Source organism: Acinetobacter sp. P1(2023) (assembly GCF_028367635.1).
GTDB classification, from domain to species: domain Bacteria; phylum Pseudomonadota; class Gammaproteobacteria; order Pseudomonadales; family Moraxellaceae; genus Acinetobacter; species Acinetobacter pittii_E.
Map to the genome: position 1 here is coordinate 57,672 of NZ_JAQNDD010000001.1, position 57,671 is coordinate 115,342.

General features: G+C 40.4%; 55 protein-coding genes (2 of these 55 cut by a window edge). 12 read left to right on the forward strand and 43 right to left on the reverse strand.

The window, feature by feature from the left end; all coding sequences use genetic code 11:
* The 6 genes from POD11_RS00250 to pobA form a co-directional block, all read right to left on the reverse strand.
* Positions 1 to 678, reverse strand: partial view of a TIGR03364 family FAD-dependent oxidoreductase gene (locus tag POD11_RS00250; protein WP_262455899.1) — the 5' portion only. 477 nt of this gene lie to the left of the window's left edge; 678 of the gene's 1,155 nt are visible here — the first part of the coding sequence; its start codon is at positions 676 to 678; its stop codon lies beyond the left edge, outside the window.
* 105 nt (positions 679 to 783) lie between these two features.
* Positions 784 to 2,493: a putative 2-aminoethylphosphonate ABC transporter permease subunit gene (locus POD11_RS00255; protein WP_262455900.1), complete on the reverse strand. Its 1,710-nt coding sequence runs from the start codon at positions 2,491 to 2,493 to the stop codon at positions 784 to 786.
* Positions 2,487 to 3,689, reverse strand: coding sequence for an ABC transporter ATP-binding protein (locus POD11_RS00260; RefSeq protein WP_262455902.1), 1,203 nt, complete (start codon positions 3,687 to 3,689; stop codon positions 2,487 to 2,489). The genes POD11_RS00255 and POD11_RS00260 overlap by 7 nt, the downstream gene beginning before the upstream one ends.
* A 22-nt stretch (positions 3,690 to 3,711) precedes the next feature.
* Positions 3,712 to 4,749, reverse strand: a complete 1,038-nt coding sequence (locus POD11_RS00265) for a putative 2-aminoethylphosphonate ABC transporter substrate-binding protein (protein WP_262455904.1) — start codon at positions 4,747 to 4,749, stop codon at positions 3,712 to 3,714.
* Between the two features lie 91 nt (positions 4,750 to 4,840).
* Complete coding sequence (locus POD11_RS00270) at positions 4,841 to 5,563, reverse strand: UTRA domain-containing protein (protein ID WP_262455907.1); 723 nt, start codon at positions 5,561 to 5,563, stop codon at positions 4,841 to 4,843.
* Positions 5,564 to 5,737: 174 nt separating this feature from the next.
* Positions 5,738 to 6,952 carry a 4-hydroxybenzoate 3-monooxygenase gene (gene pobA, locus POD11_RS00275; RefSeq protein WP_262455908.1) on the reverse strand — a complete coding sequence of 405 codons (1,215 nt, stop codon included), beginning with the start codon at positions 6,950 to 6,952 and terminating at the stop codon, positions 5,738 to 5,740.
* A 141-nt stretch (positions 6,953 to 7,093) separates the two neighbouring features.
* Here pobA and pobR point away from each other — a divergent pair, with 141 nt between their 5' ends.
* Positions 7,094 to 7,909: an IclR family transcriptional regulator PobR gene (pobR, locus tag POD11_RS00280; RefSeq protein ID WP_262455909.1), complete on the forward strand. Its 816-nt coding sequence runs from the start codon at positions 7,094 to 7,096 to the stop codon at positions 7,907 to 7,909.
* Positions 7,910 to 7,971: 62 nt separating this feature from the next.
* Here the strand turns inward: pobR and POD11_RS00285 are convergent, their stop codons facing one another.
* From POD11_RS00285 to POD11_RS00330, 10 genes are all read right to left on the reverse strand, one after another.
* The gene (locus tag POD11_RS00285) at positions 7,972 to 8,355 is read right to left on the reverse strand and encodes a carboxymuconolactone decarboxylase family protein (RefSeq protein ID WP_000064100.1); all 384 of its coding nucleotides are present in this window, start codon (positions 8,353 to 8,355) and stop codon (positions 7,972 to 7,974) included.
* The gene (locus POD11_RS00290) at positions 8,352 to 9,809 is read right to left on the reverse strand and encodes an NAD-dependent succinate-semialdehyde dehydrogenase (protein WP_262455910.1); all 1,458 of its coding nucleotides are present in this window, start codon (positions 9,807 to 9,809) and stop codon (positions 8,352 to 8,354) included. The genes POD11_RS00285 and POD11_RS00290 overlap by 4 nt, the downstream gene beginning before the upstream one ends.
* Positions 9,810 to 9,947: 138 nt before the next feature.
* Positions 9,948 to 11,117, reverse strand: coding sequence for a hypothetical protein (locus POD11_RS00295; protein WP_262455911.1), 1,170 nt, complete (start codon positions 11,115 to 11,117; stop codon positions 9,948 to 9,950).
* Positions 11,118 to 11,142: 25 nt separating this feature from the next.
* Positions 11,143 to 12,549 (reverse strand): purine-cytosine permease family protein, encoded by a 1,407-nt coding sequence (locus tag POD11_RS00300; RefSeq protein ID WP_262455912.1) that lies wholly within the window; start codon positions 12,547 to 12,549, stop codon positions 11,143 to 11,145.
* 38 nt (positions 12,550 to 12,587) lie between these two features.
* A complete protein-coding gene (locus tag POD11_RS00305; protein ID WP_075382724.1) occupies positions 12,588 to 12,731 on the reverse strand; it encodes a hypothetical protein in 144 nt (47 codons plus the stop codon).
* A gap of 121 nt (positions 12,732 to 12,852) precedes the next feature.
* A complete protein-coding gene (gene tgnC, locus POD11_RS00310; protein WP_262455913.1) occupies positions 12,853 to 14,322 on the reverse strand; it encodes a (Z)-2-((N-methylformamido)methylene)-5-hydroxybutyrolactone dehydrogenase in 1,470 nt (489 codons plus the stop codon).
* Between the two features lie 11 nt (positions 14,323 to 14,333).
* Positions 14,334 to 15,371 carry a flavin-dependent trigonelline monooxygenase oxygenase component gene (gene tgnB / locus POD11_RS00315; protein ID WP_004793333.1) on the reverse strand — a complete coding sequence of 346 codons (1,038 nt, stop codon included), beginning with the start codon at positions 15,369 to 15,371 and terminating at the stop codon, positions 14,334 to 14,336.
* A 2-nt stretch (positions 15,372 to 15,373) separates the two neighbouring features.
* Positions 15,374 to 16,306 (reverse strand): flavin-dependent trigonelline monooxygenase reductase component, encoded by a 933-nt coding sequence (gene tgnA, locus POD11_RS00320; RefSeq protein ID WP_262455914.1) that lies wholly within the window; start codon positions 16,304 to 16,306, stop codon positions 15,374 to 15,376.
* A 30-nt stretch (positions 16,307 to 16,336) separates the two neighbouring features.
* Positions 16,337 to 17,128 carry an alpha/beta fold hydrolase gene (locus POD11_RS00325; RefSeq protein ID WP_017389006.1) on the reverse strand — a complete coding sequence of 264 codons (792 nt, stop codon included), beginning with the start codon at positions 17,126 to 17,128 and terminating at the stop codon, positions 16,337 to 16,339.
* Positions 17,097 to 17,699, reverse strand: coding sequence for an amino acid synthesis family protein (locus tag POD11_RS00330; RefSeq protein WP_000420415.1), 603 nt, complete (start codon positions 17,697 to 17,699; stop codon positions 17,097 to 17,099). Before POD11_RS00330 ends, POD11_RS00325 begins: the two co-directional genes overlap by 32 nt.
* A gap of 152 nt (positions 17,700 to 17,851) precedes the next feature.
* Here POD11_RS00330 and POD11_RS00335 point away from each other — a divergent pair, with 152 nt between their 5' ends.
* Complete coding sequence (locus POD11_RS00335; protein WP_224991619.1) at positions 17,852 to 18,514, forward strand: GntR family transcriptional regulator; 663 nt, start codon at positions 17,852 to 17,854, stop codon at positions 18,512 to 18,514.
* A 62-nt stretch (positions 18,515 to 18,576) separates the two neighbouring features.
* Complete coding sequence (locus POD11_RS00340; protein ID WP_001277471.1) at positions 18,577 to 18,861, forward strand: DUF1330 domain-containing protein; 285 nt, start codon at positions 18,577 to 18,579, stop codon at positions 18,859 to 18,861.
* 65 nt (positions 18,862 to 18,926) lie between these two features.
* Here POD11_RS00340 and POD11_RS00345 read toward each other — a convergent pair whose 3' ends face one another.
* Both POD11_RS00345 and POD11_RS00350 read right to left on the reverse strand, forming a co-directional pair.
* Positions 18,927 to 19,571, reverse strand: a complete 645-nt coding sequence (locus POD11_RS00345) for a glutathione S-transferase family protein (protein WP_262455915.1) — start codon at positions 19,569 to 19,571, stop codon at positions 18,927 to 18,929.
* A 342-nt stretch (positions 19,572 to 19,913) separates the two neighbouring features.
* Complete coding sequence (locus POD11_RS00350) at positions 19,914 to 20,807, reverse strand: NAD(P)/FAD-dependent oxidoreductase (RefSeq protein WP_262455916.1); 894 nt, start codon at positions 20,805 to 20,807, stop codon at positions 19,914 to 19,916.
* A gap of 279 nt (positions 20,808 to 21,086) precedes the next feature.
* On the opposite strand from POD11_RS00350, the gene POD11_RS00355 reads away from it, so the two are divergent.
* Positions 21,087 to 21,734 carry a TetR/AcrR family transcriptional regulator gene (locus POD11_RS00355; RefSeq protein ID WP_262455917.1) on the forward strand — a complete coding sequence of 216 codons (648 nt, stop codon included), beginning with the start codon at positions 21,087 to 21,089 and terminating at the stop codon, positions 21,732 to 21,734.
* 136 nt (positions 21,735 to 21,870) lie between these two features.
* On the opposite strand, the gene POD11_RS00360 is transcribed toward POD11_RS00355, so the two are convergent.
* A complete protein-coding gene (locus POD11_RS00360) occupies positions 21,871 to 22,506 on the reverse strand; it encodes a TetR/AcrR family transcriptional regulator (RefSeq protein WP_262455918.1) in 636 nt (211 codons plus the stop codon).
* A gap of 194 nt (positions 22,507 to 22,700) precedes the next feature.
* On the opposite strand from POD11_RS00360, the gene POD11_RS00365 reads away from it, so the two are divergent.
* The gene (locus POD11_RS00365; RefSeq protein ID WP_262455919.1) at positions 22,701 to 23,963 is read left to right on the forward strand and encodes a hypothetical protein; all 1,263 of its coding nucleotides are present in this window, start codon (positions 22,701 to 22,703) and stop codon (positions 23,961 to 23,963) included.
* A 118-nt stretch (positions 23,964 to 24,081) separates the two neighbouring features.
* A complete protein-coding gene (locus tag POD11_RS00370) occupies positions 24,082 to 24,555 on the forward strand; it encodes a hypothetical protein (RefSeq protein ID WP_316249931.1) in 474 nt (157 codons plus the stop codon).
* Between the two features lie 112 nt (positions 24,556 to 24,667).
* On the opposite strand, the gene POD11_RS00375 is transcribed toward POD11_RS00370, so the two are convergent.
* Positions 24,668 to 25,525 carry an SDR family oxidoreductase gene (locus tag POD11_RS00375; RefSeq protein WP_262455921.1) on the reverse strand — a complete coding sequence of 286 codons (858 nt, stop codon included), beginning with the start codon at positions 25,523 to 25,525 and terminating at the stop codon, positions 24,668 to 24,670.
* 127 nt (positions 25,526 to 25,652) lie between these two features.
* Between POD11_RS00375 and POD11_RS00380 the strand changes: the two genes are divergently transcribed.
* Positions 25,653 to 26,012 carry a winged helix-turn-helix transcriptional regulator gene (locus tag POD11_RS00380; protein ID WP_016144891.1) on the forward strand — a complete coding sequence of 120 codons (360 nt, stop codon included), beginning with the start codon at positions 25,653 to 25,655 and terminating at the stop codon, positions 26,010 to 26,012.
* 149 nt (positions 26,013 to 26,161) lie between these two features.
* On the opposite strand, the gene POD11_RS00385 is transcribed toward POD11_RS00380, so the two are convergent.
* The 4 genes from POD11_RS00385 to POD11_RS00400 all read right to left on the reverse strand — a co-directional run bounded on the left by POD11_RS00385 (position 26,162) and on the right by POD11_RS00400 (position 31,893).
* Complete coding sequence (locus POD11_RS00385) at positions 26,162 to 26,968, reverse strand: oxidoreductase (RefSeq protein WP_262455922.1); 807 nt, start codon at positions 26,966 to 26,968, stop codon at positions 26,162 to 26,164.
* A gap of 38 nt (positions 26,969 to 27,006) precedes the next feature.
* On the reverse strand, positions 27,007 to 30,072 hold the full coding sequence (locus POD11_RS00390; RefSeq protein WP_262455923.1) for an efflux RND transporter permease subunit: 3,066 nt from the start codon (positions 30,070 to 30,072) through the stop codon (positions 27,007 to 27,009).
* Entirely contained in the window at positions 30,069 to 31,193 is a 1,125-nt protein-coding gene (locus tag POD11_RS00395) for an efflux RND transporter periplasmic adaptor subunit (protein WP_262455924.1), read from the reverse strand. The genes POD11_RS00390 and POD11_RS00395 overlap by 4 nt, the downstream gene beginning before the upstream one ends.
* A gap of 79 nt (positions 31,194 to 31,272) precedes the next feature.
* A complete protein-coding gene (locus tag POD11_RS00400; RefSeq protein ID WP_016144887.1) occupies positions 31,273 to 31,893 on the reverse strand; it encodes a TetR/AcrR family transcriptional regulator in 621 nt (206 codons plus the stop codon).
* A gap of 127 nt (positions 31,894 to 32,020) precedes the next feature.
* Between POD11_RS00400 and POD11_RS00405 the strand changes: the two genes are divergently transcribed.
* Positions 32,021 to 33,457 carry an efflux transporter outer membrane subunit gene (locus tag POD11_RS00405; RefSeq protein ID WP_262455925.1) on the forward strand — a complete coding sequence of 479 codons (1,437 nt, stop codon included), beginning with the start codon at positions 32,021 to 32,023 and terminating at the stop codon, positions 33,455 to 33,457.
* 63 nt (positions 33,458 to 33,520) lie between these two features.
* Entirely contained in the window at positions 33,521 to 34,882 is a 1,362-nt protein-coding gene (locus POD11_RS00410) for an MATE family efflux transporter (RefSeq protein WP_262455926.1), read from the forward strand.
* Positions 34,883 to 35,075: 193 nt separating this feature from the next.
* Here the strand turns inward: POD11_RS00410 and POD11_RS00415 are convergent, their stop codons facing one another.
* The 5 genes from POD11_RS00415 to POD11_RS00435 form a co-directional block, all read right to left on the reverse strand.
* Positions 35,076 to 35,630, reverse strand: coding sequence for a TetR/AcrR family transcriptional regulator (locus tag POD11_RS00415; RefSeq protein WP_262455927.1), 555 nt, complete (start codon positions 35,628 to 35,630; stop codon positions 35,076 to 35,078).
* 762 nt (positions 35,631 to 36,392) lie between these two features.
* Positions 36,393 to 37,172, reverse strand: a complete 780-nt coding sequence (locus POD11_RS00420) for an outer membrane protein OmpK (protein WP_262455928.1) — start codon at positions 37,170 to 37,172, stop codon at positions 36,393 to 36,395.
* Positions 37,173 to 37,248: 76 nt separating this feature from the next.
* Positions 37,249 to 38,607, reverse strand: a complete 1,359-nt coding sequence (locus POD11_RS00425) for a metal-dependent hydrolase family protein (protein WP_262455929.1) — start codon at positions 38,605 to 38,607, stop codon at positions 37,249 to 37,251.
* A gap of 31 nt (positions 38,608 to 38,638) precedes the next feature.
* A complete protein-coding gene (locus POD11_RS00430; RefSeq protein WP_262455930.1) occupies positions 38,639 to 39,427 on the reverse strand; it encodes an alpha/beta fold hydrolase in 789 nt (262 codons plus the stop codon).
* On the reverse strand, positions 39,424 to 40,302 hold the full coding sequence (locus POD11_RS00435) for a fumarylacetoacetate hydrolase family protein (RefSeq protein ID WP_262455931.1): 879 nt from the start codon (positions 40,300 to 40,302) through the stop codon (positions 39,424 to 39,426). Before POD11_RS00435 ends, POD11_RS00430 begins: the two co-directional genes overlap by 4 nt.
* A 146-nt stretch (positions 40,303 to 40,448) precedes the next feature.
* Here POD11_RS00435 and POD11_RS00440 point away from each other — a divergent pair, with 146 nt between their 5' ends.
* Positions 40,449 to 41,177 (forward strand): FadR/GntR family transcriptional regulator, encoded by a 729-nt coding sequence (locus POD11_RS00440; protein ID WP_262455932.1) that lies wholly within the window; start codon positions 40,449 to 40,451, stop codon positions 41,175 to 41,177.
* A gap of 165 nt (positions 41,178 to 41,342) precedes the next feature.
* Here the strand turns inward: POD11_RS00440 and POD11_RS00445 are convergent, their stop codons facing one another.
* The 13 genes from POD11_RS00445 to paaA all read right to left on the reverse strand — a co-directional run bounded on the left by POD11_RS00445 (position 41,343) and on the right by paaA (position 52,711).
* Positions 41,343 to 41,726 (reverse strand): PaaI family thioesterase, encoded by a 384-nt coding sequence (locus POD11_RS00445; RefSeq protein WP_262455933.1) that lies wholly within the window; start codon positions 41,724 to 41,726, stop codon positions 41,343 to 41,345.
* A 77-nt stretch (positions 41,727 to 41,803) separates the two neighbouring features.
* Positions 41,804 to 42,409, reverse strand: a complete 606-nt coding sequence (locus POD11_RS00450) for a DapH/DapD/GlmU-related protein (RefSeq protein ID WP_262455934.1) — start codon at positions 42,407 to 42,409, stop codon at positions 41,804 to 41,806.
* Entirely contained in the window at positions 42,396 to 43,361 is a 966-nt protein-coding gene (gene paaX, locus POD11_RS00455) for a phenylacetic acid degradation operon negative regulatory protein PaaX (protein ID WP_000062822.1), read from the reverse strand. The genes POD11_RS00450 and paaX overlap by 14 nt, the downstream gene beginning before the upstream one ends.
* Before the next feature lie 53 nt (positions 43,362 to 43,414).
* Complete coding sequence (gene paaK, locus POD11_RS00460; protein WP_262455935.1) at positions 43,415 to 44,704, reverse strand: phenylacetate--CoA ligase PaaK; 1,290 nt, start codon at positions 44,702 to 44,704, stop codon at positions 43,415 to 43,417.
* A 40-nt stretch (positions 44,705 to 44,744) separates the two neighbouring features.
* A complete protein-coding gene (gene pcaF / locus POD11_RS00465; protein WP_262455937.1) occupies positions 44,745 to 45,953 on the reverse strand; it encodes a 3-oxoadipyl-CoA thiolase in 1,209 nt (402 codons plus the stop codon).
* Between the two features lie 12 nt (positions 45,954 to 45,965).
* Entirely contained in the window at positions 45,966 to 47,504 is a 1,539-nt protein-coding gene (locus POD11_RS00470; RefSeq protein ID WP_262455938.1) for a 3-hydroxyacyl-CoA dehydrogenase, read from the reverse strand.
* A gap of 2 nt (positions 47,505 to 47,506) precedes the next feature.
* A complete protein-coding gene (gene paaG, locus POD11_RS00475; RefSeq protein ID WP_262455939.1) occupies positions 47,507 to 48,298 on the reverse strand; it encodes a 2-(1,2-epoxy-1,2-dihydrophenyl)acetyl-CoA isomerase PaaG in 792 nt (263 codons plus the stop codon).
* The gene (locus POD11_RS00480) at positions 48,298 to 49,071 is read right to left on the reverse strand and encodes an enoyl-CoA hydratase-related protein (protein WP_171430019.1); all 774 of its coding nucleotides are present in this window, start codon (positions 49,069 to 49,071) and stop codon (positions 48,298 to 48,300) included. The genes paaG and POD11_RS00480 overlap by 1 nt, the downstream gene beginning before the upstream one ends.
* A gap of 8 nt (positions 49,072 to 49,079) precedes the next feature.
* A complete protein-coding gene (paaE, locus tag POD11_RS00485) occupies positions 49,080 to 50,141 on the reverse strand; it encodes a 1,2-phenylacetyl-CoA epoxidase subunit PaaE (protein ID WP_016144869.1) in 1,062 nt (353 codons plus the stop codon).
* Positions 50,142 to 50,164: 23 nt separating this feature from the next.
* On the reverse strand, positions 50,165 to 50,665 hold the full coding sequence (gene paaD, locus POD11_RS00490; protein WP_001177938.1) for a 1,2-phenylacetyl-CoA epoxidase subunit PaaD: 501 nt from the start codon (positions 50,663 to 50,665) through the stop codon (positions 50,165 to 50,167).
* 16 nt (positions 50,666 to 50,681) lie between these two features.
* Positions 50,682 to 51,437, reverse strand: a complete 756-nt coding sequence (gene paaC / locus POD11_RS00495) for a 1,2-phenylacetyl-CoA epoxidase subunit PaaC (protein WP_262455940.1) — start codon at positions 51,435 to 51,437, stop codon at positions 50,682 to 50,684.
* Between the two features lie 12 nt (positions 51,438 to 51,449).
* A complete protein-coding gene (gene paaB / locus POD11_RS00500; protein ID WP_000389648.1) occupies positions 51,450 to 51,740 on the reverse strand; it encodes a 1,2-phenylacetyl-CoA epoxidase subunit PaaB in 291 nt (96 codons plus the stop codon).
* A gap of 32 nt (positions 51,741 to 51,772) precedes the next feature.
* Positions 51,773 to 52,711: a 1,2-phenylacetyl-CoA epoxidase subunit PaaA gene (gene paaA, locus POD11_RS00505; protein ID WP_016141440.1), complete on the reverse strand. Its 939-nt coding sequence runs from the start codon at positions 52,709 to 52,711 to the stop codon at positions 51,773 to 51,775.
* Between the two features lie 265 nt (positions 52,712 to 52,976).
* On the opposite strand from paaA, the gene paaZ reads away from it, so the two are divergent.
* Complete coding sequence (gene paaZ, locus POD11_RS00510) at positions 52,977 to 55,079, forward strand: phenylacetic acid degradation bifunctional protein PaaZ (protein WP_262455941.1); 2,103 nt, start codon at positions 52,977 to 52,979, stop codon at positions 55,077 to 55,079.
* Positions 55,080 to 55,120: 41 nt separating this feature from the next.
* Here paaZ and POD11_RS00515 read toward each other — a convergent pair whose 3' ends face one another.
* Complete coding sequence (locus POD11_RS00515) at positions 55,121 to 56,500, reverse strand: L-serine ammonia-lyase (RefSeq protein WP_262455942.1); 1,380 nt, start codon at positions 56,498 to 56,500, stop codon at positions 55,121 to 55,123.
* Between the two features lie 448 nt (positions 56,501 to 56,948).
* Between POD11_RS00515 and POD11_RS00520 the strand changes: the two genes are divergently transcribed.
* Positions 56,949 to 57,671, forward strand: the 5' end (the start) of a protein-coding gene (locus POD11_RS00520; protein WP_061875055.1) for an APC family permease. The gene runs 849 nt beyond the window's last position; only the first 723 of its 1,572 coding nucleotides appear in the window; the start codon lies at positions 56,949 to 56,951; its stop codon lies off the right edge, out of view.

The window sequence follows — 57,671 nt, forward strand, 5'->3', positions numbered from 1 at the left end:
GCCACAGCGTTTCAAGTTCAAACGTTGTAGCAACTCTGGATATAAAACATCGATCACTTCACCGTGACAGATCAAAACTTTATTTGCCCAATAAATCTCACCATTTGCCAGATGAACCTGACACTTGTCCTGCTGATATTTGGTTTGTACTACACACGCATTGGTATAAATCTCTACACCTTTTCTTTGTGCATATGCCAATAGTCGCTGACCGATCACATGCGGCTCTATCGAATAATCTTCCTCAAAGATTAAGCCGCCTTGGAACTGCTGCTCAGGATTCAAATACGAAAATTGTGTGGTGAGTTCTTTATAGCTGAACAGATGAACCGGAATCTGGTACCGGCCTGCACGCTCGGCAAACTCATTTAAAACCTGCCATTCAAGTGCAGTGTTTGCCAGATATATGCCTTGTCTTTGCTCAAATGAAATATCGGTTTCAGCTTGAATACGCTGGTAAAAAGAGCGCGTTTCAAGTGCATACTTTCGCCACGGTTGTTCTGGATGGGTTAATGTCGATGTTCCGACCATGCCAAAATTACGTCGAGTTGCACCTACAGGCTTGGCATTTTTCTCGAAGATACAGACTTTTAAGCCTTGCTCTTGTGCCTGTATAGCAGCGGACAAACCTAAAATTCCGGCACCGACAACAATTAAATCAAACTGTACATGATTCATAAGACTTCCAATTTGCGAAATTTAGGATGAACAAACCCTTGCCTTGTTGAACAAAGCATTTCGTTTCAGTCGGTTAAATAAAAATTATATTTAGCTAAACATCACTTAGTGGGAACTTTCACGCCATTGTTGGCTTCTTGCCATGATTTTTCGGGTAAATAACCAATGAATGAGTTTTACAACACATGAGGTTGTTAAAATCAAAATACTCATCGCAACAGCAGCAACCGTATCGCCTGCATCATCCATATTTAAAACAGCCACCGCAGCTAAACTGGTATCTGGTGAATAGAGGAAAATGGCAGCCGATACAGTCGTCATGGCATTTACAAAAACATAGACCGACACATCACAGAGCGCTGGAAAACACATAGGCAAATACACTTTCCAAAAGGTTTTCCACTTCGATGTCCCTAGAGTTTGCGCTGCCTGATCAAGCTGTAGCGGAATCTGTTTAATGGCATTGGTTAAAGTCAGATGTGGCACAGTGTAATAATGCACGATGGTTGAAATCACCAAAATGGTCATGGTTCCATACAGCACATTTAACGGGTTGCTTTGCTGGTTAAAGAACAGAATATAAGCAATACCTAGAACTAGCCCCGGCACTGCAAGAGGTAATAGAACCAAAGCTTGCACATAATTTTTAATGAGCGGATGCGCCTTAAAACGTTCAGTTAATAGTGCCACCATAAAAATCAGTGCCGTTCCAAAAACTGTACTAAAAAGTGCCATGCGAACCGAGTTAAAGTATGCTGCCCAACCACCACCATCGACATATTCAAAACTGTAGTGTTGCAAGGTCAAAGACAAATCATAAGGCCAAGACTGGATAAATGAAGCCAGTACCGCCGTAAAGATAATCAGTAAAATCGCACCTGAAACCAAGCCACAAAATAAAGTCAAAACCGTTTCAAGTTTTTTATTACGCGCAGAGACATAAGGTTTAGTCTGAAAAGATTGAAAACATGCATGGCGTTTGCTTTGTATTCGATCGAAAATGAACACAAAAACTGCCGGTAGCAATAACAAGATGGAAATCACTGCTCCCATGCTCATATTTTGCTGACCAATAATCTGTTTATAGACATCAAGCGCCATCATGTTAAATGAACCGCCAATGACTTTTGGAATACCAAAATCTGTCAGTACATAAATAAAAGCCACTAGACTTGCGCTAATAAGCCCATAACGAATTGCAGGTAAAGTCACATGATAATGTGTCTTCCAGATATTTTTACCCAGCGACAAAGAGGCTTCAATTAAACGCTGATCGACACTTCTAAAAGAGACCATCATTAGCATTAAAATTGCTGGAAATAGCCAAAAGCAATAACTGATTAAAATACCGATTGGGCCATAAATCTGTACATCACCCAATAAAGGCTTGAAAACACCTTGCTTGCCAAATAAATAAACCAATGCCAAAGATGGCAAAAGTGACGGTGCCAAGATCGGTAAAAATGCCACCAATTTAAAGAAGCCTTTGCCTTTAATAGTGACATTAGTCAGTGCAAACGCATAAATACTAGCAAGAAAAACTGTAATGACAGTAGCAGTACAAGCGATCCACACAGAGTTAAATACGGAACTGAGTAAAGCGGAACTACCAAAATAATTGTAAAAGTTTCCAAGGCCAACAAAGTTTTGATTTTCATCAAAAAAAGCACTTTGAAACAGCATTATTAAGGGAGCAATAATCGCTAATGTCAAAGCAATTGCAACGCTCGCCAAAGCAATATTTGACCTTAATGAGTATTCAGTTTTTTGACGCGGCTGTGTTTTTAAAACCGCTGAAGCAGTTTCATTTAACATAGTGCATACCCTTGATCGTCAAAAACATGGATGAGCTGATTAGGCACTTTTATAAACATGAGTTCTTGCAAAGATTTGAACTTTGTATTTTCAATTTCAATTTGCAAAAGGTGTTTTGCCTGCTCAATTCCATCAATATGAATGGCGCAAAATAAACGGCGTTTTGCACCTAAAAATTCAGTGCTTAATACTTTAACTGGCAAATACAGCGATTCTTTGTCACTGCCAAAATCATCTACCAACTCGACTGCTTCGGGTCTAAAACCCATACTGTAGTTTTGCCCAGTTTTTAGCTTTTGCTGCTCCAAATTTAAAGGAATAAAACCTAAAACATTGAGCTGATTCGGTACTGCACAAGTAGCTTTTAAAAAGTTCATAGTCCCAATAAACTTGGCAACGAATTGGGTTTGTGGCTTGTAATAAATATTGTGTGGCGTATCAATTTGCTCAATCACGCCATGATTCATCACCACAACACGGTCAGAAATGCTTAATGCTTCTTCTTGGTCGTGCGTCACCATAATGGTTGGCAAATTAAGCTGCGATTGAATCGAGCGAATCTTTTGTCTTAGGTTCAAACGTACCTGAGCATCAAGTGCTGAAAGCGGTTCATCTAGCAATAAAATATCCGGATTCGGTGCAATTGCCCGAGCGAGCGCAACACGTTGCTGCTGCCCGCCCGATAATTGGTTTGGATATTTTTTTGCAATATCAGGTAACTCAATCAGCTCTAATAACTGCTGAACCCGTTGATTACGCTGTGCTTTATCCCACTTTTTTTTGTCCAAGCCAAAAGCAATATTTTCTTCAACGTTTAAATTTGGAAATAACGCATAGTTTTGAAACACAATGCCACAGTGACGTTTTTCAGCACTCAGCAAAGTAATATCTGTACCCTTTTTTATGACTTTTCCATAATCAGGTTTTTCTAGACCTGCAATTATGCGTAACAATGTGGTTTTACCGCATCCTGAAGGCCCTAAAAAGCTGACGAACTCGCCAGCTTTCAGGTCTAAATTAATATGTGTTAGAGCCTGAAAGTGTTGGAACTTTTTTTGAATATCCACCACTTCTAAAACTGAGGGGCCATGTTCAGGATATTTATAGGTCGTTAAGGTCGACAATAAATGCCCTGCTAACTCGCCCTTTGGGTTTTGACCTAGCAGCGATGATTGCAATGACGAAGGTATTTGCATAATGAGGCCCTTATTCAAAAGATCACTTTTCAAAACGCTTTGACCATTCAGCCAAAATACGTTCACGCTGTTCGGCCGCCCAATAAAAATCATTTTTTACAAGCAGTTGAGGAAGGTTTTTCGGGAAACTCATGGTGGTATTTTCAATACCTTTATAAGCGACCATTGAAAAGTTATGCGCATAAGCTTCATTTGCCGCTTTGCTTACCGACCAATTAATAAATTTTTGTGCGCTACTTAATTTCTTGGTTCCTTTCACAATTGCTGAAGCTTCCATTTCCCAGCCTAAACCTTCAGTTGGATAAACAACTTCTAAAGGTGCCCCTTCAGCTTTTAATTTAAATGCTGGATAACCGAAAGAAACACCAATTGGAATTTCGCCTTGTGCCGCCATCTTGCAAGGTTTTGAACCAGAGTGAGGATATTGCGAAATGTTTTTATCTAAAGCCTGCATATAGTCCCATGCCTGCTTTTCGCCCCAGATCTGCATCCAAGCCGTGACATCCAAATACCCTGTGCCACTCGAAGCTGGATTTGGCATCACAATCAGGTTTTTATAAATCGGGTTGGTTAAATCTTTCCAAGTTTTTGGAATCGGTAACTTACGTTTTTCTAATTCGACTTTATTCACACAGATTGCAGATTCCCATGCATCCATGCCTGTCCAAGTCGGTACAGGTTTTTGACTTACAAATTCGGGTTTTAAATTTTGGATGCCTTCAGGTTTAAAAGGCTCAAGCATGTCTTTCTTTTCCATGACCAGCAAACTGGTTAAAGCCACACCAAAAACTACATCCGCTTGCGGTTTTTTTTGTTCTGCCAAAAGTTTTGCGGTGATTACACCTGTTGAATCACGTACCCATTTTACTTTGAGTTCTGGATAGGCTTTGTGTAATTCTTCTTGGTATTGTTTAAGCTGGTCGGCTTCCACTGCCGTATAGACTGTAATTTCTTCTGAGTTTTTTGATGTTGCTGATGAACATCCCATTTGAATAGCGACCACCACACCTAAAACTGATGCAGTGCCGAGTTTAATTGTCTGTTGAACATACTGTTTCATCTGCAAACCATCGAATGCAATTATTTGATGATCTTATTTCAACAGGTTTATATGACAGTTTGATTAATCTGGTTTAAACCAGATTGTATTTTTATGCTCGTGCTTCGAAATGTAAATCTAAAACATCGTGTAGCCAATATTCTTGGTCAACATCGGTAATCACGCCCTTTTCATTTCTGTTACTACGGCAAATATATAGACCGAGCGCACCCGTATTTACATGCAATGCTTTAGCCTGTTGGTCAGATAAAGCTGTTGGATAGAGGTTAATGTCGGCTCGGGTGATATGGCAGTTATATTGATTTGCCATCAGTAAAGTAATGGATTGCTTGAGATCATGAGTTAAAAACTCAGGAAAAAGCTCTGCATTCACACGTAAATGTTCAACCAAAACAGGTCGTCCATTAATACAGCGACGACGCCAAACTGAATAAATCGGATGCCCTTTTTCAACTTTTAAATGCTTGGCATCCCAAGAAGTGGCCTGAGTCAGTTCACTGGAAATCACTTCTGTAGAAGGTTCATAGCCTTGTTCAATCACAAACTGGTTAAAGTTTTTTGTCGATTGAGGGTGATAAATAATACGCGGAGAACGAACATACCAACCACGGCGGTCTAATCGATAAATCAAACCATCAGTTTCCAAAGCCAGCAAAGCTTCACGTGCAGCAACCCGAGTGGTTTGGAATTGCTCAGATAGCACTCTTTCCGATGGGAGTTTTGCGTGGGCGTCTAATACACCAGATTCAATATCGTGGGCAATTGCATCGCGAATAGGAATATATTTAGGTATGCGTGCTTGGTCCTGTTCCATACAAACTTAGAATTTATAAATAAAGAAATTAATAGCAATATACTGAAAAAATATGACAAAAGCTTTTATTAATGCTGATCTTTTAAGCAAAGCGCACCGCATCTCAGACTTTTTCCAACTGAATTTTCCTATAGAAAAAGGGCATCTATGTGCCCTTTTATCTTTTTTTAATTGTTAACTCGCATGTTTAAAACTATCAATTTGCTTAATCTCATAAGGCAAACCGACATAGTTTTCGGCTAATGTAGTTTTACCCGCAATCGAACCCAGTACATAACTTAGCTCTGCTTGCTTAATCTTATGATCAAACTCACTTTCAGTTTCAAAACGGTGTAATAAATGAGTCATCCACCAAGAAAAACGTTCAGCTTTCCAAACACGTTGTAAGCATTTTTCAGAGTATTCATTTATACCTTGTTCTGAACCCTCCACATAATATTCAACAAGTGCACTTGATAAATAAGCAATATCAGAGGCAGCGAGATTTAGACCTTTTGCCCCTGTCGGTGGAACAATATGCGCAGCATCGCCTGCTAAAAATAGTTTTCCGAAACGCATTGGCTCGGTCACAAAGCTACGTAACGGCGCGATACTTTTTTCAATAGAAGGTCCCGTCACTAGCTTTTCACGGCTTTCAGGGTCAAGGCGGTTTTTTAACTCATCCCAAAATTTTTCATCGGACCAATCTTCAACGTGATCAGTTAAAGGGACTTGTAAATAATAGCGGCTGCGTGTTTCTGAACGCATACTGCATAAAGCAAAACCACGTTCTGACTGTACGTAAATGAGTTCATCGGCTACAGGTGGAACATCGGCCAATACGCCCAACCAGCCAAACGGATAAACTTTTTCAAAGGTCTTAATTTTATCTTCGGGCACGCTGGCACGGCAAACACCGTGGTAGCCATCACACCCTGCTATAAAGTCACACTGAATTTGATAGGCTTTACCTTGGTACTCAAACTCAACTTTCGGAGCCGTGTAGAAATCTTTCACCTGTACATTTTGAGCTTCATAAAATGAAGTGAGTTGTGCTGCTTCACGGGCAGTCATTAAATCTTTAGTCACTTCGGTCTGACCATATACGGTCACTTGTTTTCCGCCCGTGAGTGCTGCTAAATCAACCCGATGCAATTCACCGTTGGTTAAGATTTCGATGCCCGAATGCGGTAATCCTTTGTCTTTTAAGTTTTGGTCAACGCCTGCTTGTTTCAGCAAGTCGACCGAAACTTGTTCTAAAATTCCTGCACGAATCCGTGAAGCCACATATTCAGCACTACGTTGCTCAACAATAATATGATCGATGCCAGCTTTATATAGAAGTTGCCCAAGCAATAACCCTGCTGGTCCAGATCCAATAATTGCAACCTGTGTCTTTAAAATATCCATAACTTCATCCTTGTTTCATCCTGACTTTTAAATTACTGGCTTTAAGTTTTGTTCACTATGTATCCAAGACGAAAATAACCGTTTATCATTTAGTTTGTCCGGATAGCGGACAGAAACAACCAAAATAACAGGAATGAATGGATGCCTTCTATCGATGCTTTTTTAGAGCACCCGACCTCGCATGAGAAAATTCGTCAAGATGACTACATTGCAGGATTAGCTAAAGGCTTGGCTTTACTGGAAGCTTTTGGAACAGATCGGCAACGGCTTAATGTCACTCAAGTGGCTGAGCGAACTGGTATTAGTCGTACAGCGGCAAGGCGTTATTTAAAAACTTTAAAATACTTAGGCTATTTAGAAACAGATGAACATTACTTTTGGTTGACTCATCGTGTGCTACGCTTTTCGAGTTCTTATTTAAGCTCTGCCCATCTGCCTAAAGTTGCTCAATCATTTTTAAATCTTTTGTGCGCGCAGACGTCTCTGACTTTTTCGATTGTAGTTTTGGACGATAATGAAGTCGTACCGATTGCCCGTAGCTATTTACCGCAGCAAGATAATTTGCGTGTAAGCCCTTACGGTATGCATTTAGGCAACCGACTGCCTGCCCATGCCACTTCTACGGGTAAAGTATTGCTGGCAGCACTGTCTGAAGAAGCTCAACACACGTGGGTAAAAACTTACGGTTTAAAGCGTTTAACCCCTTTTACCCTCGTAGATGAGTCAAAGTTTTTTGAAGTGCTTAAGAGCATTTCGTTATCGGATTATTGTCTTTCTAAAGAAGAACATGAGCTTGGCGTGATTGCGATTGCCGTGCCCATTTTTAATGCACAAGGTCAAGCGGTGGCAGCGCTTAACTGCATGTCTCAAACTAACCGTGTACAAGAAGATTATTTAGTTCAGCAAATTTTGCCCTTACTGCGTAACACGGCAAATGAACTCAGAAATGTGATTTAAATTATATAAATAAGGCCTCATCCACTTGAACAAGGCCTTTTTATAATATTCAAACCGAAAGTTTATTGCTCAGATTCAAACTCCTTAATTGCCTCTTTAGCAATACGAAAGCTATCTACAGCAGCAGGCACGCCACAGTAAATGGCTACCTGTAAAAGCACTTCGCGAATTTTCTCTTTAGGTACGCCATTTCGAAGTGCACCTTTAACATGTAGTTTTAACTCATGTGGACGGTTTAAAGCCGAAATCATTGCCAAGTTAATTAAGCTGCGCTCAGGCTTACTTAACTCTTCACGTCCCCAAACAGCTCCCCAGCAATATTCAGTCACTAGCTCTTGAAGAGGAAGATTAAATTCATCGGCATTATTGATTGAATTATTTACATATTCTTCGCCAAGAACTTGTTTACGGATTGCTAAACCCTTTTCAAATTTTTCATTACTCATATATTCAATCCTCCAAACAAGGTGTATTTAATTTCCAGATAATCTTCAATACCGTATTTAGAACCTTCACGCCCCAAACCAGACTGTTTAATTCCACCAAAAGGCGCAACTTCATTTGAAATAAGGCCTTTATTAATTCCGACCATGCCATATTCGAGCTGTTCACTCATTCGCCAAGCACGGCCTAAATCTTTGGTATAACAATATGCGGCTAAACCAAATTCAGTTGCGTTTGCCATTTCTACCGCTTGTTGCTCGGTTTCAAATTTAAATACGGCTGCCAGTGGACCAAACGTTTCTTGGGTTGCAACGTCCATATCAGCGGTAACATCTGCAATCAGTGTCGGTTCAAAAAATAATTCACCCGCTGTATGTTTTTTACCACCAATCACAAGACGACCATTTTTATCTAAGGCATCTTGAATATGAGCTTCAACTTTTTTCACCGCATTGGCATTAATTAATGGCCCAATGTCATGCCCTGCTTCTAATCCATTACCAATATTAAAGTTTTGAATTTTTTGGCTTAAGGCAGCAATAAATTTTTCATAAATGCCAGCCTGCACCAAGAATCGATTGACGCACACACAGGTTTGCCCTGCATTTCTAAATTTGGCAATGAGTGCTCCCTCAATTGCTGCATCTAAATCGGCATCATCAAATACAATAAACGGCGCATTGCCACCCAACTCTAAGGAAACTTTTTTCAAGGTTTTTGCTGAACGCTCAAGCAACATTTTGCCGACGGGTGTTGAACCGGTAAAAGTAAACTTGCGTACGACATCACTTTCAAAAATCGCAGCCCCAATATGAACCGCATCGCCCGTAATCACACTAAAAATTTCAGCAGGCACGCCAGCTTGTACAGCTAAGTCGACTAAAGCCAAAGCAGTAAAAGGCGTTTCAGGTGCTGGTTTTACAATGCAAGGACAACCTGCTGCCAAGGCTGGAGCTACTTTACGCGTAATCATGGCAGCCGGAAAATTCCAAGGTGTAATGGCTGCAACGACACCAATAGGCTGTTTATTTACAACAATACGAGCATCGGGATATGGGCTTGGAATAATATCGCCATATACTCGTTTTGCTTCTTCGGCAAACCATTCAATAAAACTTGCAGCATATAAAATTTCACCTTTGGCTTCGGCTAAAGGCTTTCCTTGCTCACTTGTTAAAATAAAAGCCAAGTCATCTGCATTTGAAATGATTAAATCGAACCATTTTTTTAAAATAATTGATCGATCTTTTGCTGTTTTATTTTTCCATAGCGGCCAAGCTTCTTTGGCAGCTTCAATGGCACGCTCGGCCTCAGCCTTACCCATATTCGGGACAGTACCAATCACTTCTAATGTTGCGGGATTTAAAATTTCGGATGTTTGTTGATGGTCTGCATCGCACCACTTTCCAGCAACAAAGGCTTGCTGACGAAATAAAGCGAGTTCATTAAGCTGCATGATCATTATCCTGTTGAGATCTTCTGCATTGATAGTGGAGCGATAGATAAATTAAATAGCTCACCATCAACTTTGTATTATGGCATACCAAAAAATAATTTAAAAAAATTTTCGGTATGCCCGAATGTTTAAATATTTTTAGAAATAATAAAACAGCGTTAAGTTAAGCAACTTATTCCACTGGTTATCATCCCCTTGTGCCAATGAATCTTGAGTCCCACCAATGAACGGGTCATTTTTACTCATGATGTATTCAGCCACCAAAGATAGCTGTTTATGGTCAATAGACACACCAATAATATTACGGATCGAATCTTTCATATTGTCCTGATCTTTATCGTACTGACTGTACATAAAGTACGGCGTAATGTTTCCGATCTGCTTAACATTTTTGAAAGAGTAGCCCACGTCTGCGGTATAGAACGTTCCTTTGTTAGCCACATAATATTCCGTGTCGTAAGAACCCATGAGTGACTGATTAGGATTGAGCTGATCCTGATTAGTTACATCATTTTTACCACCTGTAAGGGTCACATTAAAATTACCATAATTGGCTTTACCAAAAAGTGCCCATGCATGACGGCGGCCATCACTCGAAGCGGCTTTATTTTCAATATCCGATGTCCAATATGAACCACCGAGCTGTGTGGTTAAACCATTGATTCCAAGATTTACATCTTGAGTCACTCGGCCTACCCACATGTTCTTTTCTTGCAAATCGGTTTTATTCGGATCATCTGAACTCACGTAGTTTGCTGTATAACGACCTGAATCTTGGGTAGAACCTGTGTAGTTTCCACCATCTACCGCAAAATACCCCACATCAAATTTGGTTGCTGTCGGCAATTCAAAGTGATAGTTCAAACCAAGATTATGAACATCCTCTAAACCTGCGGTTGTGCTCATACTTCCATATAGGCTATTGCCCCAGAAACGTCCCGGCCCAAATGGAATCGGCTGAACACCTGCCACCACCAGATCTGTTTTATTTAATTTGTATCCTACATAACCATCAACCAACGTAGAAAAATCACATAGACGGTCATATTGATAACAACGATATTCCGCATGGCCAAATAACGGTCCACGCTCGTAGTCCAGTTTTAACTGCGCAGCATCAAAACGAATTTTTTGATCAGAAGCAGTTTCGCCATAATGTTTATCTTGATAGTTAGCGCGGACATAGCCCGATACGGTGAGCTTACCGTATTCACCATCGGTATCTCCAAAACTTACACCTGCGTAACTTGGATAAATTACGGCCATCAATGCTGCGCTTAGAGCCGCTTGTAAATAGCTTTTTTTCATTGTGGGATTCCTTTCACTACAATGCTTATTGAGGTAATTTTGCGTTTAATGCGGGAGCTGAACATTTAATCTTTCCTAGATTAAAAACGTAATACACCACCAGACTCACCACCAATCCAATGACCCATGAAATATCCGCATCCGGAATTACATCGGCCAATGCACCTGTGAAAAACGCATTTTTTAAGAATGGGATCTGTACCGCGATCCCAATGAAATAAGCCGTAAGCGCTTTTGCATTAAATTTGCCGTAAATACCGCCATCACGTGCAAAGATCGATTGAATGTCATAAGACTTTTTATTCACGACATAGAAATCTAATAAATTAATAGACACCCATGGCACCAAAATAAATAACAAGGCAAAAATCACATTCAAGAAGAAACTAATAAAGTTACTTGATGCCCAAAGTGCCGTTAAAGTCGCTAGAACTAATACAATGATTGATAACACGACTCGGATATTTCGGCTTGGCATCCATTGCCCTGCAAAAGTCTGAATTGAGGTAATACAAGACAGAACCGCACCGTAGAGGTTCATGGCATTATGACCAATGATATTGCATAAGAACAAAATCATAAGAACATAACCGAACAGCCCAGTGCCTGACTTTACCGCTTCCATAGCATCTGTGGTTGAGCCAATACTGACCGCAATCGTACCAAATGCCATCGCAAAAATAGTTCCTAACGATGCGCCTAAATAGGTAAAGATAAATGGCTTATAAATACCAATCGACTTCGGTAAATATCGTGAATAATCTGAGGTATAAGGCGAGAAACTAATTTGCCATACTGCACATAAACCGAACATGGCAAACCAGCCTTTCATATTGAAAGAGCCTTTAGCAAGTACATCTGCATTAATATGCGGCACCATAATCATGAGGCCGATGAGCAACGAACCACCCATAAACCAAGTTCCAATTTTATTGAACTTATGGATAAAGTGGTAACCAATCACGCCAATTGTGGTTGCTGCAATTGCGCCAATCACGGTCGCGGTTGGCACTGGAATGGCAGGAACAACGGTATGCAGGGTTTTGCCTGACAAAATAATGTTAGAGATGAAAAAACCTAAATAGATGAGGGTGGTAAACAGTACAACCAGCAATGCCCCATAACGCCCAAACTGTGCGCGGCTCTGAATCATTTGAGGAATGCCGACCTGCGGACCTTGCGCAGAGGTTAAAGCCAGAATCGCTGCACCAAAAAAATGTCCACAGCAGATCGCAAGCAATGCACTTACAATATTGAGGTTAAAGGTTAAAATTGACATTGCACCCGTAATCATGGCAAGCGGTGCAATATTGGTACAAAACCATAATGTGAATAGATCGCGAACTTTCCCATTACGTTCAGAGGGAGCAACATAATCAATAGAATGACTTTCGATAGCGAAAGCATTATTGCTATTTTCGTTTTGGCTCATATCCTTAATCTCTCTTTGAGGAATTCATTTCCTCAACATCAAAAAATCTGCCCAGCCAAAGTCATTTCAATATGACTCGGCTTCATCTTTTTATTTCCTTTTACAAACAGCTCATTTCTCTGTTTGTGTTGTTTTAGCCAAGAAAAAGGTAAAGCCAGTCCGATCAATACTTGATTAAGCATCGATACATCTAGTTTTACATTTTCAACTATTAAAGCTTTAGGCGATTACTGGGTTTGACTGATTCATTTTTTCATCCTTGAAATTAAAATCCCGTTATATTTTCATACCTCAAGTCACGACTTATCTCATGACAAATGGGTCATCAATTGGCTCATCTGAGGTACGTAACCAAACTGTTTTGGTGGCGGTGTAATCTAGAACTGCATTTGCGCCACCTTCCCGCCCATGTCCCGAAAGCCCATGTCCACCAAAAGGTGCAAGTGGAGAAACAGCGCGGTAAGTGTTTAGCCAAACAATTCCCGACCCAATGACTTTGGTCATACGGTGCGCACGGCTTAAATTGGTGGTAAAAACGCCTGCTGCCAGCCCGTAAGGCGTGCTATTGGCTTTTTGCACAGCTTCCGCTTCATCTTTGAAACTATCTACCGATAACACCGGACCAAATAGTTCGGTTGTAATGCAATCTGCTTGAGGTGCATCGGTGCAATCTAAAATGGTCGGTGGATAGTAATACCCTGCTCGCTCAAGGCTTTTACCGCCAGTAAGAAGTTTTGCACCTTGCTGGATTGAACTTGCAACGACTTGCTCGATTTTTTGGCGTTGGCGTAAAGTACAAAGCGGTCCAAACTCGGTTGTCATTTCATGGGGTAAACCAATTTTTATGGTTTGTACACGCTCAACCAAACGTTGAACAAATTCATCTTTAATGCTTTCTTCAACCAGTAGACGTGAACCTGCCACACAACTCTGCCCTGTGGCCGCAAAAATAGCAGCGACCTGAGCATTTACCGCACTTTGAATATCTGCATCAGCAAATACAATAAATGGAGATTTGCCACCTAATTCGAGTGAAACTTTTGCAAGATTTTCAGCCGAGTTACGCACAATGTGTCTTGCCGTTTCTGGACCACCTGTAAACGCAACATGAGCAACGTCCGGATGACTACTCAACACGGCGCCACATTCAGGGCCGAAACCAGTAATCACATTGACCACTCCAGCCGGAAAACCCGCCTCATGGACCAATTTAGCAAAAGCCAACAATGGCCCAGGACCATCTTCAGAGGCTTTGAGCACGACTGTACAACCTGCCGCTAAAGCTGGGCCGACCTTCACTGCCGATAGAAATAACTGACTGTTCCAAGGAACGATTGCAGCAACCACACCTACTGGTTCACGAACAATCCATGCTTGCATGTCTGCCTTATCAATCGGTAGAAAACTACCCTCTAATTTGTCGGCAATACCTGCATAGTAGCGATAATATTCAGCGACATAGGCAATCTGGCTCGATGTTTCACGAATAATTTTGCCCGTGTCACTGGTTTCAATTTGAGCCAATTGCGATGCAGCTTTTTCAATTAAATCAGCCAGTTTATAGAGCAATTTACCGCGCTGTGAAGCAGTTAAACCTGCCCAAGCTGGTGCTTTTAACGCACTTGATGCCGCCTGAACTGCTCGATTGACTTCATCAGTTCGGGCTTCTGGCATGTGTGCCCAGACTTCACCTGTTGCAGGATTAATACTTTCAAAAGTCGCTGCACCAGATTCAAACTGACCATTAATATAAAGCTGAAAATCTGCTGTCATGATATTCGCCTCTATGCAAATGCCGGCATAACTTCATTGATCATACGTTCTAATGAGGCTTTTTTACGTTCAAAGCTCATGCCCGTATCAATCCAGAAAGAATATTCGTTGTAACCCATCGCTTCATAAGCTTTTAAGCGGTCAATTACTTCTTGGGCCTGCCCAATCACGTTATTTTTGCGCATCGCTTCTGGTGTATAAAAAGGATGTGCAGCAATTTCTTCAGCACTTAAAGGTGCGATTAAACCTTGATTAATTTCACGCTCATTTTTAAACCATGCGCCGAAATAGTTATAGAAGGTATTGATTTCATCTGCTGCCAGTTGAGCATCTTCTTCACTATCTGCCACATAGGTATGGCGGAGCAACATAATTTCAGGGCGCTGAATTTCATTGAACTTTTCACAAGCTGCATTGAAATGCCCCATGAGCTTTTCAACTTCTTCGTCACCTAAATGCAAAGGCGTTACCTGTACATTACAGCCATTTTGTACAGCAAATTCATGGCTATTTGGATCACGGGCAGCAACCCAAATTGGTGGGTGCGGTTGTTGAAGCGGTTGAGGTGCTGAGGTGGTTTTTGGAAACTGCCAAAATTCACCGTTATGCTCATAATCGCCTTTCCAAAGGTTTTTAATGGCAGGAATCATTTCACGTAAACGCTGACCTGCACTCCATGCATCCATACCCGGAACCATACGTTCATATTCAAACGAATAGGCACCGCGAGCAATACCAATATCTAAACGGCCATTGGTAATAATGTCGGTCATTGCAGCTTCGCCTGCAAGTTTAATCGGATGCCAGAATGGCGCTACCACCGTACCCGTACCTAAACGGACATTTTTGGTTTTATTGGCTAAATCGACCAGATTTAAAAATGGGTTTGGTGCAATGGTAAAGTTCATGGCATGGTGTTCGCCTGTCCAAACCGCATGCATCCCGCCACGGTCTGCAATCTGACAAAGCTCAATCATTTCATCATAAAGCTGCTTCTGGGTTTGCTGATCAGAAACACGTTCCATATGCACAAATAATGAAAAACGCATGATTAAACTTCCTCTTTAACGATTTGACGAACTGTACCTGTTGTCTGATTTCCGTAATAAACACCATAAGTTTTTAAATGGTTTTCTTTGCGATAGCGCATCAGCATACTTTCTAAAGCACTGTCTACAAACTCTAGCTTTTCAAGATCATTTAAATCGACAAACTGACCTTTAGTGGCTTGAGCTACGGGTGTGTTGCATAAAAATGAAATATATTGCTGCTGGTTTTCAACGTTTTCATATACAGAGTAAATGAAGTTGGCAGAAGCATCTGGCTGATATTCTGCAAAGATTTTCTCAAGCGCTTTATCGGCACCGTTTTTATCTACCATCACATGTGGAATAGTCCATTTATGATCGGCAGTTTCTTCAAGCAAAATGGTATTTTCATGACCAATGATCGCACTCATCACCACTTTAGGACCAGAGATGACCTCGGCAGAAAGTTTGGCTGGTGTGAAATATCCACCACGATAATAACCAAGACCTGCAAAACCTGTCGAAGCAAAATCTTCAACTTTACCAATTAAAATGGCATGGTCACCTGCATCGACAACCTGATAAGTTGTACAGTCAAACCATGCACTCACATGATCGATCAGCGGGTTTTGGCAAGCACTTTTTGACCATGAAATATTTGCAAAACGGTCTTCGCTTGGACGAGCAAAAGTATTCGAAACATCCTTTTGCTCTTCTGCCAAAATATTGATTGCAAAATGAGTGGTATTTGCAAAGTTATGATAATTGCTTGATGTCTTGGCAATACTCACTAGAAGTAAAGCTGGGTCCAAAGACACCGAAGCAAAAGAGTTCGCTGTAAAGCCAAGTGGCGTTCCATCTTCTTTACAGGTTGTGACCACGGTAACGCCCGTCATAAATGACCCGAAAGCATCACGTAATTCACGTATTTTATTAATTGTATCCATTTCACTCATTGTTATATTCCTTCAGCAATGTGTGGCAAATTAAACGCTGGTTTCCAACCACGCTTGCATTGCATTATTCACTTTGTCAGGTGCAGTTAAGTTCACCATGTGACGTTCATTTTCAATGACAATTGCAGTGCCATGCTTTGCCTGATTCGCCATTTGCACAGCCATTTCTGCAGTTGAGTTCGGATCATCCGTTCCGGTCAACACCAAAGCAGGACAAGTAATCTTTGACCAGTCATCTGCATAGGTTTCATCGCCTTGCGCAAAAGCAGAATATGCAGTGGTATAACCAGACAAGTCGACATTTTCGAGCCATGATTTCACTTTGGCTGCTGCTATACGCTCGACTTCACTTTCGCCAAACCAACGCTGTAGCGGAGTCTCAACATCAATACGGCCTGTTTTTAACTCTTCAGCTCTTTGGATCACGGCATTACGTGCTTGTGTTGTACGTTTATATACACCATTGAGCACCGCCATCCGTTTAACTAAATCAGGACGGGTAACGCTAACTCCTGTAGTAATTAGCGAGCCCATTGAATGTCCCGCTAAATTTACAGGCCCTAAATTTAAGGCTGTAATAAATTCGATGGTCCATTCCACAAAATCTTGTAACTTTGCTTCTGCCGGTAATTTGGTGCTTTGACCATGTCCCGGCATATCTACTGAAATTACATGATAATGTTTAGAAAAATATTCAATTTGTGGATACCATGCCGCAGCTTGCATTCCCACTCCATGGATCAGAACCAGAGGCTCTCCTTCGCCTTGCTCAAAATAGTGAGCAATACGGTTATTTGACAGCTGCAGGGTTTTTGACATCATGACCTAACTCTTCCAAATCTTTATAACGATCACCAATACGATGATGTGGTCGACCACCTGTTGCTGCACCAATCACAACAACCAGCTCATCGGCAGCAGGTGCATCTGGAATTGCAAATTGCAATGTTAAGTAATGAGAACGGCGGCCTTCGTCATTTTTATCCATCATTGGAATTAAAATCGGCGCATTTGCCGGGCCACGAGTATTGTTAAATGCCAAATAAGATTTCGCACCGACAGCACTACGGTAAGTATTACCAAAATGTAAGGTATGAATTAAAGCTGATGCATGCTCAAGTTCACCATTTAGGCCCACCACTGCACTTTTACCAAAAGCTTCAACAGCTTCGCCTGAACCGACTTCATCAAGAATAAGCTTGGTTAAATGTTCACTTAAGATCGGTGCAATGCGACGAATTTCCGGTGTTAGGTTTTCTACATAACCTTGCCCTGCCCACGGATTTTTAATAACCGCTGCGGCTGCCACCATTTTTAAAGGCTTAGCTGCTTCTTTGCCGCCATCTACATAAGTGGTTTCTACATGAAGCACTGTTTTACGTATGAGTTCCATTGCTCTTCCTTGCAAGTAAATTATCTTGTCATTCGTATTATGGTATACCATAATACATACTGAAAAAAAAGCAAGAGTTTGCTATCCTAATTTTTATTGAAAAACATGTGATGAAACTCAACATGTTAAAAAACAGGAAAATTTAATTATTTATGAATCTTAAAATTGAAAACCCGCCCGTAACATTACGAGAGCTGTGTTTAGATAAAGTGCGCAATGCCATTATTACGGGCTATTTCCCTTCAGGAAAAAGACTGGTTGAAAGAACGTTATGTGAAGAACTCGGCGTGAGCCGTTCTGTGGTTCGCGAAGTGATTCGTTATTTAGAAGCAGAAGGTTTAGTCGAGATTTTGCCAAATAAAGGCCCTATCGTTTCGCTACTTAACTGGGACATCGCTTCACAGATTTATGAAATTCGTCTTTTGTTAGAGCAAAGTGCTGTGGTTGACTGCACTAAAAACCTCGATGATAAAACTGCTGAAAAATTAAAGCTTCTATTAGAAGATCTTAAAGCTGCTTTTGCTGCCGATGACATCAATCTAATTATTGCGACCTCAACCCAGCTTTATCAAACCATCTTCGCTACCGCAAATCATCATATTGCTTGGGAAGTAGTTCAGCGCTTAAATGGCCGAATTAGCCGCCTTCGTGCCATGACCATGAAATCAACAAAACGTGAAATTTCAGGTTATCAACGTATTAAAAATATGTGTGAAGCCATCTATCTTCACAAAGACCCTGAAAAGGCAAAACAAGCGGTTGCTGAACATATTGCTGAAGCTGCGGCTGTCGCAAAAAATATTTTAGATGCGTGAAATCACAAATTTTAGGAAAAGGTAAATAGGCCTTTATTTAATAAATTATAGGGAAATACGATATGTCTGCTTACTGGATTGCTCATGTCACTATTCATGATATGGAACAATATAAACAATATATGGCCACTGCTCCGCAAGCTTTTCAAAAGTACGGTGCCAAGTTTCTTGCTCGTGGCGGTGCCTCAGAAGTTTTAGAGGGACAAGAGTTTGAACGACACGTGGTGATTGAGTTTCCAGATATGGAAACTGCACGTGAATGTTACTTTTCACCTGAATATCAGCTTGCCAAAAGTAAACGTCAAGGCTGCTGTGATGTCATGGTGAGTTTTGTTGAAGGGATCTAAATTGCTGAATTGATTTCTCTACTTGAGAAATCAATTCTTTTTGAAGTGCTTAAGAACATTTTGTTTTAGGCATTTGTTTGGTGAGGAAGATTTTGTTCTATAGACATGGCTTTTTGCCAGCTTTCTAAGCTTTCTAGACTTTTTACATATTGTTCAATATTGAGATATTTTGAGCGAATATTTAAAGAATTAATTAGACCATAGACTACGAAACCAATCATAAAATCTGCACCCGTTAAGCTATTGCCTACTAAGAATTTTTTGCCTACTAATTGTTGATCTAAATACGAAAATACTTTATCCAACTCGGCATGCGCATATCGGTCCAAGAACTTTAATTGAGTGCCATTTTTTAACTCAATTGAATTAAAAATGTTTAATAAATATGGAACCATTGCCGAACTTTCTGAAAAATGAATCCATTGCAAATAATCAAGATAACTGTCCGAATCTTTTGCAGGCATAAGTTGTGGAGCAAACTTTTCAATCAAAATTTCTACAATTGCACCTGATTCTGCAATTACTTTTCCATTGAGCTCAATCACAGGTGATTTGCCTAAAGGATGAATGTTTTTTAATTCTTGAGGTGCAAGATTTGTAGTTTTATCTCGAAAATAACTTTTTAATTCATAAGGTTGATTAATTTCTTCAAGTAACCATAGAATGCGAAATGAGCGTGAAGCATTTAAATGATGAAGAATAATAGACATTAATTTTCTCTTTAAAACTAAAAGGACAACAAAGTAAGACCTCACTATATAGATTAGTAGACGACCGGTCTAATATTTTTTGTTAATAATGCTCCTAACCAAATAAGGCTGTATGGACTACTCACTTAACAGAGTCAAAGTATGCCTCAATCATTTTGGCTATAAGTTTAGTACCAGATAAGTTTTTCTCTGGATCTACCTACTAAAAGCTAAACAAAGAGGCCGAAACCTCTTTATTCTTATTGCACTAAAAATCAGTCATCAAATATGACGAACTCTTGCTCAGAAGTGCTTTTAATCAAAGGCTAACAACCACATAGCTAAAGAAAAGAGTATTTGCACTCAAACTAACATCGACTGCTGAGCAGAGATACCCGCAAGTGCGCCCTGCGATGAGGCTGCGGTAACTGAAGACATGAGTGGATTAGCGAGATCACCAGCAGCATAGATGCCGGATATACTGGTTTCACGACGTTCATCAACCTTAATGGCTATACCGAAAGGTGTAGCGACCGTGGCAAGGCCCAATGTTTCGTGTAGGCCTATGGACGGCTTAGTGTCTGGATGTGCGAATAGAATATCAACCATGACATTTTGATGGTTATAAAAACCTACAGTTACTGTGCGCCCTTCGTTATGGACAATTTCAGTAATCTGACCTTCTACAACATTTACATTACGGCGTTCGAGATCTGCAAGAACATCAGCAGAAATCTCGTGACCATTGGTGAAGACTGTTAATGTACTCGTCCAATCATGATATAGACGTACATAATTGTGGGACTTTGGACCAGACCAGACGAGTCCCCAATGTTGTTCAGCAACTTCAAAACCGTCACAGTAAGGACAAGGCACGATGGATGTTCCCCAATTTTCAGCGAAACCAGAAATATCAGGCATCTGATCGGCTACACCATAGCTTAAGATGAGACGGCGTGCGCCCATAGTCTTGCCATCGTGAGTCAGAACAGAAAAGTTATCGATAGAACCAGAGATGCTTTCAGCCCGAGCATTGACTAACTGAATCGTTGGATAGCGTTCTAACTGTCGACGTGCTTCAGCTAAGATTTCTAGCGGCGGTTTATGGTCATGTCCAAGCAGCCCATGAGAATGACCAGCGAAGCGATTGCGCGGCAGCCCCGTGTCAAGAACAGTGACCTTACGACGGGCACGGCCGAGTTGCAGTGCAGCGGCAAGACCAGCAAAGCTGCCTCCTATAATAATGACGTCATCCATAGTGATAGGCTCCTAATTTAAATCAAGAAGTTAGCTGATGCCTGAGTTTCAATACCTTGATAAGATATTTACTTGTAACAGGCAATTAAGACACTTCGATATTGCAGAGAAAGTCACCCATCACTGTGCTGCCCCCATCGAACACTATGGCGTTAGATATGCAGGAGAAGATCTAGGTCTAAAAGACATCGCTGAGATCTAATCACTGGCTTGCACATTTTGGATACTTCATGGTATCGTAATTCAGCAATTAAGATACTGTCAAGGACTATAATTATTGTGAGCGAGAAAAAAAGAAGTCAACGCGGTCGGCCAGTCAATCAAGCATTAGCTCAAACGATAGTGGATGCTGCGTATGAACTTTTTGTCGAATTGGGTTTTCAAGCAGCAACATTGGACAAAGTTGCTCAGAAAGCAAAGATATCAAAGCTTAGTATCTATCGACATTTCGAAAATAAAGAGGCCCTTTTCAGCGCAGCAATATTGGATCGGTGCCGACAGTTTGCACCACAAACTCTTTTTGAAGGACTCCAAGGTTCGGCCGAAGAACAACTTATGGCGGTGGGATCATCCCTACTGCGTACGTTATTAAGCCCAGACGTTCGTAGTGTCGAGGCTATGATCGTAGCCGATAAGACAAACCAAAAGTCGTTAAGTAAGCTCCATTATGAAGCTGGCCCTACCCATGTCATCGCCCAAATTGAAACCTTATTACTTCAATTGCATACAAAAGGAACTTTGAACATACCCGATCCTTTTCAATCGGCTCGAATGTTTGCTGCACTTTTTAAAGGATCTGATCTGTTAATGATTGCGCGTTTTGATGAAGTGAGAGCAAACGACGATCATGAAATTGAATCTTATAGTAAATCAGCGGTCGCTATGTTTATAGCGGCGCACGGTGGCAATGACCATGCTGCTGAATAAGCTTAGTTACTGGTTAGATGGCTTAGCCTGAAATTGTTAGTAGTTAGTTGAACGCTCAAATTAATTTTTTTAAATATTAATAAAAAACAGCCTAGTAAAATCTAGGCTAGTTTTCCATCCTCACACATAGAATAAATTAAGAGTTTTTCTCTGCCGAAGAAGCAAGTAAACCTGTAGCATAATTCATAATTAATAAAACTAAATTGTTAGCTTTCTCTTCTGATTCAGCTAGGCGCCCTTCCAGTAAAAGATGGGATAGGCCATGCACAAGGCTGCAACATAACATCGCTAATACTTCCACTTGAGTATTATCTTCACTCACACCCACAATTGAAGCCGTTAAGCTTTGCAATCGAGCATATGTACTATCTGCAGCCTCTTTTAACTCAGGTATTTCATTTTTTTGTAAGTCCGGATTAAACATTAAAGCAAAGAGGTTCCGATGATTTTTTGCAAAATCTATATATGTTAAACCAAATATTTTTAATGCCTGAATTTGAGTATCAGCTTTTTGTATAGCCTGATTTTGTTCTTCTTGTAAAAGTTGGAATCCTTTTGCTGCTAATGCGGCCAAAAAACTGTCTTTACTTTCGAAATGTCGATATACCGCGTTAGCACTTACACCAATTTGCCTTGCCATTTCTCTAAAACTGAGGCTTTCTGCATCATTATTTTCTAAATGAACTAATCCAGCATTTAATAATTCTTCACGTACATTTCCATGATGATAATTTGCTTTTTGACTTAAATTTTCAGATTGCTTCAAAGGCATGTTGACACCGCGCACATAACACCAGCATAATGTGTGCACTGAACACATTATGTCTCTATTGTTGTTTAAGTCTCATAAAAGACCAAATCATAATTCTCGTTCAGTAGAGCTGCTTAATACACATATTGCTTAGTGAAGAATTTCAAGAAAAACACTAAGCCTATGAAAAATAATCTTTAAGCCAAGGAACTGGTATGAACAATCTTAGAAGTATAAAACAGGCTATCTTATTTACAATACCATTAATGTTGGTCAGTTCTCTTGTAAAAGCCCAACTGAACCAGTTAGATGATAAGAGTCTATCTGGCGTAACAGGCCAATCCTTTCTCACTATGGACTATATCTCTCCAACCGAATCAGGAAATATAAGTAATTTAGGCTTCTATTCTCTAACTGCTTCAGCTGAAGTTCAGCTAAATGCCAATATAAAGACTTTACAATTGGGATGTGGTGGGGAAAATGGCCGAGACAACTGTGATATTGATTTATCAGACGTTCGTATCACTGGGCCAAAACCAGGCATAAGCGGTACTTATGCCGATTCAGATGGCATTCTTAATAATCCATTCATTCAATTTGCAATAAAAAACCCGGAAAGTGCTTCTACTCGCGAAATTGTTGGAGTAGCGATAGGTGCACAAAGTGCAAATTTACTCATGTCTATTGGCCAAAATCCTGATCCCACCACACCCGGACAAGTGGGTGGTACCCCTGACGGAGAAACAGGCATAAATGTATTAAGTGGAGCTTTTCAGGGCTTAGTACAAAACTTAAGAAACCCGATGGTTATTAATGCGCTGGGGCTAATTCCAGTTGCAACGGGTAATGCCTATGTCCAAGAAACCACAACTCAACCTAGACTGTCCTCAACCTTACGAACACAAGAGTCAGGCATTAATGTTGATACAGGCGCGTATTATCAATTTATCTCTGGTAAACGTATGACTGGGGTTAACTTGGGCCCTATTAATCTTATTGTTCCTAATCTCTATGCCGCATCATTACTGAATTTAGGCAGCCTGACAGCAAGTGCTACTTATACCCCTTTTAACTTCATTGATTTACATAATTTATATGTTGGGGAAAACCCAGATGCAGGAGTGCTACTCTCATTAAATAGCCAACCCATTCTATGGCCCCAAATCGGTACCAAAGGCGCATATACATTTCCAACCACAGCACAAGCACTTGATGCCGAAGGAAACGTAATTGCTCGAGCTTACAATTCTAATGGCAATCCAATCACGACCGAAGATTTAATGGCTCAACGCGGTTGGTGGCTTTCTATTCCCCAAGCCACAATTGGTGATAGTTCAGGTTTTGTGACGACTTCGACTGCCCACGTTGATGTTGCAGATGCTTTAACAGGTTTAGCCCTTGGCAACATTATTGTTGGTCCAGTTAATAGTGGCCAAATTCCAGTACAAAACTGTTATGGGAACTTAAAGTTTTGCTAAGTAAAAATTGCATAAAAGCATTTATATGACGCTTAAATTAAAAAAAATCATCGTTTTTATATCATTATTAGCAGGGCTGAATACAACCCAAGCTACCACAATTTATAGGTCAATCAATATGTGCTCAGCTTCTGTTAAAAATATACCTGATAATATCCAGAGTTCTATCTCTAAACTTAAAGTAGGCTCAATAGAGTCAAATAGTTCAAACATCGCCTTTCTTATTGCTTCCGCAATTACTGCAAAATACGATAAACAAATAGATTTAGACCGTATTACTGCTTATCTGCAAGCTCAACGAAATCAGAAAAATTTTTATTATTCATTACTGGATATCAAGAAAACTTTCGAGAATCTCAATATATCAGTTGAGGCAAAAAAAAATGCATCACCGTTTGACTTGTTAAACTTAAGTAATGAAATACTGGTTGGTATTGATCAACAAGATCAGTTTTTTGCATTAGTTGGCTCATCGCAAGAATATGTATATTTAATTTATGGGGTCATGAACCGAAAAGCGCTGATCTGTCCTCTTAAAAAATCTTTATTTATTCAAAATTTCACTACTAATAAGTTTTTAATTCTTAAATAAGTAAGATTATGGGTAAATAAACTATTTTTTAAACTCTTCATTAAAATATGCAAAAGGCCTAAATCATAAAACTTAAGCCTTTTTATTTTTTGATAAGTGTTATAACACTAACTTAAGATAAAAACTCTTTAATCGTTTCTTGCATAGTTGTAGTGGCACGACCAATTAACTGGTGGAGGTCTTTGCTATCACTATATAAAGCATCTTTAGATACACCGTCATCTGAGTTCGCTAATATACTCGCAAAACCTTCTGGTAGACCTACTTGTATCAAGAGCGCTTTATATTCCTCTTCCGATAAATCTTGGTAAATTACCTCTTTTTTGCTGATCTCACTTGTCCATCTTGCTACATCATCAAGGGTATAACTCGTATCACCTGCAAGTTCATATACTTTATTCTCATGCCCTTCTTGAGTTAATACCACGGCGGCGGCAGTCGCATAATCTAAGCGTGAAGCAGAAGCAATTTTACCGTGATGCGTTGCCCCAAAAATCTTGCCCTGTTCAACTGCTTGAGCAAGCCCCATTGCATAGTTTTCGCTGTACCAATTATTACGTAATAAGGTATGTGCAATATCAGATGCTTTTAAATATTGTTCAGTCTCAACATGTTCTTGTGCTAATAAAAGCGGTGATGTATCTGCTTTTAATAAACTTGTGTAAACAATAAATTTTACGTTTGCAAGTTTTGCTGCATTAATCACATTTTGGTGTTGTACTGTTCGTTGACCAATTTCACTCGATGAAATTAATAGAAGCTTATCGACACCTGCCAATTGAACCGAAAGTTTATCTGCATCATGCCCATAATCAAAAGCACGAACTTCGATTCCTTTTGAACTTAATTCTGATACTTTTTCAGGGCTGCGGACTAATGCAACAATATTTTTTGCCTCAGTTCGTTCAAGTAATTGCGAAATAACGAGTTGGCCGAGTTGACCTGATGCACCAGTAACTGCAATACGCATGATGTTCTCCATCTGATGTAGTTGATATCTTTTGATCATCGTAGTACCTTAACTTACTAAAAGTAAGTACTTACCTAAAAGTAAGTTTAGAAACAAATGTAATGTTTTGTAATTAAGGTGGTGAGCAATGAAAGGATATGTTTTTTCAGCAGATTGTCCCTCTCGAAAAATTTTGTTAACACTCACTAGCCGCTGGAGTGTGTTGATTTTAGTTGCACTTCGAGATCAACGTCTGCGTTTTCATGAATTAAAGAAGGTTATTGATGGGATTAGTGAAAAGATGTTGGCGCAAACCTTAAAAACACTTGAGAAAGATGGTTTTGTGTTACGTCAAGATTATGCAGAAATACCGCCTCGTGTAGATTATCAATTAACAGATTTTGGACGAGAAGCTTCTGAACGACTCTTTGATTTAACCACTTGGCTAGAAAATAATTTATCCGAATTATTAGAAAATCAGCCTAGTAAAGACATAGTTCAAAACTGACTCTAAAATAAACAGATTATTATATATTTAGGTTTTAGACTTACTTACTTTGCCAATTTTTTCACTATTTTTTTTAATAATTAGGTAAGTTTTTTTATAAAAGGATCTAAATAAAACAATTATTTAGATCCTTTCAGATAACTCAAAGATTACTTCAAACCAAAAGTCTTTCTAATATTTTTATCAACCGGGCCACTCGGCATAAATCGACGTAACTTACTCAACAAAGATGCTTGCCCAGATGGTGTAAGGCGCATTTGCCAATCATTGAGTGCTGCTTTAACAATGGTATCAGCAACACCATCGGGCTGAGGTGCATGATCAATCTGATTTAATACAGCCTGTGTAGCTAAGTTACGCTCATTATCATATTCAGGAATTTTTGAACTTACTATAGGAGCATTCTTATCCAAATTAGTTTTAGTAAATGAAGGCTGAACAATGGATACACGAATTCCAAATTGGCGGAGCTCATGATCTAAAGATTCAGATAATCCCTCAACCGCATGTTTGGTTGCCGAATATAACCCCATATACGGTGAAGGAAGAAAACCCAATACCGAACTAACATTTATAATTTTTCCATAATGCTGGATTCGCATATAAGGTAATACCGCTTGTGTAGTACGAAGAATACTAAATACATTGGTGTTAAATAAAAATTCTGCTTCTTTTACAGAGGTCTCCTCTACTGCACCAATTAAGCTTGCTCCAGCATTATTAACTAAAATATCAATATGCCCAGCTTGCTCAATAATAAAGTGAATCGCTCGTTGGACCGAGTCTTCATCTGACACATCCATCTCAACAAGCTCTACACCTTCTATAGGTTGAGCTTTGACTTTATTTCTGACTGTACCGAAAACTTTATGGCCGAGTTTAGCAAAGTTTTCTGCCGTAACTTGCCCAATACCGGACGAGACACCTGTAATTACAACCACTTTTGAGTTTGACATATGAACTCCAATACCTTTTAAATTTGAAAATTTATTCATTAAACCGCTGGTTTAGCCCCAATCTTGAACCAGATCGAATACATGGCTGGCAGGAAAACTAAAGTTAAAATGGTTCCTGCAAGCGTTCCGCCAATGAGTGTGTAAGCAAGCGTTCCCCAAAACACAGAGTGAGTCAGAGGAATGAAAGCTAAAATAGCGGCTAAAGCTGTCAAAATTACAGGTCTGGCACGTTGTACTGTGGCCTCAACCACTGCATTCAACGGATCAAGCCCGGCTTCTTTGTTTTGCTGAATTTGTCCAATTAAGATGAGCGTGTTACGCATCAAGATTCCAGACAATGCAATCAACCCGACTAATGCATTAATACCAAAGGGTTGCTGAAATAAAAGAAGTGTTGGTACCACACCTATTAATCCCAACGGGCTGGTTAAAAACACCATAATCATTGCAGCGATAGATCTCACTTGAAGAATAATAATGAGTAGTGTCATTGCCAACATGATTGGGAAAATAGGAAGCATGGCTTTAGTGGCTTTACCCGACTCTTCAATCGAACCTGCTTCAATAATGCGATAACCTTTTGGTAGATTTTTAATGACGGGCTGAAGCTGTTTGGTAATTGCTGTAGATACATCGGGTGGTTGTAACCCTTCAGCAATATCTCCACGAACAGTTATTGTAGGAACTCGATCTCGACGGCGGATGACAGGTTCTTCCATACGTACTTCAATTTTGCCAATTTGTGCTAAAGGAATACGCTGTCCATTTGCTCCAGTCAGTGTGAAATCACCAATTTTTGCAGGGTCTAGTCTTATATCGCCTGCTGAACGAGCAATCACCTGTACGGTACGAATATCCTCACGCACAGATGTAATCGGAATACCAGTCAGTAAGAACTGTAATTGCTGTGCGACTGAACTTGATGTAAGACCAACTGCTTGTAGACGGTCTTGTTCCAATGTGAAATGCAGAGCTGGCACTCGAGTTCCCCAATCAGTGTTCACTGTTCTCATCATTGGGCTGGCATTCATAACTTGCTGAACCTGAGCTGCAATCACACGTAATTTTTCTGGATCAGGGCCTGAAACTCGGTAAGCCACTGGATATGGTGAATAAGGTCCAAACACAAGTTGGGTTACACGTAGCTGCGCCTCAGTTGCAAGTCCATTTGAAATGGCTTGTCGTAAGCGGTGTTTTAAGGCTTCACGTTCTTCCTGATTGTCAGTTCGTATCACAATCTTGGCAAAGGATGGATCGGGTAACTCAGGCCCCATCGAAAAATAGAAACGAGGTGCACCTTGACCAATATACGATGTCACAATCTTTGCTTCATGTTGCTTAGATAACCAAGCCTCAACTTTGGCTGTCGCAGCACTTGTTTGCGTAATCGATGTTCCATAAGGCATCTGTACTTCAACAAGCACTTCAGGTCGGTCAGAGATTGGAAAAAATTGTTTTTTTACCAATGCCATTCCGCCTACGGCCAAAACAAATAACCCGATAACACTACCAGCAACAAGCCATTTACGTGCAATCACACGTTCAAGAATTTGACGGAAACGGTTGTATCGCGGGGTGTCATAAATTGCGGCATGGCCACCTTCAACTTTTTTAAAATTAGGTAACATTTTCACACCTAAGTAAGGCGTAAAAACTACTGCAACAATCCATGAAGCAATCAGTGCAATACCAACAATCCAAAACATATTACTGGTATATTCACCCGCACTAGATCGAGCAAAACCATTCGGCATAAACCCTACAGCTGTGACTAAGGTTCCAGAAAGCATCGGCGCTGCCGTATGGCTCCATGCATAGGCCGAGGCTGCAACACGACTAAAGCCCTCTTCCATTTTCACGACCATCATTTCAATCGCAATAATGGCATCATCAACTAAAAGCCCTAAAGCAAGAATAAGAGAGCCAAGTGTAATCCGGTCAAAGTTTTTACCCGTTGCCAGCATCACCACAAAAACAATAGCTAATGTAAGCGGTACAGCCATAGCAACCACGACACCAACGCGCCATCCCATGCTAATAAAGCTTACAAACATCACCACAAGCAATGCTGCAAAGAACTTAATCATGAACTCATCTACCGATGAGCTAATATTGACCGCCTGATCAGTCACTTTGTTTAGACTGATGCCCAGAGGCAAATCTTCGTTGATGGAACTAACTTCTTTCTCTAATGATTTACCTAGATCTAATCCATTCCATCCTTCGCGCATCACCACGCCCAACAGTAAGGTTGGTTCTCCACCATTACGAATCATAAATGTTGCAGGATCTTCAGTGCCACGTTTAACAGTCGCAATATCTGACAATTTCAAAGTGCGACCTTGAGCCGTTATCGGGGTATCACGAATTTTTTGTAACTTGTCAAAAGCACCATCTAATCTGACAAAAACTTGAGGACCCTTGGTTTCAATGGAACCAGCAGGAGTAAGCACATTCTGATTATTCAGTGCAGCAAATACATCTTGTGGATTTACGCCAAGTGTCGCCAAGCGCTCATGTGAAAATTCAATATAGATACGCTCAGATTGCTCACCAATAATATTGACTTTCTTTACACCCGGTACATGAAGTAGTTGCTGCCTAATTGTTTCTGCATCACGGACTAATAATCTTTGCGCTTCATTTTTTGCCTTCAATGAATATAAAGCAAAAGTTACATCTGCATATTCATCATTAACAAGTGGGCCAATAACCCCAGCAGGCAAGTTACCCATCTCATCATTTACTTTCTTCCTTGCTTGATAAAATTCCTCCTGAACCTGTGATGGTGGCGTACTATCAAGCAAAGTCAGTGTCGTAAAAGCTAAGCCGGGTCTGGTATAGGTTTCTGTTCGATCGTACCAACGCAACTCCTGCATCCGTTTTTCGATTTTTTCAGCAACTTGATCTTGCATCTCTTGAGCAGTTGCCCCTGGCCATGCAGTCACAATGGTCATCACCTTCACTGTAAAAGCTGGATCTTCGGCTCGACCTAATTTAAAAAAAGCAACGATGCCTGCAATTGAAATCAAAAAAATCAGAAATAGCGTGATACCACGTTCACGCACAGCAAGGGCCGATAAGTTAAATCCTTTCTCACTCATGAGTGGTCCCCTTCATTTCCAACTGAAGGCTGACTCGCTTGTGATGCAACACGTACCAATTCACCTTCGCGAAGCAAATGCGCTCCTAAAGCAACAATTCGATCTCCATTTTGAATATTGCCAGTGACATAGGCATATTCATCATCAAGCTGTTTAACCACAACGGGACGCCATGTTACTTTCTGAGTTTTTCCATTAATTACCCAGACTCCAGCTCCCTTGCCCTTATCAAGCAAGGAACCGACTGGCACTTTAAAAAAATGTTGTGAACTCTGATTTTGATTGGCAATACGAACAGTAACCGTTGAACCTAAAGGAGCATTTGCTAAATCGCCGTCTAATACGAAACGTGCTTCAAAAGTACGAGTGAGTTGATCTGCTGTATTTGATAACTGTCTAAGTTTAGCTGGGACACTTATATTTTCTTTACCAAAGAGTGTAGCTTGACCTATAGCCCCTATTGCAGGACGTAATGTCTCTGGAAGCTGAATGATTGCTTCCCTTTGACCAGAATGAGCTAAGCGAATGACTGTTTGACCCGCACTGACAACCTGACCGGGTTCAACCAGTGTTTCCATAATCGTACCATCACCATCCGCAATTAAATCGGCATAATGACTTGCGTTTATTGCAACCTTTGCTTGGGCTTGGGCAGAATTTAGCTGTGCTCTTGCTGTATCTGCCGCGGCTTTAATTTGATCATAAGCTGAAGCAGATATAGCTCCACTTCCACTCAAATCACGATATCGAGCTTCATCTTTCTCTGCTTGTTCTGCACGCGCTCTAGCTGCATCTACAGCTTCCTGCTGGGCTTTGGCAGCAAGTTCTAAATCGACCGGATCAATACGCATCAGTAACTGACCGCGTTTTACCGTCTGGCCTGCTTCAACAAATCGTTTGATGACTTTGCCAGAGACACGAAAACCTAGATCACTTTCTACCCGCGCCCCTATCGTGCCTGTGAATGCTCTTGAATCGGAAGTGATTTCATCTTGTACAGTTGCGATTCGTACTAACGGCGCCGAAGTACGGGGGTCAGATTGCGTATTTTCAGCACAACCGAGCAAGAAAAAAGGAAATATACATACTGCTGTAAACGGAATAAGGCGACGATAAAGCATATTTGAGCCCCCCTTAACAAATTAATCAGGAGACTCATTTTTAATCAAGTGACCAATTTAGTCAATAGTCACAAATCTATTATGGCGATAAACTTCTCAGTACAAGACTAGAAAGCAAGACTGGAGCATCCGTGTTATATGAAATACTATGTTGTAAAAGTAGTGGGTGCAGATAAGGCCTCATCACTAAATAAATAGCCTTAACTGCTTCATCAATTGGAGTTTTTCTTTCAAAATCACCTGATTGGCGACCTTCTTGAATAATATTCTGTACTACTTTAAGAATTCGATTTTCATAAGCGATTGTCGCATCCCATTTCTCAGAAGCAGCAGAAACGGCAATTTCATAGAGCTTGCGGTCTTGAGAAAATAAACGAAGGCTTGCTTCAACAATTACTTTAAATAACACTCTTAATTTTTCAGCTGGATATTCAGCTTCATTAATAGCCGTATTAACTTCATCTTCAATTTCACGTAAACAATTGGCACATATCATTTCGCCAATTGCCTGTTTAGATTCAAAAAATTTATAAATATAAGCTTTAGAGAAACCTATAGATTTTGCAAGATCAGAAACTGTAGTTTTCTCATACCCATATCGGCTGAAATGCTCTGTAGCGGCACTCAGAATTTGATCTCTTACATCATGATCTTCTGGTCCTCGCTTTGAAACAGGATAACTACTCTTTTCTTTACTCATATTTTCAATTTAAACCTTTATCTGGAAGTGGCAGTTTAACTCTTGCGAAATGATATTGACAACTAGTGACTAAATTGTATTATAGTCACAATTAAATTATTGTTCAAAATCTCGCCTCGGGGGAAATATGTTATCTAGATCTATCGTTTTCCTACCCATCATCGTAAGTACTCTTACTGCGTGTACCGTAGGTCCTAATTATAAACGCCCTCATATATCTCTACCCGAGCAATACCTTGGCGCCCCCTTAAACTCATCAAATGACAATAGCAAAGCTGATATTGCCGTATGGTGGCAAAGTTTTAATGATCCGCAACTGACTCGATATGTCACATTAGCGTTAAAACAAAATCTTGATCTGACCCAAGCATATACTCGAGTGACTCAAGCTCAGGCTGGATTATCGGCAGCTAATGCCTCTTTACAACCAATAGGTACTGTTGGCGCACAAGCAGCTAAAGTTTACCAATCTGTTGAAACACCTTTGGGGCAAGTTTTAAATTCAATGCCAGATTTTGACCGACATGGTCGTTCTTATGACGCAAATTTAAGTGCAACTTGGGAGTTAGATATTTTTGGAGGTCTTCGCAGAGATCGTGAAGCTGCTCTTGCAAATTATCAGTCTTCAACTGCAGGAGCCTCAGCCGTCCGTTTAATGGTCGCAGCTCAAACTGCAAATATCTATATTAATATTCGTGGCTTACAATCTCGATTAGACATTGCCCATCAACAATTAAAAACCCAACAGCAACTTCTTTCAACCATTAATCTTTTATACAGCAAAGGATTAGCTTCCGAATTTCAGGTCAAACAAGCTAAAGCGAATGTCGCTCAAGTTCAAGCTGTTATTCCTGTTCTTGGAATGAATCTAGACATTGCCATGAATGCCCTCGACGTTATGCTTGGAACCGTACCGGGAACTCACCGAGCAGAACTAGCAGAAGTAAAACCAATTCCCGTTATTCCTCAGATTACAGAAACAGGAACACCTCGCGATCTTTTACGTAGACGACCAGATCTCATCATGGCTGAAAGACAATTGGCAGCATCAAATGCACGCATTGGAAGTGCGATTGCAGAATATTACCCAAAGGTCTCTTTAGGCGGTTTGATAGGTAGTGCAACCACAGCAAGTGGAAACTTATTTTCAAGTGGTGCCAATCAGGCAGCTGGCTTATTAGGTTTACGTTGGCGCTTATTTGATTTTGGTCGAGTTAATTCAGAAATTCGCTTAGCCAAGGGCCAAGAAGCCGAAAAGCTCGCAGCCTACCAATTAGCCGTCTTACATGCAGCGGAAGATGTAGAAAACTCATTATCAACTTTGTCTAAACGACAAGAACAGTTAATGGCTCTCCAAGATGGAGAAAATGCATTAAAGCATGCACAGAAAATCGCTTTAATTGCCTATCAAAAAGGGATTAACAGCCGAATAGAAGTATTACAAGCAGATTCAAATGCTTTGCAATTTTCAGATAGAAAACTTCAAGCACAAACTGATTCGGCCCTTGCAGCTGTAGCAGTTTACAAATCACTAGGTGGTGGTTGGCAACCTCAAGATTTTTAAAATCGATCCTGTTACAGAGATAGAAATATCCTTGACCAGACACTTCTAGAGCGAACTTAGACTATGCAGGAACAATCAATACGCCAGACATTAAAAGCACAAGATTTAAATCAAGCGATTTTAAATGGGCCAATTACTCAAACAATGTTGAAACTAGCGTTACCCACAATAACTGTTCTTTTCGTACAGACATTGATTGGATTGCTAGAAACTTATTTTGTAAGCTCATTAGGAACCCCAGTAATGGCTGGTGTCGCCGTTGTTTTTCCAATTCTTATGCTTATGCAAATGTTAGCAAATGGTGGATTTGGCGGAGGACTCTCTTCAGCAATTGCACGAGCTTCTGGAGCAGGTCGATTAGAAGATATGCAATCCCTCGTCTGGCATGGCGTCATTCTTGCTGGTCTTTTGGGAGGAATTTTTAGTATTGTTATGCTCATTGCAGCCCCCACAATTTACCACTTAATGGGTGTTACGGGCTTAGCTTTAGATGCCGCTCTAAAATATTCCAATATTATTTTTCTAGGTTCACCTCTCATATGGGCTGTAGCACTCCTCTCCGCCTCATTACGTGGTGCGGGTGATACCAAAACCCCAGCTCGTGTAACACTTTTAGGTGGTGTCCTGCTTTTACCAATCTCTCCTCTTTTAATTTTTGGTTGGGGATTTATTCCCTCATTTGGCGTCGCTGGCGCTGGACTAGCGGTCTTAAGTTACTATGTTTTCGCTATCATATATCTCATTAGCCATATGCGTGCGACGCATAGCATCATCAAATTATCTATTAGCCCCCTTAACCTACATTTTTTCAAAGAGATTCTTGGTATTGGCTCACTATCTGCAATTGGTGTCATTCAAGTTAATTTAACTGTAATCATCATCACCACTTTAGTTGGTCAATTTGGATCTGATGCAATTGCTGGGTACGGTATTGCTTCTCGCTTGGACTATATACAGATTCCACTTATGTTTGGTATCGGCTCAGCCATTATGACCATGGTAGGGATTAATTATGGCGCTGGACAATTTCAAAGAGCACACCATATAACATGGGTTGGAGTTTTTATTAGTTTTCTAATCACGGGCTCAATAGGTCTTTTCTTTAGCATTTTTCCTTCTATATGGCTCGGACTTTTTAGTAGTGATCAAGCAGTCATACAAACTGGAATAACCTACTTACAGCATGTGGCACCTTTTTATGGAGCAATAGGGATTGGAATGGCACTGTACTTTGCAGGTCAAGGCTCGAAGCGACTTTTAGCCCCTCTTATCGCTGGCACCATTAGAATGATTATTGCCGCCTTTATTGGAAGTATTGCTGTATTACATTTTAACGTTAGCCTATCAACTTTCTTTCAGATTTTGGGATTAAGTGCTTTGACATTTGGTCTAGTGTCTTGTTTACCAAACCTTATAAAAAGATAAGTAGGTCTCTATTTAATAAATTAGGAAACTACCAAGAACTATCATTATTATGACAAATAACCAACAGGTCAGCGCGGCTCATGGTGGTAACGACAAGACAGGTTAATAAGCCTTGTCGTTACAAAAACGTATTATCTTTAGCACTATTCATATAGCGAATATCAGCCTATAGGCCCGTATTTATGTATATGTCTTAAACGAACCCTACAAAAAAACAATCCAGCACCTTTTCCCTCTCGTCCACTTGATTTGAGTCTAAAAGCTGAATGATTGCGCCTTCAATCATATATAAAAACAGTTTGGCGTCTTGAAAAGTCGCATCGGTTTTTAGTTTTATAAGTTGGCTATAGATTTCATTGATGAGCCATGTTCGATATCTCACCGCGATTTGATAGGTGTTTGGATAAATCAGTTTCGTTTCAAAAATGGCTTTAAATAATAGAAAGTACAGCCCCTCTATATCGGTGTGTAAGAAATAAAGTTTCTTGAGTTTATCGGTCACGCTTGTGCCTTGGTCGTACTCAGCAATTGAAACCACTTTTTCTTTTAAACGTTCTTTTTGCACGATTAAACAGATTTCAATAAACCGCTCTTTAGAGTGAAAGTAGTTATAAAAAGTCGCTTTGGTAATTTCACACTCTTTCACGATTCGATCTACCCCAACCGTATGAAAGCCACGGTGGTGAAATAAATCAATCGACTTATTGATGACGTGTATGGCACGAGAAGAAAGCACTAAATTTGGCATAGTTTTACCGTTATAAATTCTTGTTGTTTCTAAGCGAGATACTTTTTTGGGAGAAAAAAAGGCATAGCAAAGCCGTAAAGACTGTGCTTGGCACATCTCGAGTTTGTTATTGCTAAGTTTTAAGTAAAAAAGACTTTAAGCCTGAAAACCTCAAGGTGTTCAAGCTGCTTTAATTTTTTAAGCTGTGTCGTTATAACTTTTGGCATTGAGAGCCAAGAAATAATGGATGTGCAAAGCCAACTCCTTTTTATTGGGAGTTCTGCCGACATTAAAATTATGGTGGCAGAACGAGAAAGGGTTCGCGGACTGGTGAAAGATATAACCAGCACACCCGAGGGTGTCCCTCTCCCGTCCTACCGCAACGGGAGGAGACGAGGAGTTCACGCATAAGACTATCCCTCAGAAGGAATAACTCTGATGCGATCTTTCATCACGGTCCGCGACGACCGTCTGGCAATGTAGGCCAGCAGGCAAAGAATAGTGCTCTACCCTTTTACAGTCAAGCACGCAAAATGCCATTTGTTTTAAATTAAACCATTAGAAAAGTAAGGCTAAATAATGAGGGAGTTATTGTTAAGTGGGGGTTGTAGAAGGTTTTACCCTTTTTAATCTTTTCAAACACATATTCAAATAATCCCATTTCATCACAACGATGAGATTCTCTATTAGATTCTGAAAAGGCTCATTGAAAGATAGTTATAAGTAAGCAGGGATATATCCCCACTTACAAATCTTACTATAACTTAAGATTGTTTAGAAAAACTAAGGTGTATATTTAATCATTAAAAAAGGAGTAAATCGGCTATAGTCTCCGCTAGTTTTTAAAGGATCATTAGCATAATTCACATATTCGAGCCGAACTCCGATTTGAGTTTTAGATTTTTTCCCTATTTCCCATAATAAATCGCCCCTCTCAAATATTTCTGTTCCATTATGGCTACTACCATTTACTAAAGATAATAAATTAATATGAAAATTTTGTTCTTTTATTTTGATCGGATTAGACATTAATACAGTACGCCATAACCAAGTGTCTGGATCAAAATTAGTATCACGATAAAGCAAACCTGATTCAAACCAAGAAAAATACGGTACATTAAAATTTAAAGAGATTCCATAATTCTGCGAATGGAAGTTATTACTAGATGGATAACTACTAACCTCCCATCTTCCTATAAGACTTACATCACTAATAGGACCCCAACTTATTGGAGTATTTGTTAGTTTACCAATACTTAATCTTGGGTTTAATACAAATAATGATTGAAAATCATTTCCGCTCTCTACTGGTGAACCTACATCATTTCCATGAAATAGTTCTGCATCAAAATAAATATCCCCCCAATCATGGGTACTGAAATGTTCATATTGAAACATCTGTAAATCTTCATCACTAGTACCATAACCATAGATCGCATCAGGCTTTGCTTTATTAGTTGCTAATAATGAAAATGAATTAATCGTAAAATTTTGGGCAGATACACTTGTTGTAAAAAAAACAATAAGCGAAGCTATTGCCCCCATTAAATAGAATCGGGACATGATAATTCTCCGAAAAAAGATGAAATGTGGTTTTACCCCGCGAACTCCAAAGGTAAAACCATCAAATGATTTAGATTTAGGTGGTATGAGAACTCATTGGATCATTAGGAGATACTTTGCGTACTCCTGCTTCTACTAAAGGATTTCCACCATAAACAGAACGAATCACTCCACGTGGAGGAAGGACAGTTCGCATATTTTTATAAATCTCACCATCTTTCATAACCATTAAAATCTTTTCAGGGTTCTGTAATAAGGCAAGATTTTCGATTGGATTTCCATCAACCAATATAATATCTGCAAGAAATCCTTCTTTAATCTGTCCTAAATCATTTGGCCTCATCATTAATTCAGCCCCATATTTAGTAGCTGAGATTAAAGCCTCTTTAGGAGTCATACCAACATATTTGACAAGGTATTCAAGATCTTTAGCATTGGTTCCATGAGGCATCCAAGCAAAACCATAATCACCTCCTGGTAATACACGTATACCTCTTTTATGCATTTTGGAAAGTGTTTCAGAAGCTACTTCTAGTTCACGCTTATATCCCATTTTGGTTGCAATTTCTTCAGTAATACCATAATCACTGGCGTTATAAAGGGTATTAATCAACCAACCTAAACCAGGAACGACAAAATGCTTATCTTTGTTAGCTTCTAACATATCTAAAGCTTCTTCATCAGCAAAGCTAGCATGGAAAATTAATTCAAATCCATGTTTTATACATGCTTTTACTGACTCATTTGAACGAGCATGTGCAGCAACTCTTTTGCCCGCTATTCTGGCTTCAGATGCCAGCATAGCAATTTCTTCTTCAGAAAAAGGGTTAGCTTCTGCTGGAATACCCGCAATATATTCTCCCGAAAGATTAATTTTCAGGTGATCTACACCATATTTAACGAATGTACGAACAATACGGCGCATATCTTCTGGGCCATTACAAATAGCACCAAAATTCATTGCAGTATCTGGAAGATGAGGCAAAGTATTATCACCTAGCCCACCAGGTGTCGTAATTTCTTGGCTTCCTGCCAAATATCGCGGTCCTGGAAAAGCTCCTGCTTCAATAACATTACGAGTTACTACATCTAAACGAGGTTTAGCTGTGGCTGCGCCCAATGCACTTGTCCAGCCCATTTCTAAATATCTTTTAGCTACACGAATACACCAAAGGATATGTTCTTCAGGGGGCATGAATTGGATTGCGGATAAACTTGGTTGATCATTCCAAGAAAAATGTGTATGACCTTCAGTCATACCAGGCATGAGGAAAGCCCCATGACCATCAATAATTTTTGCATCTCCTGTTTCTAAGTACTCTCCATTTTTTGCAATAGCTTTTATTTTGTTGCCTTCCACAAGAACTTCGCCTAAGTAGGGATCTGCTCCGCTTCCATCAAAAATTGAAATATTTGTAATAGCTATAGTATCCATACTATTTATTCCTTCAATTGAATCAATTATTTCATAAACCCAATTTTTTATAAAAATCTGTTATTAATCGGATGCACTCAAAAGGCTTTTCATAAACTGTCCAGTGACCACATCCTTGTAAAACAAATTGTTGAGAATTCTTTAATCGATGAGCTAAAGCTTGGGTTCCTTCAGGAGTCCCTACTCCATCTTCATCACCAGTAACAAGTAAAACAGGTATATCTAATCTCTCAATTTCAGCTTTTTCAGCTTCAGCAAGTGCTTCACAGTTAAGAGCATATCCATCTGGAGATTGGCGCATAATTGATTCACGAATTAATGCTAGTGTAACTAGTCTTTCATTCTTTGTTTCTGAACTCGTTGCAGCTTTACATATTGCATCAGCAATTTCTTGCATAGCTGCATTGCCTGTTCTTGCTTGTTTTGCACGATTACGCGTTGCTTCCCGGGCCCCATCTGCTGGAGCAGATAAAGGTCCAAATAGAGACATAGAAAGAACACGATGAGGATAGTTTACAGCCAAATGTTGCGCAATAATTGTCCCCATAGAGTGTGCGACAAGATGTACTTTTGTGATATTAAGAATATCTAAAATTTTGATTAACGATTCAACATGCCCTTCTATAGTTAGGCTTTCAGATACTGAAGAATTACGACCAGCACCTGCTAAATCTGGTCGAATTACTCGATAATTACCAAAAGCTGCTAAAAGTGGGGACCAAAAATTTGAAGTTCCACCTAACCCATGGATACACAAAAATACATCTTCACCAAGGCCATTGTCTTCAACCCAAAGGCCATTAATTACTGAAGAAGTCATGCGCCCACCTCATTCTCAAGTTGGCCAATACCACTAATTTCAATTTTTACAATATCCCCTCTTTTTAGGAAGCGTGGTGGATTGAAACCAATACCAACACCTTCTGGAGTTCCAGTAGCGATGATGTCCCCAGGTAATAAAGTAATACCAGAAGAAATCGCTTCAATTAGTGTTGGAATATCAAAAATAAGATCTTTAGTATTGGTATTTTGACGTAATTCATCATTTACCCAACATTTCAAGTCAAGATTATGTCCGTCAATTTCATCAGCCGTAACAACTACAGGCCCCATAGGACCAAAGGTATCGAAGGACTTACCTAAATGCCATTGTTTATGACGCTTTTGCCAATCCCGTGCAGTCATATCATTGATAATGGTATAGCCCCAAACATGGTTCATAGCATCAGCTTTATTGATACCACGTCCACCCTGTCCAATCACAACCGCTAATTCAGCTTCATAATCTAAAGCATCACTTACACCAGCTGCATCCCAGATACGATCTTTGTGTGCAATTACAGTTTCAGGAGTTTTTGAAAAAACAATTGGATCAGTTGGAATTGCATCTGCTGCAGTTTGCCCAGCATCAAAACCACTTTTAGTAAATTCTTGGGCATGATTAATATAATTTTTTCCAACACAAAAAATATTCCGTATTGGTTTAGGAATTGGTGCTAATAACTTTATTGATTCTAAAGTTTGAGCAGGTCCAAAATCTATGAGAGTTTCTAAAGAAATATTGTCTTGAATTAAAGTTAATAAATTATTTACAACTCGTCCATCTGGGTAAGCAAGTGGCTGAACTGTTCCATCAGTATTTAACTTAGCTACAGTATTATCGCCTGCAGCATTACGAAATGTTAATAGCTTCATATCTTGATCCAATTGTAAACCATATTAGTTGTTACATGAACCATTATTATTAATTGGTCTTTTATTGTCAATCATATTTGAACCAATTTATAAAAAAATGGACTTTTTTTATAAATTGGATTAGAATTGGATCACAAGTAAAAGAGGTGAAAGACTTTATGGAAATTGCGGTACAAGGCTTACGAAAAAAAGCAAGACATAGTAGTACAGCGCTAATACAGCATATTCGTAAACGTATAGCCGATGGAACTTGGCCAGCAGGATATAGATTGCCACCTGAACGTGATCTAGTTGAACAATTTGGTATTGCTCGAAACACTATCCGAAAAGTAATGGACCAATTAGAACAAGAAGGGATTATCACTCGACATGTGGGTCGTGGGACTTTTGTCTCAGATACTCCTTCAAATACTAATATTGAAAAAGCTGATTCATTAATACAACGCATCCATGGCGCTAGTCCCGTTGAAGTAATGGAATTACGCATAATGCTAGAACCACAATTTGTGGAATTAGCAGCAACCCGAGCATCTAGTCGAGATTTACAACAAATTATTCATTGTTTAGAAGAAAGCGAAAAAGCTAATACAATTTTAGATTTTGAACATTGGGATGGTATGTTGCATCAAGCCATTCTTGGCGCAGCTCACAATAATCTATTAACTGATCTATATGAAGTTATTAATGGCGTTCGTAGACAACCAGAGTGGGAATCTTTAAAACAACGAAGCTTAACTCCTGATAGATTAGCGCGTTATCGAGATCAACATCGAAAACTTGTAGATGCTCTTAGACAAAGAGATTCCAAAGCAGCGAATGAAGCTATTTATCAGCATCTAATAGAAGTTAGAAATAGTATGATTGGTGAAATCTAGTACTTTAAAAATAAATAATAATTTCATTTATTTTCTATTAATCAAATATTTATATAGAGTATTTTTTATTTAAAGTAGATTGTTCAATTTGCAGTGTTCGCACGGATTGATAACAATGTTAATTCAGAGTGGAATTCCAGCCACTCTGTTTTACCATTCCACATATCACGGCGCAAGCCTGTAACACGTAGATGTAAATAAAGCGACTCTATTATTCAGACCATCTGTTATCAGAACTTCATAATGCGCAAATTTTTTACTACTGCCGACCTTGGTTGCCGTTGCAAATAACATCCTATCTTTCGCACCGCTCATATAGCGAATATCAGCCTGTAGGCCAGTATATGGCGCATCCCCTGCATTACAAGCCATCGCAAAAGCGATATCGGCTAACGAAAATATGACACCACCATGCACGCCACCCAATGCATTCATGTGTTCGTCTTTCACATTAAGCTGGCAACGCGCTTCATCAAAACTGCGATGCAGCACTTGAACACCCAATAGCTCTGCGAATTGATCAACCGCAGTGGTTTCCATTTTTTGCACAAACGTCTCCCTACTCGTGCGAGTATTCCATAAGTGTTATGAACTCATGTGTATTGAAATCGACTGATTAAAAGCCGTTAAACACTATCTTGTTTAATCTGATAGTTTGAAGAATTAAAGTCCTTATAGGTCAGGCGGTCATCCAACTCTGAGCTTAAAGGCTGAACTTCTTGCATTGAATTTAAGCATCGCTGTGCAAGTTCAATGTATTCTTGCGTGCCTCTGGTTTTCCATTTTTTTTCTTGTTCTGATAAATCACGTGCAACCTTGGCAGGACTGCCCATTGCCAATACATTTGCCGGAATAATGTCTTTGGTTTTGACCAAACTATTTGCGCCAATAATGGTGTTTTCACCAATTTCGGCATAGTCCAAAATTACGCTGTTCATGCCGACCAAAACATTTTTTCCAATGCGGCAACCATGTAAAGTTGTGCCATGCCCAATGTGCCCCATTTCCTCAACTAAAGTCACACTTTGTGGAAAGCCATGTACGGTGCAGTTATCTTGAACATTAGCATTTTGCTTAATATGGATACGACCAAAATCGGCACGCAATGAGGCAAATGGCCCCACATATACACCCGCTTCAATAATCACATCACCAATTAAAACTGCGGTTGGGTGTACAAAAGCCTCTGGGCTAACGACGGGAATAACACCGTCAATACTATAACAAGGCATGATTTAACCTCTCATTTGTCGCAACCAAACCTCCGAAACGGCGCCAATAATGTGCTGTGGCATTTGGCATTGGCCCTTCTGCTGTTGCGGCAACAGACAAGAAGTATTCATCGGCAGGTTCAAATACTTTTTTATAAATATTCATTGATAAAGTTCGTGCACTAATCGCTGGCCAGTCAGTTGGCAACAATTCAAGCGGCAAAGCAGGGTCTTTCAATAAAATCCGTCGATAGTAATGAATTAACAAAGTTCGAATTTGAAAGGCCTGAACAGGTTCGAGTTGTTCGTTTTCCTGCATCAGCAACACCCCAATTTCTCTAAAAATATCGAGAAATTGTAGATATCTTTGGCGTAATTCATCGATGGGCCAGTTGGTTCTGAGCATACGACCAATGGTATCGACCGAATTATTAAAGAGCTGCAAGGTTTCGGCTTTAAACACCACCACTTGCTCACTCATATTTAAGTCAACCAACAAGCGTTGCAGTTCAATACGGTTACAACCCGGATAAGCCATTAAATTTGTCGAAATATTGGCAAACCCTAACCATTCGAGTTCTTTCTTTAACAACGCTTTATTTTCAGTGTCGAGGCTAGACATCAGAATAAGGTCCCAATAATGGTCCCACTCTTTCATCTGGTCGTTATAAATACGTTGCTCGGCCTGCAAATACGTCGAACGGCTTGAATCGGTAATGCGATAAAAACTGGTTCTGCCAATTTTGTCTGAACATAACCAATCATTTTTAACTAAACGAAAAACAGAGGTTCTTACAGCGCGGTCATTAAAACCAAATAGCTCTAATAACTGAATCAGGCTCGCAAGACTAATATTTCCGCCCCGATGAAGTACTGAATCTCCAAAAATTGTCGAAATAAGCGAAGTTCCACTTAAGGTTTCATTCTTTACAACAGAATCAATTATTTGCTGTATTTTTGCACTCATACTCATGTCTTGGCGTTTAGTTTCAGGGTATAGATTCTATACCCTGAATGATCTTGATGTTAAGCAATCTGACGCATATCGATTACCCGCTTTGCCTTACCTTCCGAACGAGGTAAGGTCGCTTCTGTCACAACTTCTACAGTAACGCTAATCCCAATCATGGTTTTAATGCGTTTCATCAACTCCTGAGCAAGTTGATTGGCCTGTATAGTACAGTTATGACACATCTCTGTACGAATATGCAAAGTATCCATATGTCCTTTTTTAGTCACCAAAATTTCATAATTTGGAACTAAATTCGGAACTTGCAAAATTTGCTCTTCAATTTGAGTCGGGAAAACATTCACACCGCGAATAATCAGCATGTCGTCGCTACGGCCCACAATTTTATCCATTTTACGCATTGCCAGATTTTCACCCGGTAGTAAACGGGTCAAATCACGAGTACGGTAACGAATAATCGGTAAACCTTCTTTGGTAATGGTGGTAAAGACTAATTCGCCAAGTTCGCCATCTTTGCAGACTTCACCTGTTTCTGGGTTAATAATTTCCGGATAGAAATGATCTTCCCAAATGGTTAGCCCTTCACCCTCACCTAAGCACTGCATCGCAACGCCCGGCCCCATCACTTCAGACAAACCATAAATATCGAGTGCTTTAATATTGAGGCGTTCTTCGATTTCACGGCGCAGTTCGTTGGTCCACGGCTCGGCACCAAAAATACCCACTTTTAAAGACGTATTACGTGCAGTACCAAATTGCTGTTCGAGCTTTTCAATAATGCTCACGCAATATGATGGCGTAACCATAATTGCAGTCGGTTTAAAGTCTTGAATGAGCTGAACTTGCTTTTCAGTTTGCCCGCCAGACATTGGAATAACCGTCGCACCTAAGCGCTCGGCACCATAATGCGCGCCTAGACCACCTGTAAACAGTCCATAGCCATAAGCCACCTGAACCATATCTTTCGCGGTTAAACCTGCCATGCGTAAGCAACGCGCAACAATGTCCGACCAAGTATTAATATCTTTTTGGGTATAACCCACCACGGTCGGTTTACCTGTTGTGCCTGATGATGCATGTAAACGCACAATCTGTTCTTGCGGTACGGCAAACATTCCAAACGGATAGTTGTCTCTTAAGTCTTGTTTGGTTGTAAATGGAAACTTTGCCAAATCGTCTAAAGTCACAAAGTCATCAGGATGTACACCTGCTTCATCGAACTTTTTCTTATAGACCGGACTATTTTCATATACAAAAGTCAGGGTTTGCTTTAACCGTTTAGTTTGCAGCTCTCTAAGCTCTGCAAGTGTTAATTGCTTAACATTATCCGTTGTAAGGCTGTCCATCGCCTCTCTCCTCATTATGTAATTTTAAAAACCGTCTGAATTAATTTAAATTTTCCAAAATCAGTGCGACACCTTGTCCAACACCCACACACATCGTGCACAGTGCATAGCGTCCACCTCGTTTTTTTAGCTCACGTGTTGCGGTAATGACTAAGCGTGTACCACTCATACCGAGTGGATGTCCTAGCGCAATCGCACCACCATTTGGGTTCACGCGTTCATCGTCATCTTTTAGACCAAGTTCACGCATACAAGCTAAAGATTGGGCTGCGAATGCTTCATTCAGCTCAATCACATCCATCTGATCTAGCCTTAAACCTGTTTGCTTTAAAATTTTCTGCACCGCAGGAACAGGACCTATACCCATATATTTGGGTTCAACCCCTGCACTTGCAATGCCAATCACGCGTGCTAAAGGTTTTAAACCATGTGTATCTGCAAATTCACGGTTGGTAATGAGCACACATGCAGCACCATCATTTACACCAGAGGCATTTCCGGCAGTCACTGAGCCACCTTCTTTTTTAAATGGCGCTTTTAGTTTTGCGAGTGCTTCAAGTGTCGTTTCACGCGGATGTTCATCGCGATTCACAACGTTCACGTTTTTCTTACGATCTACAATCTCGACAGGCAAAATCTCATCGTTAAAGAAACCGTTTTGTTGGGCAGCAGCCGTTTTTTGTTGACTACGCAATGCAAACGCATCTTGGTCTTCACGACTAATTTGATATTTTTCAGCTACATTTTCGGCAGTTTCCGGCATGCTGTCGGTGCCGTATTGTGCTTTAAGTTGCTTATTTACAAAGCGCCAGCCAATAGTGGTGTCGTAAATTTCAGGTGTACGGCTAAACGCTTCGGTTGGTTTAGCTTGTACAAATGGCGCACGGCTCATTGACTCAACGCCACCTGCCAACACAAACTGCGCTTCACCTGCTTTAATTGAGCGTGCCGCAAGGCCTACCGCATCTAAGCCAGAAGCACACAAGCGATTGACCGTCATGGCCGGAACTGTATCAGGTAAGCCCGCCAAGAGTGTTGCCATACGTGCAACGTTACGGTTGTCTTCACCTGCTTGGTTAGCACATCCTAAAAACACTTCGTCTACTGTATTCCACGGTAAGTTCGGGTGTTTATCTTTTAAATATTTGATGGGTAATGCAGCTAAATCATCTGCGCGTACAGCACTTAGGGCACCTGCATATCGTCCAATTGGGGTACGAATAAAATCGCAAATTAAAACGTCTTCCATGTTGACTCCTGATTATGCAAATTCGGTCATATCACGTGAATATTGAGTAGCAATGTTTTGGGTTTTCGCTACATATTGCTTGAGGTAGATACTCGCGCGATATTTTTCCTCTCCATACAGTGCATATAAGTTATTTAAGGTTTGGAGCACATAAGCGCCGCCCATTTGTGTCAACCACTGGTAAGGACCTTTAGGATAATTCACTCCATATTTCATGGCATTATCAATATCTTCCAGACTCGCAACACCATGTAAACTTGCTTCGCAGGCTTCATTAATGAGTAAAGCGATGGTGCGTAAGGTTAACAGTGCCGGATGGTCTTTAATCCACATCACGCTAATACCAAACTGTGCAAAGTAAGACTCAACTTTAGCCAGATCACTTGCTTCACAAAGCTCGTTATGACTGAGTACTAAAGCCTCTGCCTGCGCAAAATTATGGTGCCAATCCATTAAAACCACTTTACGGCTTAAGTAGTGAATATTGGCAGACTCACCTTGGCTCAAACGTAAGTCGATATCATCAATTTGAAGAATATTGTCGTCGCTCGCAGATCCGCTTTTTAAACCCAAACGCGTTAAAAAAGCAGGTAGCTGAGACCAAGTCCCTTTGAGCTGAATGTGGGCATCAACTGGTTTGGCGACCACAGCTTGAGGCTGAAATGTCTCGTACTGATTTTTTTCGTTATAGCTATAAAAGCCCTGTTTTGACTTACGACCCCAAGCGCCGGCATCGACCAATTCTTTTTGAATGAGGCTTGGACGATAGCGTGGCTCGTAAAAAAACTCTTGGTAAACGCTTTGGGTTACCGAAAAGTTAACATCTTGCCCAATGAGGTCTGTCAGTTCACACGGTCCCATCGCGAAACCCCCACACTGCTTTAAGGCATAGTCTAGCTGGTCATAGCTGGTGACTTGTTCTTGCAGTGCTCTAAAGCCTTCTGCATAAAACGGACGTGCAATTCGGTTCACAATAAACCCGGGAGTAGACTTGGTGAGTACCGGAATTTTTTTCCAGCCGAGCATCAAGTTTTTTAAAGCCACACATAAGCTGTTTGGTGTTTTTAAGCCTTGCACAATTTCAACCAGTTTCATGATTGGCGCAGGGTTAAAAAAGTGTAAGCCGACCACACGCTCAGGGTGAGCAATGCCTGCCGAAATTGCAGTCACTGAAATTGAAGATGTGTTACTTGCAAAAATGGTTTGCGCACTACAAATTTCAGCAAGTTGCTTAAATAAAGACTGTTTAACTTCTTTTTTCTCAACGACCGCTTCAATCACCAAGTCAGCATCACGTAAGGCTTCAATTTGATTGACCACCGTTAAACGCGCTAAGGCTTCATCAGCTTGCTGTTGTGTGAGCTTGCTCTTTTCAACCAGCTTTTTAAATGTCTGCTCTAAGCCGTGGGCGGCTTGTTGCGCTTTTTGAGCATCTAGATCGTATAAAACGGTCGAGTGCCCATTAACGATGGCTAACTGAGCAATGCCGATGCCCATGGTGCCAGAACCAATGACGGCAATTCGGGCACGAGATAAGTCTAAATCTGTCATGCTTAGCGCCCTTTAAAATTTGGTTCACGTTTATTCATAAAGGCTTGTACACCTTCACGATAATCTTCTGAACGACCCGCAATACGTTGTAAATCACGCTCTAACACCATTTGCTCATCAAAGGTGTTGTTGCTTGATTGATGAATGGCTTTTTTAATGAGAGATAGACCAAAAGTAGGCTGTTTCGCTAAACGTTCCGCGAGTTCAGTCACTTTTGCTTTAAGCTCAGCGTCTTCAACCACATCCCAAATCATGCCCCATTCTTTTGCGGTTTCTGCTGGGAGCTTGTCACCTAACAAAGTCAGACCCATCGCACGCGCATGGCCTACAGCACGTGGTAAAAACCATGTCCCCGCCGAGTCTGGAACCAAACCTAAGCGGCAAAATGCTTGTACAAAGTTTGCCGATTTAGCTGCAATCACCAAATCACATGCCAGTGCAATATTTGCCCCTGCACCAGCTGCCACACCATTTACGGCGCAAATCACAGGCTTTGGCATATTTACAATCGTTTTAATGAGCGGGTTATAGTAAATTTCAATGGAATATCCTAAATCTGGAGCTTCAGCATTTGGGTCAACTACACGATCGCCTAAGTCTTGCCCTGCACAAAAACCACGGCCTTCACCACTAATCACCACACAGCGAACATCCGGATTTTTAGTCCACAGGTTTAAAACCTCAGCCACTTCACGGTGCATATCAACGTTAAAGCTATTCAGTGCTTTTGGGCGGTTAAATGTCAGGTAGCCAACACCATTTTTTTCTTCAGCAATAATATTTTGATAGTCCATCACTCACCTCTAAACACTGGCTTTCTTTTCTCAAAGAAAGCATTAATCCCTTCGTTTCGATCTTTTGTAGCCGCCAGCCAGACAAAGTTTTGACGTTCAAACTTGAGTCCCTGACTTAAAGTCGTTTCATGAATACTTTTAATTGATTGCTTAATTACGCGAATCGCTAAAGGCGCTTGTTTGGCAATTTTGGCTGCAAGCTGAACCGCATATTCAACAGTTAATTCGGTCGGCACCACTTGGCTGCAAATGCCGTGTTGCTCTGCCTGTTTTGCCGAAATCATCTCACCTGTCATGGCCCAGCGCATGGTGAGCTGTTGCCCTACCAAGCGCGCTAAACGCTGTGTTCCGCCTGCACCCGGCAACATACCTAAAGTAATTTCAGGTAAAGCAAAACGGGCATTCTCACCACAAACGACCATATCTGAATGCAAAACCAACTCAAACCCAGCGCCTAAGGCATAGCCATTCACTGCGGTGATCAGTGGCTTACTAAACGCATCAATCTTTTGCCAAAGCTTCGGGCGAATATCGAGTTGCAAAGACACGGCGTCCATTGCAGCCAATTCACTAAGATCTGCTCCAGCAGCAAAACATTGAGCATTACCTGTCAAAACCACCGCTTTGACTTGAGCATTATGTTCAGCTTCTTCGAGCAACTCGCACAAACACTGCAATGTTGCATTGTTTAAAGCATTTCTTTTTTCCGGACGGTTTAGGGTTAATAACAAAACACCGTCAGTTGCTGTGCTGGCTTTGATTAACTCTTGCATGGCGGCCTCTATTCATCAAAACTCAAACGAACATTTGAGCCTTTTGGTAAGGTCTGACAGCTCAGCACATAGCCCTTTTCAACTTCATCTTCTTCAAGACTGTAGTTAAGGAACATGTCGACTTCGCCAGAAAGCACCTTACAACGACAGGTCGCACACACCCCACCTTTACAGGCATACGGTAAGTCAGCACCTGCGCGTAAAGCCGCATCTAGAATACTTTCATCATCCTGAGCCACAGAAACAATCAGTTCACGACCATCTAAAATGATGTTTACTTTTTCTTCTTTACGGTTTGCATCCGCTTCAACACTACGTTTGCGCGCTTGTCCCGTATGGAAACGTTCGGTGTGAATTCGCTCTTTTGCAATACCAAAGTTCGGCAAGGTGCTTTCTACAGCATTCATCATTTCGTCTGGACCACAGGCAAACACATGGTCAAAACTCGTTTCAAGCACATCAAAATTAAAAAGTTGTTTTAGCTTTTCTTCATCAATACGACCATTCATCAGTTCACTATCGTTGAACTCACGAGAAAAAATATTGATGAGTTGAAAGCGCTCTTTAAACTGATCTTTCAAATCCATAATTTGCTCGGCAAACATGGTTTGTTTCCATGAGCGATTGCCATAGAGCAACGTAAATTTAGCTTCAGGTTGTTCAAACAAGACTTGCTTAACAATCGATAAAATTGGGGTAATACCACTGCCCGCGGCAACGCCTAAATAGTTTTGTCCGCCGATTTTGGCTGCTTTTTGAAAAAACACGCCTTGTGGTGGCATGACTTCAAGCACATCACCCACTTTCAAATGGTCATTTGCCCAGTTTGAAAATTGACCTTGATCAATTTTTTTAACTGCAATACTGATGTCTTCTTTGCCTGCATAGCTACAAATTGAATAACAACGGCGGATTTCACCAGCTTCGGTTAAATGGCGAATGGTTAAGTGTTGACCCGGTTGAAATTGAAATTGTTCTTGTTGTTCAGGTACAACGTCAAATGCAATACAAATTGCCTGATCGGTTTGCGGCGTAATACTTTTTACTTTTAATGGTACAAATTGGCTCATGGCTGATTTCCTTATCTAAAGACTTAAATACATTTGAAGTAATCAAAAGGCTCAAGACAGTCCTGACATTTATAAAGTGCTTTACAGGCGGTAGAACTAAACTCTGTTAACAGTCGGGTATGTCGGCTTTTACAACGTGGACATTCGACACCATCATTTAAATGAACATGAGTCCCACATTGATGCGCCAACCCTTCTGGTGGTGCAATGCCATAAACTTGCAGTTTCTTTTTACCCGCTTCAGACATCCAGTCGGTGGTCCATGCTTCTGATAAATCGACCATGACTTTGACCGGTGTCAAAGCTTCTGCGGTAAATGCCTCAACAATCTGTGCTTTGAGCATATCTGTTGCAGGGCAACCGCTATATGTCGGAGTTAGACGAACAATAATTTCTTGTTGATCGTTAATCTCTACACCGCGAATCATGCCTAAATCGACAACCGATAAAACCGGAATTTCAGGGTCACTGACCGTTTGTAGAACATCCCAACATTGGTCGATGCAATGACGAATCATTTGCATGGCTCACCTCCTTGTCTTACCAGGTCATGCCCGGATAAGTTCTTTGAATACTTTGCATTTCAGCCAACAAATAACCTAAATGCTCAGTATGCAATCCTTGTTTCGCACCACGGCGATAAGCACCGTTCACAGCAACATTTAATTCAAAACGTTTAAGTTCATCTGCAATGGTTTGGTTCCATTGTTCTTTTTCATTTGAAAAATCTGGAATCACGCCCTCTGCAACTAAGGCTTTTTCGTCTGCACTCAGTTCAAATAATTCAGCGGTAAAGCGCCATAAATTATTTAATCCGTCTTGCACACGTTGATGTGCTTCATCTGTGCTTAAACTTAAACGTTCCATCCAGCTTGTCGAAAAACGGATGTGGTATTTCACTTCTTTTAAAGATTTAACGGCAAGTGCGCTTAATTCAGGAAGCGAGCTTTGCGTTAAAGCAGTAAATAAATGAAGATGGTAACGATCCATCAACCACTGGCGTACAATCGTTTGAGCAAAATCACCATTAGGTTGTTCACACAACAATAGGTTTAAAAACTCACGCTCAGTACGGAAATACGCAAGCTGATCTTCATCACGTTGAGCTTCATCATATTGACCAGCCAAAGTCAGAAAGTTTCTTGCTTGACCCAATAAGTCCAAACCAATGTTTGCTAAAGCAATATCAATTTCAAGCTCAGGTGCATGCCCGCACCACTCAGCCAAACGCTGCGATAAAACCAGTTGACTGTCGCCAATATGTAATAAGAATTTAGATAAAACTGTCTGATTCATGTGCCATTCCCCTTACATGTGCTCAATGCCATCTGGGATATGGTAAAAAGTCGGATGACGATAAACCTTGTCTAGAGAAGGATCAAAAAATTCAGCTTTTTCATCTGGCTGTGAAGATTTAATCAGTTCAGAACGAACCACCCAAATGCTAATTCCTTCGTTACGGCGCGTGTAAACATCACGAGCATGTTGCAGTGCGATTTCATCATCAGGTGCTCTTAAGCTGCCTACATGACGGTGGCTTAAGCCTTGTTTACTACGTACAAATACTTCGTAGAGCGACCAGTTGTTTTTATCTTCCATTTTGATTTCCTCAAATTTTTCCATAAATCTTGTTAAGCCACTTTGTTTGCTTCAAGCTGCTGCTTTTTCGCGTAGACCACTGCTGCATCACGAACCCATTTGCCGTTTTCCCATGCTTTACGGCGTGCTTCGATACGCTCGTGATTACATGGTCCACGTCCGGCAATTACTTCATTAAATTCGTGCCAGTCGATCTCGCCAAACTCATAGTGGCCTGTTTCTTCATTTAATTTTAAATCTGGGTCCGGCACTTCTAAGCCAAGCTGCAAAACTTGTGGCACGGTGTTATCAACGAACTTTTGACGTAATTCATCGTTACTAAAACGTTTGATTTTCCATGCCATGCTTTGTGCGCTGTTTGGAGAATGCTCATCACTTGGGCCAAACATCATGAGTGCTGGCCACCAGTAGCGATTTACTGCATCTTGTGCCATCTGCTTTTGTTCTGGTGTACCGTTTGCCAAAGCCATCATGGCTTCAAAACCTTGGCGTTGGTGGAAACTTTCTTCTTTACAGATACGTACCATTGCACGTGCATATGGTCCGTAAGAGGTACGGCAAAGTGCAACTTGGTTCACAATGGCTGCCCCATCGACAAGCCAACCAATCGCAGCGACATCTGCCCAAGTCAAAGTTGGATAGTTAAAAATTGATGAGTATTTCATTTTTCCATCAATCAACTTTTCCATCATGTCATCACGGTCAGCACCTAAGGTTTCTGCTGCGCTATACAAATACAAACCATGACCCGCTTCATCTTGTACCTTCGCCAATAAAACAGCTTTACGTTTTAAAGTTGGCGCACGAGTAATCCAGTTCCCTTCAGGCAACATACCTACAATTTCAGAATGGCCATGTTGCCCGATTTGACGAATCAATGTTTTGCGATAGGCATCAGGCATTTGATCCTTAGCCTCGATCGTAATTTCATTGGCAATGTTTTGTTCAAATTTCTGGTAGTTGTTTTCCATTCTTTCATTCCCTGTAGGCATCACCCTTAAATCTATTTTTCGATACACCAAAAACAAAGTCAATCACTTTTTTAGTATCAAATTAAATGCAACCAATAATTTGAAATTAAATATTTGAAATTATTAAATTTAAATCAATTGTAAAAAACCTTTTTACTTTTACAAATCAAAATAAAGTTGACTTTTTGACAAATTAATCTGAAATTATGAATCATATTTTTGCAATTTTTATAATTGATGTATCACATAAAAAAGGAGTTTGGTCATGCTTGAACAAGCACACCTAGAAGGAACCTCAACTGACACAGATTTTCAGCAGTCTGAGCATCAACTGCCTCACCTTGCTTCTTATGTCTATGGAACATGGCATTCGACGGGCGAAGAACTACGTCCTGTTTACCATGCCATTACGGGTGAACCGATTTATGCCGTAAGTAGTCATGGCATTGATATGAAACGTGTTGTTCAATATGCCAAACAAAATGGTTCAGAACTGGCTAACTGGACATTTCATCAACGCGCTAATGCTTTAAAACAAATTGCCCAATATTTACTGGAACGTAAGGAAGAGTTTTACAAACTTGCTTATGCAACAGGTGCAACTCGTAAAGATGCATGGATTGATATTGAAGGTGGCATCCAGACATTATTTGCTTATTCAAGTTTGGTTCGCCGTGAACTTAATGACGAAAAAATTATTACCGAAGACAGTTGGATTCAGTTATCTAAAAATGGAACTTTCGGTGCTAAACACATTTTAAGTCCTAAAGCGGGTGTGGCCGTTCACATTAATGCTTTTAACTTCCCAATTTGGGGAATGCTTGAAAAGATCGCTCCGACGCTACTTGCAGGTGTGCCATGTATTGTTAAACCTGCAACCGATGGCTCTCAATTAACTCAAGCTGTTGTAAAAGCCATTGAAGAAGCACATGTATTACCAAAAGGCTCGCTACAACTCATTTGCGGTCAGACTTATGACTTGTTAGAACAGTTAGGCCCACAAGACTGCGTTACGTTTACAGGTTCTGCCTACACAGGTCAAAAACTACGTAACCACCCTCACCTCAATAAATACTCGATTCCATTTAGCATGGAAGCTGACTCGGTAAACAGCGCAATTTTAAGCCCTGAAGCAAATGAAGAAACTGTCGATTTATTTGTGCGTGAAGTCTTCCGTGAAATGACGACAAAAGCAGGCCAAAAATGTACTGCAATTCGCCGTGCTTTCGTTCCTGAAAATTTATTAACTACTGTGCAAGAAAAGCTCACTGCCAAACTTGCTAAAGTTGTGGTGGGTGACCCTCAAAAAGAAGAAACCACCATGGGTGCTTTAGCCAGCATTAAACAAAAACATGACGTTGCAGAAAAAGTTGCTGAACTCAGCAAAGATGCAAAAATTGTTTTTGGTGGCAACGAGACCTTTACGTTTAATGCAGACCATCCTGAAAAAGGTGCTTTTTTCGCTCCAACTTTATTGGTGTGCGAACAGCCTTTACAAGCGACGAATGTTCATACCACGGAAGCTTTCGGTCCGGTATGTACACTCATGCCATATCAAAACATTGAAGAGCTTAGCGATCTTGTTTCACGTGGTGAAGGTAGCCTAGTGGCTTCTGTCGTTAAAAATAACGATGAGAATATTGAGCAGATTATTCAAAAAATTGCACCTTGGCATGGGCGCGTGCATGTACTCGATGCAGAGTCAGCAAAAGAAAGTACAGGACATGGTTCACCACTTCCGCATCTTGTACACGGCGGACCTGGTCGTGCAGGTGGCGGTGAAGAGTTGGGTGGTATTCGTGCCGTTAAACACTACATGCAGCGCACTGCAATTCAAGGCTCTCCAAATAGCCTGACTCAAATTACCCATTCATGGACTGCGGGTTCGAAAGTTAATGAAGACCGCGTACATCCATTTAAAAAGTCTTTTGATGAGTTAGTAATTGGTGAACGCCTATTAACAGCACGCCGTACAGTCACCGAAGCTGATATTGTTAATTTCGCGTGTTTAAGCGGTGACTACTTCTACGCACATACCGACAAAATCGCAGCGGCTGAGTCTTTCTTTGGTGAACGCGTTGCACATGGCTATTTCATTGTATCTGCCGCAGCAGGTCTATTTGTCGATGCAGCACAAGGCCCTGTGATTGCCAATTATGGTATGGACAACTTACGCTTTGTTGAACCGGTTAAAATCGGTGACTCCATTCAGGTTGAACTCACCTGTAAACAAAAAACACCTAAACCACAAAAAGACCCGTCTCAGCCTGCGCATGGCGTTGTGGTGTGGGATATTAAAGTCAAAAACCAACGTGGTGAACTTGTCGCAACTTACGACATTTTAACCTTAGTTGCTCGCGAAGCTTAATGTTTAAAAAGAGATGGGGCACCTCGTCCCCATCTCTTTTTTTAGCACTCAATTGCGTTAACAGCGAGGCCACCTTTTGAAGTTTCTTTATATTTCTCAGACATATCTCTGCCTGTTTCCTTCATGGTCTGAATGACTTTATCTAAGGTCACAAAATGTTCACCTTCATCATGAAGTGCCATTTGTGCTGCATTAATGGCTTTTACAGCCGCAATTGCATTTCGTTCAATGCAAGGCACCTGAACCAAACCACCAATCGGGTCACACGTTAAACCTAAATTATGTTCAAGCCCAATTTCAGCCGCATGCTCCACTTGCTCAGGTGAGGCACCTAAAATTTCGGCTAAACCTGCCGAAGCCATCGCACATGCTGAGCCGACTTCGCCCTGACATCCCACTTCTGCACCAGAAATAGAAGCATTGAGTTTACATAAAATGCCGACTGCTGCCGCACTTAAAAAGAAACGAACCACTTTGTCTTCGGAAAAGTCTTTAGAGAAAGTCACGTAGTAATATAAAACTGCCGGAATAATCCCTGCTGCACCATTTGTAGGTGCCGTCACTACTCGACCACCAGCAGCATTTTCTTCATTGACGGCTAAAGCAAATAAATTAACCCATTCCATGGCATGAAAAGTTGTCACAATCAGGTTTGAGTTTTTCTTATTTAATAACTTATCATGAATTTTCTTGGCCCGACGCTTTACGTTTAACCCACCCGGCAATATTCCTTCATTAATTAATCCGTTGTGAATACATTGCTGCATCACTTTCCAGATTTCCATAATCTTGCTACGAATCTCGGTTTCACTACGCCAGCTTCTTTCATTTTCAAACATTAACTCGCTCACTGATAAATGATGAGTTTTACATAAGCTTAAAAGTTCAGCCGCGCTATGAAACGGATATGAAACCTTAACGTCGTTGGTTTCAGTTTGAGTGGTTGCTAATTGCCTTTGGCTAACAATAAAGCCACCACCAACCGAATAGTAAGTTTCTGCATATAAAATTTCTTGAGCCTCGTTATACGCAATCAATTCCATTGCATTGGGGTGATAAGGCAAAGATTCATCTAAAAAAAGCACATCATGCTTATAGTCAAAAGAAATACTCTTTTGCTGATTAAGCTGGATGGCTTTATTTTCAAGAACATCTTCAATCAAGCTTGTACTTACTTGAGTATCAATATGTTCAGGGTCAAAACCCATTAAGCCTAACAGTACTGCCTTGTCTGTTGCATGACCGACACCGGTTGCCGATAGCGAACCATATAACTTCACCTGAACTCTAACCGTTGCTTGTAAATCATTTTGCTTCAATAAATCATCCACAAAACTGTATGCCGCTCGCATTGGTCCAACTGTATGGGAGCTAGATGGACCAATACCAATTTTAAAAAGATCAAATACACTAATAAACACGTGGTCCTACCTTCGATTCATTATTATTCGTATGTTCGTCATTATTGTGTCCTTTCGGATAGTTCTAAAATTATCATTAAGCCGTCTATAAAGCACTGAAAATAAATGGTTCATTGCCTAAAAACAATGCAATCAATTTCTAATTCAATATTTTTCAAAAATGGAATTTTCCATTAATTTAAATGGTAAATGACTCAACCAATATTGAAGAATTGTTCTTTTGAGCAAATAAAATCACAAACCTTTGCCAATTTTTTATAAAAATATTTGGTTTTCAAGTTATTTACTTGAAATTTAGACTATTTAAAATCAATTAAAAACAAACATTTACATAGTATTTAAATCATTCATTGCCCATAAATAGAATAAAAATTCCCCTATTTACCAATAACCATATATCGTATACGATATATGAAAGAACAATAGTTCTGTCGTTAAGGAAAACGTAATGACAAGTCAGTTTAAAAAACAGTTATCTCTAATGGATCTTACATTCATTGGCTTAGGCGCCATTTTTGGTTCAGGATGGTTATTTTCAGCGAGTCATGTGGCCTCTCAAGCTGGCCCTGCGGGTATATTGTCATGGATTATTGGCGGCTTTGCCGTTTTAATTCTGGGAATTATTTATTGTGAGTTAGGTGCAGCCTTACCACGAGCAGGCGGTATTATCCGTTATCCCGTATTTTCACATGGCCCATTACAAGGATATTTATTGGGTTCTGTAACCGTCATTGCCTTTTCAAGTTTAATTGCAATTGAAGTCGTCGCTGCTCGTGAATATGCTGCAGCATGGTTCCCCTCGCTTACCGCCGTCAATGATGGTGTTCGGTCTCCAACTACCATTGGATGGTTGTTTCAGTTTGCACTTTTATGCGTATTTTTTGCATTGAACTATTACAGCGTAAAAACCTTTGCAATTGCCAACAACCTCATCAGTGCATTGAAATTTGCTGTACCAGTTTTAGTGATGGTTGCACTTCTATACCATTTTAAACCTGCAAACTTTTCAATGACCGAGTTTGCCCCAATGGGTGCTCACGGCGTACAAGGTGCCGTATCTGCTGGTGGTATTATTTTTGCGTATTTAGGTTTAACGCCAATTATTTCGGTGGCAAGTGAAGTAAAGCGTCCTCAATTTACGATTCCTTTTGCGCTCATCTTATCTGTCGTT

What these genes read in the sequence shown, in the direction of transcription:
- POD11_RS00255 (WP_262455900.1), bottom strand. Translation starts at nt 2,493, where the DNA reads ATGTTAAATGAAACTGCTTCAGCGGTTTTAAAAACACAGCCGCGTCAA.
- POD11_RS00260 (WP_262455902.1), bottom strand. Translation starts at nt 3,689, where the DNA reads ATGCAAATACCTTCGTCATTGCAATCATCGCTGCTAGGTCAAAACCCA.
- POD11_RS00265 (WP_262455904.1), bottom strand. Translation starts at nt 4,749, where the DNA reads ATGAAACAGTATGTTCAACAGACAATTAAACTCGGCACTGCATCAGTT.
- POD11_RS00270 (WP_262455907.1), bottom strand. Translation starts at nt 5,563, where the DNA reads ATGGAACAGGACCAAGCACGCATACCTAAATATATTCCTATTCGCGAT.
- pobA (WP_262455908.1), bottom strand. Translation starts at nt 6,952, where the DNA reads ATGGATATTTTAAAGACACAGGTTGCAATTATTGGATCTGGACCAGCA.
- pobR (WP_262455909.1), top strand. Translation starts at nt 7,094, where the DNA reads ATGCCTTCTATCGATGCTTTTTTAGAGCACCCGACCTCGCATGAGAAA.
- POD11_RS00285 (WP_000064100.1), bottom strand. Translation starts at nt 8,355, where the DNA reads ATGAGTAATGAAAAATTTGAAAAGGGTTTAGCAATCCGTAAACAAGTT.
- POD11_RS00290 (WP_262455910.1), bottom strand. Translation starts at nt 9,809, where the DNA reads ATGCAGCTTAATGAACTCGCTTTATTTCGTCAGCAAGCCTTTGTTGCT.
- POD11_RS00295 (WP_262455911.1), bottom strand. Translation starts at nt 11,117, where the DNA reads ATGAAAAAAAGCTATTTACAAGCGGCTCTAAGCGCAGCATTGATGGCC.
- POD11_RS00300 (WP_262455912.1), bottom strand. Translation starts at nt 12,549, where the DNA reads ATGAGCCAAAACGAAAATAGCAATAATGCTTTCGCTATCGAAAGTCAT.
- POD11_RS00305 (WP_075382724.1), bottom strand. Translation starts at nt 12,731, where the DNA reads ATGCTTAATCAAGTATTGATCGGACTGGCTTTACCTTTTTCTTGGCTA.
- tgnC (WP_262455913.1), bottom strand. Translation starts at nt 14,322, where the DNA reads ATGACAGCAGATTTTCAGCTTTATATTAATGGTCAGTTTGAATCTGGT.
- tgnB (WP_004793333.1), bottom strand. Translation starts at nt 15,371, where the DNA reads ATGCGTTTTTCATTATTTGTGCATATGGAACGTGTTTCTGATCAGCAA.
- tgnA (WP_262455914.1), bottom strand. Translation starts at nt 16,306, where the DNA reads ATGAGTGAAATGGATACAATTAATAAAATACGTGAATTACGTGATGCT.
- POD11_RS00325 (WP_017389006.1), bottom strand. Translation starts at nt 17,128, where the DNA reads ATGATGTCAAAAACCCTGCAGCTGTCAAATAACCGTATTGCTCACTAT.
- POD11_RS00330 (WP_000420415.1), bottom strand. Translation starts at nt 17,699, where the DNA reads ATGGAACTCATACGTAAAACAGTGCTTCATGTAGAAACCACTTATGTA.
- POD11_RS00335 (WP_224991619.1), top strand. Translation starts at nt 17,852, where the DNA reads ATGAATCTTAAAATTGAAAACCCGCCCGTAACATTACGAGAGCTGTGT.
- POD11_RS00340 (WP_001277471.1), top strand. Translation starts at nt 18,577, where the DNA reads ATGTCTGCTTACTGGATTGCTCATGTCACTATTCATGATATGGAACAA.
- POD11_RS00345 (WP_262455915.1), bottom strand. Translation starts at nt 19,571, where the DNA reads ATGTCTATTATTCTTCATCATTTAAATGCTTCACGCTCATTTCGCATT.
- POD11_RS00350 (WP_262455916.1), bottom strand. Translation starts at nt 20,807, where the DNA reads ATGGATGACGTCATTATTATAGGAGGCAGCTTTGCTGGTCTTGCCGCT.
- POD11_RS00360 (WP_262455918.1), bottom strand. Translation starts at nt 22,506, where the DNA reads ATGCCTTTGAAGCAATCTGAAAATTTAAGTCAAAAAGCAAATTATCAT.
- POD11_RS00365 (WP_262455919.1), top strand. Translation starts at nt 22,701, where the DNA reads ATGAACAATCTTAGAAGTATAAAACAGGCTATCTTATTTACAATACCA.
- POD11_RS00370 (WP_316249931.1), top strand. Translation starts at nt 24,082, where the DNA reads ATGTGCTCAGCTTCTGTTAAAAATATACCTGATAATATCCAGAGTTCT.
- POD11_RS00375 (WP_262455921.1), bottom strand. Translation starts at nt 25,525, where the DNA reads ATGCGTATTGCAGTTACTGGTGCATCAGGTCAACTCGGCCAACTCGTT.
- POD11_RS00380 (WP_016144891.1), top strand. Translation starts at nt 25,653, where the DNA reads ATGAAAGGATATGTTTTTTCAGCAGATTGTCCCTCTCGAAAAATTTTG.
- POD11_RS00385 (WP_262455922.1), bottom strand. Translation starts at nt 26,968, where the DNA reads ATGTCAAACTCAAAAGTGGTTGTAATTACAGGTGTCTCGTCCGGTATT.
- POD11_RS00390 (WP_262455923.1), bottom strand. Translation starts at nt 30,072, where the DNA reads ATGAGTGAGAAAGGATTTAACTTATCGGCCCTTGCTGTGCGTGAACGT.
- POD11_RS00395 (WP_262455924.1), bottom strand. Translation starts at nt 31,193, where the DNA reads ATGCTTTATCGTCGCCTTATTCCGTTTACAGCAGTATGTATATTTCCT.
- POD11_RS00400 (WP_016144887.1), bottom strand. Translation starts at nt 31,893, where the DNA reads ATGAGTAAAGAAAAGAGTAGTTATCCTGTTTCAAAGCGAGGACCAGAA.
- POD11_RS00405 (WP_262455925.1), top strand. Translation starts at nt 32,021, where the DNA reads ATGTTATCTAGATCTATCGTTTTCCTACCCATCATCGTAAGTACTCTT.
- POD11_RS00410 (WP_262455926.1), top strand. Translation starts at nt 33,521, where the DNA reads ATGCAGGAACAATCAATACGCCAGACATTAAAAGCACAAGATTTAAAT.
- POD11_RS00415 (WP_262455927.1), bottom strand. Translation starts at nt 35,630, where the DNA reads ATGCCAAATTTAGTGCTTTCTTCTCGTGCCATACACGTCATCAATAAG.
- POD11_RS00420 (WP_262455928.1), bottom strand. Translation starts at nt 37,172, where the DNA reads ATGTCCCGATTCTATTTAATGGGGGCAATAGCTTCGCTTATTGTTTTT.
- POD11_RS00425 (WP_262455929.1), bottom strand. Translation starts at nt 38,607, where the DNA reads ATGGATACTATAGCTATTACAAATATTTCAATTTTTGATGGAAGCGGA.
- POD11_RS00430 (WP_262455930.1), bottom strand. Translation starts at nt 39,427, where the DNA reads ATGACTTCTTCAGTAATTAATGGCCTTTGGGTTGAAGACAATGGCCTT.
- POD11_RS00435 (WP_262455931.1), bottom strand. Translation starts at nt 40,302, where the DNA reads ATGAAGCTATTAACATTTCGTAATGCTGCAGGCGATAATACTGTAGCT.
- POD11_RS00450 (WP_262455934.1), bottom strand. Translation starts at nt 42,409, where the DNA reads ATGCCTTGTTATAGTATTGACGGTGTTATTCCCGTCGTTAGCCCAGAG.
- paaX (WP_000062822.1), bottom strand. Translation starts at nt 43,361, where the DNA reads ATGAGTATGAGTGCAAAAATACAGCAAATAATTGATTCTGTTGTAAAG.
- paaK (WP_262455935.1), bottom strand. Translation starts at nt 44,704, where the DNA reads ATGGACAGCCTTACAACGGATAATGTTAAGCAATTAACACTTGCAGAG.
- pcaF (WP_262455937.1), bottom strand. Translation starts at nt 45,953, where the DNA reads ATGGAAGACGTTTTAATTTGCGATTTTATTCGTACCCCAATTGGACGA.
- POD11_RS00470 (WP_262455938.1), bottom strand. Translation starts at nt 47,504, where the DNA reads ATGACAGATTTAGACTTATCTCGTGCCCGAATTGCCGTCATTGGTTCT.
- paaG (WP_262455939.1), bottom strand. Translation starts at nt 48,298, where the DNA reads ATGGACTATCAAAATATTATTGCTGAAGAAAAAAATGGTGTTGGCTAC.
- POD11_RS00480 (WP_171430019.1), bottom strand. Translation starts at nt 49,071, where the DNA reads ATGCAAGAGTTAATCAAAGCCAGCACAGCAACTGACGGTGTTTTGTTA.
- paaE (WP_016144869.1), bottom strand. Translation starts at nt 50,141, where the DNA reads ATGAGCCAATTTGTACCATTAAAAGTAAAAAGTATTACGCCGCAAACC.
- paaD (WP_001177938.1), bottom strand. Translation starts at nt 50,665, where the DNA reads ATGCAAATGATTCGTCATTGCATCGACCAATGTTGGGATGTTCTACAA.
- paaC (WP_262455940.1), bottom strand. Translation starts at nt 51,437, where the DNA reads ATGAATCAGACAGTTTTATCTAAATTCTTATTACATATTGGCGACAGT.
- paaB (WP_000389648.1), bottom strand. Translation starts at nt 51,740, where the DNA reads ATGGAAGATAAAAACAACTGGTCGCTCTACGAAGTATTTGTACGTAGT.
- paaA (WP_016141440.1), bottom strand. Translation starts at nt 52,711, where the DNA reads ATGGAAAACAACTACCAGAAATTTGAACAAAACATTGCCAATGAAATT.
- paaZ (WP_262455941.1), top strand. Translation starts at nt 52,977, where the DNA reads ATGCTTGAACAAGCACACCTAGAAGGAACCTCAACTGACACAGATTTT.